Below are 57,671 nucleotides of genomic sequence, written 5' to 3' on the forward strand. Positions count from 1 at the left end.
GAGGTGGGACGACGAAATCGAATTCTAACGAATTACCGATTTCTGTCCCACTCTCTTTTTATGTTCGATTAGTTTACGAAGTTCAACAATGCCAAGAAGCTTTCTGGATCAAGTGATGCACCACCAACAAGAGCTCCATCAACGTCTGGACAAGCCATGTATTCAGCAACGTTTTCAGGTTTCACTGAACCACCGTATTGGACACGTACTTTGTCAGCTACTTCTTGACCGAAGTCAGCAGCTACAACGTCACGAACCACTTTACACATTTTTTGTGCATCGTCTTGTGATGCAGATTTACCAGTACCAATCGCCCAGATTGGCTCATAAGCGATAACAGATGCAGCTACTTGCTCAGGAGTCAAACCAGCCAAAGCAGCAGATACTTGAGCACCTACGAATTCAGCCGCTTTACCAGCTTCGTAAGTTTCAAGACTTTCACCACAACAGATGATTGGAAGCAAACCATTAGCAAAGATAGCTTTTGCTTTTTTGTTGATGTCTTCGTCTGTTTCGTGGAAGTAATCACGACGTTCTGAGTGACCAATCACAACGTAGTCCGTACCGATTTCTTTCAAAACTTGTGGGCTAGTTTCACCAGTGAAGGCACCAGCGTTTTCAAAGTAGCAGTTTTGAGCAGCAACTTTAAGGTTTGAACCTTTAGCAGCAGCAAGAACAGTTGTCAAGTCAAGAGCAGGTGCAGCAATCCCAGCTTCAACAAGATCAGATGAAGGAAGTTTTGATGCTACTGCTTCAACGAATGCTTTTGCTTCTTCTGGGTTTTTGTTCATTTTCCAGTTACCAGCAATAAATGGTTTACGTGACATTTCACATACCTCGTTTTTCTAATTTTATACTAACTATTTTACCATAATTTTCGTGATAATGAAAGGTTGCACAAACTCTTTTACTTTTTAAAACAATAAAAACCCCGTCTTCACGGGGTTTTCTGTCTGTCTATATAATTGTTAATCTGGGAACTAGATCGAATTAAGCTTCGATTTCAGTAACCATACCTGAACCAACAGTACGTCCACCTTCACGGATAGAGAATGTAGTACCTTGTTCAACGGCGATTGGGTGGATCAACTCAACGTCGATAGTCACGTTATCACCAGGCATTACCATTTCAGTTCCTGCTGGAAGTTCGATAGATCCAGTTACGTCAGTTGTACGGAAGTAGAACTGTGGACGGTAGTTGTTGAAGAATGGAGTATGACGTCCACCTTCTTCTTTAGTAAGGATGTAAACTTCACCTTTGAATTTAGTGTGTGGGTTGATTGAACCTGGTTTAGCGATAACTTGTCCACGTTCGATTTCATCACGTTGGATACCACGAAGAAGCACACCAACGTTGTCCCCTGCAAGACCTTCGTCAAGTTGTTTACGGAACATTTCAACACCAGTAACAACCGCTTTTTGGATTTCTTCTTTAATACCAACGATTTCGATTTCGTCATTGACTTTAACGATACCACGGTCGATACGTCCTGATGCTACAGTACCACGTCCAGTGATTGAGAATACGTCTTCGACTGGAAGAAGCAATGGTTTGTCAGTATCGCGTTCTGGTTCTGGGATGTACTCATCAACAGTGTTCATCAAGTCCATGATGATGTCTTCGTATTTAGAATCACCTTCAAGAGCTTTAAGAGCTGAACCTTGGATAACTGGAAGGTCATCACCTGGGAAATCGTATTCTGAAAGAAGGTCACGGATTTCCATTTCAACCAATTCAAGCAATTCTTCATCGTCAACCAAGTCAACTTTGTTCATGAAGACGATCAAGTGTTTAACACCAACCTGACGTGAAAGAAGGATGTGCTCACGAGTTTGTGGCATTGGTCCGTCAGTTGAAGCTACTACAAGGATAGCTCCGTCCATTTGAGCGGCACCAGTGATCATGTTTTTAACGTAGTCCGCGTGTCCTGGAGCGTCGATGTGAGCGTAGTGACGTTTTTCAGTTTCGTACTCAACGTGCGCAGTGTTGATAGTGATACCGCGTTCGCGTTCTTCTGGAGCAGCATCGATAGACGCATAGTCTTTAGGTTGGTTAACTGATGAAGGCAAGCGACGTGCCAAAACAGTTGTGATAGCTGCAGTTAGGGTAGTTTTACCGTGGTCAACGTGTCCGATAGTACCAATGTTAACGTGTGGTTTACTACGATCGTATTTTTCTTTTGCCATTTGAGTAAAAGCCTCCAATAAAATATATTTTATAGATAGACAGTAGGCAATACAGTCTAACTTTCCTTACTATTTTATCAAATTTCGTCTAAATTGCAAGTGTTTTACTAGCTTTTTTTCTTATTTCTTTTTTCTTAAAGGAATTTATCCAAATGAAAGTTTGTGAAATCTCATTTCCACTTCTTTTTTGAAATAAACAGCTAGATATTTCATTCTTTGCGACCAATTTCGAGTTTTTTCACAATCATTTTCACTTTATTCCAGTAAAAAACCAATCCCTTTAATCGGGATTGGTTTTAAGGTTCACGATTAACCAGAATTACGCAATCCTGTCGCGACACCATTGATCGTAATATGAATCAACTTGTCCTGATCTGCAGGCAACTCGCCACGTCTCTGGCGTTTAATTAATTCTAATTGAATATAGTTTAGAACATTAAAGTATGGCATACGATAATCTAAACTATCTTTTAGATAAGGGTTCTCAGCTAAGAGTTCATCATGACCTTCAATCTGTAAAATAACATCCTTAGTCAATTGCCACTCGTCCAGGATAATATTGAAGATGTCACGAACCTCCTCTTCCTCACAAAGCTTGGCGTATTCAAAAGCAATGTTCATATTGGCTTTTGAGAGTACCATGTCTACGTTTGAAAGAAGAGACTTGAAGAATGGCCATTTTTGGTACATATAACGCAAGGTTTCAATGTTTTCAGGATCTGCATCAATAAATTCTTTAAAACTAGAGCCTACACCGTACCAGCCAGGGAACATCACCCGGCTCTGTGACCATGAGAAGACCCAAGGAATAGCACGCAAGCCACCGATTTCTTTGATGGTCTTACGGGCTGCTGGACGGGAACCAATATTGAAACTAGAAATGGCCTTAATCGGACTGGATTCGAAGAAGTAATCATAGAAATGCTCATTGCCAAACACCAGTTCACGATAAATATCGTAGCTACGATTGACAATCTGGTCCATAATCTCATTGTACTGATCGGACATGCTCTTTTCACTCTTCTGCTTAGCAATCATCCGGTTAATCGTTGCAGATACCAACATTTCCAAGTTGTAATAAGCTGCATCCTTGTTCCCATATTTATTGCCAATAACCTCGCCTTGCTCCGTCAAACGAATACGGTCATTAATGGATCTCAATGGTTGTGAGGTGATGGCTTCATAGGTTGGACCACCCCCACGACCAACCGTTCCCCCACGGCCATGGAAGAAGGTAATTTTGACACCAAACTCGTCGCCAATCGCTGTTAATTGTTGTTGGGCCTTATAAAGAGTCCAACAAGAAGATAGATAACCACCATCTTTGTTACTATCTGAATAACCAAGCATAATTTCTTGGTAGTTATTCTTAGAAGCAATCCAGCGTTTAGCAATTGGAAGTGATAGATACTTTCTCATTGTATCTTCAGATTGATCCAAGTCTTCGATCGTCTCAAAGAGGGGAACAATTTGCACACGTGCGCTTTCCTTGTCAATCAGTCCCACTTCTTTCAACATAATAGCCAACTCAAGCATATCCGATACACTGGTTGCATGAGAAATAATGGTTTGGCGAATAACATCTTCTCCTAAGCGGTCTTTTAATTCACGCGCTGTTTGGAAAATAGCTAATTCTTTTTCAAGCAATTCTGATTTTTCTGCATGGGTAGCAGATAAAATACGAGGATCTTCTAACAACTCTTGTAAAAGCAACTCGCACTTTTCGTCTTCTGACAAATCACTGTAATGGTCATTGATTCCAGCTTCTTTGAGAAGTTCCGCAACACAAGCTTCATGGACACTCGAATCTTGACGCATATCGATCGAAGCCAAGAAGAATCCAAAGACTTCTACTGCTTCTAATAACTCAGCAAACTCCCCTGAGATTAAAGCTTCTGCCTTATTTTCAATCAATGACTCTTGAATAAGGGTCAAATCCTGTTTAAATTCTTCAACTGTTTCGTAATAAGGAGGGCGATCTTCTGCCAACTCTTGGATGGCACCACTGATTCGGGTACCGATATAATCGGAAACCACTCCTTGTTGATGGGTGTGAGCACCAAGAAGACGTTCGACCGGATGACGGTCATCTACTGTTGAGCCAACTACAGACCATTCCTTGATATTCAAAAAGGTTTGGACCAACTTGGATTGAATATAATGGAAGGCCCGACGGTAGGGCTCCTTCTCTCTAAAGACAGATGTATCACTGGAACGGGCTGCCATCTCTTCAACCGCTTGACTGGTTTTTGAAAGGTTGGTAGAGAGGGAGAAGTTCCGATAAAGACTAGAGATTTTCTGAATATAATAGTTCAGAATGACTTCACTTTGAATCGTAGCTGATCGCTTCAAGGTCTCTGCGGTTACAAAAGGATTCCCATCCCGGTCTCCACCGATCCACATTCCCATCGTAATCGGTTTGGGTTGTTGCAACTCAATCCCTTGCTCCTTGGCAAGACGTTTGTATTCCAACATTAAGTTAGGAACAGCCTGAAGGAAGGAACTATTATAGTATTCCATGACGTTGGTAATCTCATTGGTTACCTTGAGTTTCTTTTCACGGATCATATCGGTTTGCATCATAATTTCGATATTACGACGCAAATTGTTGTACCATTTGGTTTCGTTCATCAAGCCAGCTTTTACATCTCGATGTTGGCGTAAAAGACTGTGAATGTGAGTGGTTAAGTCCAACATGGTTTTCCGTTGCACTTGGGTCGGATGAGCGGTCAGTACCGGTACTACATTGAGGTGCTCCAAGATTTCCTGTGCATTTTCAGTCTCAGCTACCTGGCGAATGGTAGACGATAGTTTCCCTAGATAGTCCTGCCCCACATTATTTTGATGATTGATTTCAAAAGCCAAATCAACGTCTTCAGAGATATTAATCAATAAGGGGAGAATGGCAAAGTAGCGAGAAATCACGGTCATCTCTTCATTTGATAGCTCTTTGACAATTTGATCCAATTTTAAATAGTCTTTTGAAACAGATAGTTTTTTCAATTCAAGAATCTTATTAAAGGTTTCTGGACTCACCAAATTTTTAGCAATATCTTCTAAAATAGTGGTTAAAATCTCAGCTTCTTCTTTGATAATCTCTTTGTTGGTATAGCTCTCTAGTTTTTGTAAAGTCATGATAACTCCTTTCTTTACTCACACCGGTTTAGTAATAGCTCTGAATTTTCTGAGGCTTCTCGTAAGAAGGGGCCTCTTGAGTAGCTAGGGCACGCTTTTCACTCGCATCAATATTTAAGACAAGGGCAATCGCAATGGATAAGACCCACAAACTATTTCCTCCTTGTGAAAGGAAGGGGAAGGTTACCCCTGTCGAAGGAATCAGCCCAGAAATCCCACCAATGTTGATGAAGGTTTGGGTCAGGAGCATCCCTCCTATACCAATCGCCATCATTGAATTAAATGGATCTCTTGCCCGAATCCCGACAAGAATAATGCGCAAAATTAAGAAGAACAACAAGGCTAAGATGAGACTAGCTCCCACAAAACCAAGTTCTTCAATAACGATTGAAAAGACAAAGTCTGTATGAGCTTCTGGCAGATACCCTTGCTTTTCAATCGAATTTCCGAGTCCCAAGCCAAACCAGCCCCCATTACTCATGGCGTAATAAGAATTGGCTAGTTGGTGTCCCGAATCTGATAAATCATTAAAGGGGTTGTAAAAAGCACTGAAACGTTTCGCTACATAGCCAAAGACAGGGATTTTAGAGAAACGCTCTACCCCAATTAGCTGAATGGAATAAAGAAGAACGGTTGAGCCTCCCACTAGGATGGCTAATAGGCTTGAAAACCAGCGGTAAGCTATCCCACTTGCACTAATCATAATTAAGGTTGTCAGTGCAAGAATGGTCGCATTTCCTAAGTCTGGCATGATGACCACAATAGCAATCAGGAAGAGCACCATCCAACGCCAATCCGACAAATCTCGAGGAAGCCATTGATTGTGGGTTAACGCTTGGTAATCATATCGTTGAATCTCTTCTTGCTTTTTGGAGAAGACCAGGGCCAAGTACCAGACGATGATAATCTTCAAATACTCAGCTGGCTGAATAGAGAAACCTCCAAAACTCAACCATCCATGCGCACCATTCACCGTATCTGTGATAAAACGTGATAGCAAAAGAAGGATCGTCTCAGCTATAATGAAAATTCCAATGAAGCCCTTTTTCTTAAGGACATTTAATTTCACCTTATAGGTAATCAGAATAGTGATCAAACTTAGAACAAAAAAGATCCCCTGGCTTCTGATCATTCCGAAAGGACTAACCCCTTTTTGGATGGCTAAGGCACTCGTTGTCGAGTAGACTACAATCAATCCCAATACTGACAAAAGGAGGTAAGGGATCAGGATTGAATAGTTTAAAAAATGACGTTTTTCTAATTTCATGTAACACCCATACTTCTAATTTTCAAATTTCATTATATCACCTTTCAATAGTAAAAAAAAGGAAAGACCAAATAAGATTCGGTTTTCACTTTCAAAAGATGATCAAACAGACCAGTCTAACTCTTATTTCTACTTCAACTATTGTGAGGAAGCAAGGAAAATCAATTCTCTGATTCACTATAATATCATCTTATTTTTTCCTGTTTTCGGACCCTTTGTTTTGCCTTTTTCCATCTTTTACGGTAAAATGATTCTGTATGAGAAAAAGGATTAAACCAATTGTCCTCTTTGTCTTTTTCGCAAGTATCTTTTCCTTTTTGATAATTTCTAAAACAGTAGCAGATATCCAAAGGAATCAACTTGCTAGAAACAAGATCCTACAAGAGGCAAAGAAAACCAATCAAACAAAAATCCCATCTTCCTCTTCTTCTGACTCAGTTGAAGAATTAGATCAAGAATTTTTGAATCGACCAATTATTGATATCTCTGGTTGGCAATTGCCAAGCGAGATTGATTATGATCTCTTAGCACAGAATGTTTCTGGAGTCATTGTTCGAGTTCATAGTGGCGCTCAAGCTAAAAAAGAAAATGCTGCAACTTATTTAAATGGAATTGACAAATCATACGAAACTCATATTAAAGAGTTTCAAAAACGAAATATTCCAGTTGCGGTATATGCTTACGTAGCTGCCAAGGACAAAAAAGAAATGGAAAAGGAAGCAGAAGAGTTCTATCAGGCGTCCAAAAAATACAAACCAACCTATTATTGGTTGGATGTAGAAGAAAAAACGATGAATGATATGAACGCTGGAGTGGAAGCTTTCCGTGCCAAGCTAGAATCATTGGGAGCCAAAAATATCGGAATCTATATTGGGACCTATTTCATGGAAGAACATAGTATCTCCACAGATAAATTTACCGCCCTCTGGATTCCAACTTATGGCTATGATGACGGCTACTACAATGCTGCCCCATCTACCGATGACGAGTATGATCTTCATCAGTACACCTCTCAGGGGCAATTGAATGGCTTCACCCACTACTTGGACTTGAACCAGATTGCGCCTACACAAGATCAAGAAAAGATCTACCGAAAACTATTTACTATAGAAAAGAATTAAAAGAGGCAACTGCCTCTTTTTCTCTTGAACGGAAACTCAAAGAGTGTGATATAATGTTAGGAAATTAAGAGAAAGAGAAGAGTGAGATGGCAAAAAAACAAAAAGTAAAAAAAACATTGGTTGAACAAATCTTGCAAAAAGCAAAAATCGACCATACAGGATTACAAATCAATGCCCTTGAGGGAATCATTCCAGAAGGGGTTACGACTGATCAAATCTATAAGACACTGGCTCTAATAGGTGATAAAACTGGTCCCGTCATTGGGATTGTTCCCATCTCTGCCCACTTGTCAGAAAAAAAATTGGCCAAACTATCTGGCAATAAAAAAGTTAGTATGATTCCGCAAAAAGACTTGGAAAAGACGACAGGCTATGTCCACGGGGCCAATAATCCTGTTGGCATTCGACAAAAACACAACTACCCTATTTTTATTGACCAGTCAGCCCTGGAACTCGATCAGATGATTGTCTCTGCAGGTGAAGTTGGTCACAGTATTCAAATCAAGGCGCAGGATTTAGCTGATTTTGTCAAGGCTAGCTTCGAGGACTTAGTTGAGTAAAGGATAAAACTAATATGAAATTATATTTTGTCCGTCACGGACGTACTGAGTGGAACGAAGAGGGACGTATTCAAGGGGCAAATGGTGACTCTCCGCTTTTAGAATCTTCCATCCAACAGTTAAAAGCCTTGGGCCAGCATTTATCTCAAACATACTTTGATGCAGCTTATTCAAGTGACCTGCCTAGAGCTGTCCATACTGCTCAAATCATTCTCGAGCAAAATCAACATCCTATCTCCCTCCAAGAGACTCCTGCTCTACGGGAATGGCGGCTTGGTAGGTTAGAAGGTAGAAAAATTGTGGAGTTGAAGGCTCTCTATCCGGAGGAAATGAAGGCCTTTCGTCATAATTTAGCTGAGTTTCACCACGATATTTTCGGAGCAGAATCCGTTGAAGAAACCACCCAACGGACCGTAAATTTTATCAAAAGTTTAAAAGACAAGTCTGGCGAGGCCATTCTAATCGTTGGCCATGGGGCTAATTTAACAGCTTCTATTCGGAGCCTACTTGGCTATAAAACAGAGGAACTCCGTAAAAATGGCGGTCTCACCAATGCCAGTGTGACCATTTTGACAACAGATGATTTTGAGCACTTTTACTTAGAAACTTGGAATGATACTTCTTATTTGGAAGACTAAAAAACACTGATCTTGTGATCAGTGTTTTCTTTTAGCTTATTTCATAGTTGGGAAGAGCAATACGTCACGGATAGTAGTCGTATCAGTAAGGAGCATGCAGAGACGGTCGATACCGATTCCCAATCCTCCTGTTGGTGGCATACCATATTCAAGAGCTTCTACATAATCGTAGTCAATTCCAGTTGCTTCGTCGTCTCCCAATTCTTTGGCACGTGCCTGCGCTTCGAACCGTTCCAATTGGTCGATTGGATCGTTCAATTCTGTAAAGGCATTAGCATATTCCTTGGTCATGATGAAGAGCTCGAAACGATCTGTGAAACGAGGATCCTCGTCATTCTTCTTAGCCAATGGTGATACAGCTACAGGGTGTCCATAGACAAAGGTTGGTTGTGTCAAGGTTTCTTCCACATATTCTTCGAAGAAGGCATTGATAATATGCCCCACTTCAGTGTAGTGTTTTTCAACTGGCACATGTTTTTCTTTAGCAAGGGCTACTGCTTCTTCAAAGCTCATTTCCTTCCAGAAATCAACACCAGCAATTTCCTTGATTGCATCCACCATGTGGACACGCTTGAATGGTTCATTGATCTTGATTTCAGTTCCTTGGTAGTTAACAGGACCATCCCCATGAATAGCTTTCGCAGCGTGTTGGATAATTCCTTCCGTCAAGTCCATAATATCTTGGTAGTCAGCATAAGCTTGGTAGACTTCGATGGAAGTGAATTCTGGATTGTGGGTAGCATCCATTCCTTCGTTACGGAAGATACGGCCAATCTCATAAACGCGCTCCATTCCACCAACAATCAAGCGTTTCAAGTGAAGCTCGGTCGCGATACGAAGTACCATGTCAATGTTTTGGGCATTGTGGTGAGTGATAAACGGACGCGCAGATGCTCCACCAGCTTCATTGTGAAGAACAGGTGTTTCTACTTCAAGGAAGCCTTGACCATCCAAGTAACGACGGATTTCTGAGATGATTTTCGAACGGGTTACAAAGCGGTTAAAGCTTTCACGGTTAGAAATCAAATCCAAGTAGCGTTTGCGGTAGATGGTTTCCACATCAGACAAGCCATGGAATTTTTCAGGCAAGGGACGAAGGGCTTTAGACAAATGGGTGATGTGAGTAGCTTTGATGGAAAGCTCACCCATGTCAGTCCGCATCACTTCTCCTTCTACCCCAAGGAAATCTCCAAGGTCAGCCTTTTTGAAAATTTCATAATTTTCTTCACCAACTGCGTCTTTCCGAACGTAAATTTGGATCTGACCTTCACGGTCTTGAAGGTGGGCAAAACCAACCTTCCCTTTACCACGTTTGGTCACAAGACGGCCTGCAATAATGGCTGTTTCGTTCAAGTCATGAAGTTGTTCTTTATCTAATTCTGAATATTTTTCTTTCAATTGACCAGAATCTGCAGTTCGTTCGAATCGCTTTCCAAATGGGTCGATTCCTTGTTCACGAAGGGCCGCCATCTTTTCACGACGGACAATCTGCTGGTCATTTAATTCTTCCATATGTTCAGTAGTCATTTGGAACCTCCTAAGTTATTCTCCCCTATTTTATCATATTTGACGGGGAAATACACTATTCTTGAGCAGGAAAAATGAAAAAAGGAATGGAAGGAAAGGGTTCCTTCTCCCTTTTCCATCACATTCCATTCATTCATAATCAAATTTTACTTCATCCGAGTCAACTATATAGGTCATTCATCCTTATTCATAGCGAAGAGCTTCAATCGGATCGAGTTTTGATGCCTTGCTTGCTGGTAAGATACCAAAGACAATTCCGACACAAGCTGAAAAGATGATACTTCCGATAGCCACTGACATGGAGACGACTGGTGGTCCTTCTAGAGCACCTGCGGCAGCTGTGGCGATGAGGGCATTGACACCATAGGCCAATCCCAGACCGAGAATTCCTCCCATCATGGTCAAGACCATGGATTCGATGAGGAATTGAATCAAGATTTTTCCACGAGTAGCTCCAAGAGCTTTTCTCAGACCGATTTCACGTGTCCGCTCAGTCACAGATACCAACATGATATTCATGACCCCAATCCCACCAACGAGAAGGGAGATTCCTGCAATCGCTCCGATGACTGTTGTCATAATACTGAGCATTTGATTGGTCTGCTCCAAGATACTATCCATGTTAAAGATTTGGAACTCTCCTTGGCGAACTCCCGATAACTCGGTTAATTTTTTCGCCGCTTCGATCCCAGTTGGTTTAATCTGTTTGACATCCGGGATATGCACCACAATAGTAGAAATTTCTTCTGTTCCAAATTCTGAAGCTACTTGGGTATTGGCCATCAAGGCACTTCCTCCAGAAGAAACCCCGTATAATGCAGATCCAGCATTTGGATCCTTGAAGATCCCTACCACCCGATAGTTGTTGTCTCCGACAGCAACCACTTGGTTGAGGGCACTTTCCGTCCCAAATAAGGTCGAAGCTAAGCCTTCATCCAACATGATGACCCGTGAGAAACTCTGATAATCTGAAGGATTCAGTTTTCTTCCTGAAACCAATTCAAATTTTCTTACTGAGAAATAAGTATCATTGACTCCCATGATATTGACCCCTTCAGATTTTTTCTTCTGATAGGAGATAGTGGCATTGGCCGTATTACCAACATAGTAGCCATCAATGCCAGGAATCTTGGTCAATTCCTTGACCCATTCTTCTTGAACGACGGGTGGTGTTTCAAGGATTGGGTTGTCAACGTCCTCGCTACTTTCCTCTCCATAGCCAGCTGGCGGTGACATTCCTTGGTCTTCTTCACTGGCAACACCGCCTTCGCCACCACCTTCTGCGCCTCCTTCTTCTGAGACAGGTTCCGGGCCAAGATTAAAACCAGTCATGTAGCCACTCTTTCGGGCGGAATAGGAAATCTGAACATATTGTTGATCCTTGGTAAAGGTCTTAGTCACTCCCGCTTTCATCCCATCTCCGAGAGCCATGATGACAACGACTGAGGCAACCCCGATGATAATCCCTACCATGGTTAAGAACGATCTCATTTTATGTCCCATAATGGAACTAATAGCGAATTTCCAGTTCTGCATCAGGCCCTCCTTTCGTTGCGGCTATCCGAAGAAATCACTCCATCTCGAATGACAATCTGACGTTTGGCATAGGCAGCAATCTCCGTTTCATGGGTCACCATGATAATGGTTTTTCCTTCTTGATTGAGGGCTGTCAAAAGCTCCATAATCTGATCGCCGGTCTTGGAGTCAAGAGCTCCTGTTGGTTCATCCGCTAAGATAATAGAAGGATGATTGACCAAAGCACGCGCGATGGCCACCCGTTGTTTTTGCCCTCCAGACAATTCCGAAGGAAGGTGGTGCATCCGCGTATCTAGCTCAACTTTCTTTAAAAATTGTTCAGCTAATTCTTTTCTTTTAGAAGGATTTACTCCTGCATAAATCAAGGGAAGCTCGACATTTTGAAAGGCATTGAGTTTCGATAGGAGAAAGAATTGTTGGAAGACAAAGCCTATTTGCTCATTGCGAACCTGGGCTAATTTCTTCTCACTAAGATTTCCTACCTCTTCCCCTTCCAAGCGGTATTCGCCACTGGTCGGACGATCCAGAAGACCGATGATATTCATTAGGGTAGACTTCCCAGAACCGGAAGGTCCCATAATAGCTAGAAATTCCCCTTCTTCCACATCTAAATGGATATCCTTTAATACCTGTAGGGTTTGATCGCCATTTTGATAACTTTTATTGATGTTTTTCAGCTCAATCAATTTTGTCATATTTTCCGACCTCTTTCCCATCTTCCAAATCGCCAGAAGGGTTGATGATCACTTGCGCATCTTTCTTCAAACCAGATAAGACTTCTTGATTTTCTGCATCTGCATTTCCTAAGGTAACATTGACTTTTTTAGCCTTGCCAGCTTCAATGGTCCAAACATAGCTTTGATCACCGTCAGATAAGACACTTGTCACAGGAACTAAAGGATGGATGGTTGAACTTTTTACTTCAATATTGACAGAGAAACCTTGTTTCAAATCACCAATCTCACTGGTAATATCTACCGTAAACGGATATTTAGCTCCCCCTGTTCCTTGTCCAGAACCTGCGGCATTTGCACCAGCCTGACCAGCATCTGTCGGATAGTTGGCAACGTAGCTAATCTTTCCAGTCCATTTTTTTCCAGGATAGACCTTAGAGGTTAAGGTCACTTCTTGACCAACTGAAATGTTGGCTAGATTGTATTCAGACAACTCACCTTTTACTTGAAGGTTACCGTTGCTGACGATATGAACCAGGGTTTGGTTGGTTCCGGTTGTTGATTTGGAAACGTCTTTATTGACTTCTACAACCGTTCCATCTGTACTACTTTTTACGGTTGTAGCATCCAACAAAGCCTTGGCTTTTTCCATATTGGCTACTGCATCTGCACGAGCATCGCGCAAATCACCCACTTGTGTATCCAAGGAGCGTTGGGCTTGAGAGGCCGAACTACTATCTGCTTCCTCATCCCCTGTTGTATCAATGGTCACTCCATTGGTCAAGAGATCGTTCAATTGACGATCTGCCTTATTGACCGCACGTACCGCCGCGTCATAGGCAGCTTGCGCTTCTGTACTACTATATTGAACAATAGCTTGGCCAGCGGTTACTTGATCCCCGACATTCACTAGGATGGATTGCAAATCTCCTTTGGTTCCGTCAAAGTAAATATATTGTTCTTGATTGGCTGTGACCTTACCTGTCAATAATACTGATGAAGCAATTGAACCTTCTTTGACTGTTTGAACCATAGGAGTCATATCCACCAACTCCTCAGGGCTATTGCTAGATTTTCCAAAAGCAAGCCAGGTCCCAATTCCTACGACTGCTAGTGCAGCGCCTGTAGCTGTAACGATTTGCCATTTTTTAAATTTTTTCATTTATTTCCTCCAGTATTCGAAAGCGTTTCAAATTATAAGTTTAGTATATCATATTTCCTTATTTTTCAATTCAAAATCATCTGTTTTGCAAGTTTTTTTTGCTATCTTGTTTTCTCCTCCTACTCAACGATGGCAATTTCTTGATTTTTGTAACCTATGTTGTTACAATGAAGGTGTAAATCAACAAAGGAGTACTAACCATGAAAGAATTTGATATTATCTCCATTGGTGGAGGTAGCGGAGGGATTGCTACCATGAACCGGGCTGGAGAACATGGAGCCCGCGCTGCTGTTATTGAAGAAAAGCAGCTAGGTGGAACCTGTGTCAACAAAGGATGTGTCCCTAAAAAAATTATGTGGTATGGCGCCCAAATTGCTGAAGCCATTCGTGATTACGGTCCAGATTATGGGTTTACTTCTGAACAGACCAATTTTGATTTTGCGACCTTAAGAAAAAATCGCGAAGCTTATATTGATCGGGCTCGTTCTTCTTATGATGGTAGTTTTAAACGAAATAGTGTGGAGTATATCCAAGGTCGCGCACGCTTTGTCGACCCTCATACAGTTGAAGTCAACGGGGAAACCATCAAGGCTAAACACATTGTGATCGCTACAGGGGCTCATGCTTACATCCCAGATCTAGTTGGAGCAGAACTAGGAGAAACCTCTGACGATGTCTTTGCTTGGGAAGAACTACCAAAATCAGTTGCCATTATTGGCGCTGGCTACATTGCGGTAGAACTAGCCGGTGTCCTCCATGCCCTTGGTGTTAAGACAGACCTCTTCGTTCGAGGGGATCGTCCTTTAAGAAAGTTTGATTCTTACATTGTCGATGGCTTAATGGAAGAGATGGATAAACAAGGATTGCCTCTCCATGCTCACAAGGTTCCTGTTCAACTCACGAAGGAAGAAAATGGTCAAATCCGAGTCTATTTCGAAGACCAAACATCTTTTGTCGCTGATCATGTCATCTGGGCAACAGGGCGCAAACCAAACGTCCAAGACCTCAATCTAGAAGCTGCAGGCGTCACCTTAAATGAAAAAGGATTCATTGCAGTAGATGAATACCAGAATACGGTTGTTCCTGGCATCTATGCTCTTGGAGATGTCACGGGCGAAAAAGAATTAACTCCTGTCGCTATCAAGGCAGGGCGTACCCTATCCGAACGTCTCTTTAATGGAAAAACCGATGCTAAAATGGACTACGCAACCATTCCTACCGTTGTCTTTTCTCATCCAGCGATTGGTACAGTCGGTCTCACTCAAGAAGAAGCCGAAAAACAATATGGAAAAGACGCTATCAAGGTCTATACTTCAAGTTTCGCCTCTATGTATTCAGCTGTGACCCAGCATCGTCAGTTGGCTAAATTTAAACTCATCACTGTAGGACCGGATGAAACCGTTGTCGGTCTCCATGGTCTTGGGTATGGGGTAGATGAAATGATCCAAGGATTTGCTGTTGCTATCAAGATGGGAGCCACAAAAGCTGATTTCGATGCGACAGTCGCTATTCATCCAACTGGATCCGAAGAATTCGTTACTATGCGCTAATATCAGAAAAGGTTTGTTCGACAAACCTTTTTCTTCTGTTTTTATTTTAATGGATCATCATTGGAGCTACCATAGTCTAATCTTTCATTTTAACTTTCATTCCTTACATTTTTGTAAGATAACAAGGTTTGATAAGATAACAATCAGATTCACTAATAGATTTCAACATCCATATAAAAGAGCCCGAAGATACGCTTCAGACTCTGTTTATTTAAGGCAAGATAGCAATGGCACGGACAGGTGAACCAGTTGCCTTGTCCCAGTGAGGGAAGGCAATTGAAATCAAGGCACCTACGGCAGGCACTTGATCCAAGTGGTTCAAGACTTCTACTTGGTAGATATTTTGCTCCAAAAGGTAGTATTCATTGACCAAGCCGTGTTCTGCTGCTGGAATACCAGCATCTGTGTCAAAGGTTTCATGACCCACAGCCTTAACATGGCGTTCATGAATCAAAAATTCCAAGGCTTCACGGCTCCATCCTGGACTTTGTTGAACCCCATTTTCATCAAGGTTACGCATAGCATCTTGATCTGGCCAACGTTTTGACCAATCACTACGGAAGGCAACAAAAGCTCCTTCTACAATTTGTCCATGTTCAGCTTCAAAATCTAAGATATCTTGTTTGCTCAAGATAAAGTTTGGATTGGCTGCTACTTCTTTAGACTTGTCGATAACATAGAGTGGCAAGAGGAGATCTTTGAGGTCAATCTCATCCAACCAACGGCCCCCTTCTACAAAGTGAATTGGTGCATCAATATGCGTTCCGTATTGACCAACCACTGTAAATTTTTGAACATGGAAACCATCTTTTAATGTGAAAAGGTCTTCTTGTTGCAAGGCAGGAAGAGCTGGGAAGTGTGGGCTTTCTGCATTGATTTGGTGACTCAAGTCCACCCATTTTTTAGCTTGCAATTCTTTATAAATACTTAGTAAATCTGACATATGGATTCCTTTCCTATAAGTGCTACATGGCATAAATGAATAAGGTTATTATAACAGTCTATCCCATCATCCACAATGATTTGCGTTAATCTTGTTTTCTTGAATGGGATATAGTTTCAAACTATAATTATAGAAAGCATCAAAAAAGAGGCTGGGACAAAAGTCCTAGCCTCTCAATTGTATTTGGATTATCGAGCAAGACGCAGTGGTTGAGTGGGCTCTACCACGCTGATTTCATCAGCTTTTACAGCCCTACTCAACTGTGCGGAGGTGGGACGACGAAATCGAATTCTAACGAATTACCGATTTCTGTCCTACTCTCTTTCTTACTCAGCCTATTACTGTTTAAATGCATCTAGCAGAACTTGGAATTCTTCGTTGGTCAAAGTGATCCCCTTGCCCATCTTCGTATGGTCTGGGCTCCAAGTTCGGATATCATACTTGGCAGGTGCTCCATTAAAGCTAACCCGGTTTAACTCCTTGGTCCATCCTTTTTCATTTTCAGATAAGACCAAGAGTTGTTCTTCAATTTCAAAACTAAAATCTGCCATTTAATACTCCTTTCAATGTCTTTCACCTTAATAATTCGTAAAAAATTTTACAAAATGAATGAAATTTTCTATAATATATTGTATCAACTTATGGAGAATTATGCTATGAAAAGATTTCTTGAGCTTCTCAAGGACCGAGCCAATGAATTTTTCAACGATAAAACCTCTCTACCAGCTCCTTTAGAGGATGGTAAAACGATTCAGATTATTGAACTGGCCCTTCGAAAAAAACAAGGAGTCCATGTCATCTTCCAAAATAAGAGTTTTACAGGCGATATCGTTAAATATGATCAGGAACGAAAACAACTTATTGTCAAGAATTTTAAAAAGAGTATGTCAACCATCATTCGAATTTCTGACATTCAAAAGATTAGTCTCGTTCCACATACGATTCGAATCGCACAACAAAAAACACCGTAAACTTCCAAGCTCGCGAAGCATGCGGTGTTTTTTTTTACGTTTTATGCACGAACTGTTTGGCTGGTTCCATCCTCTTTATAGAGGTTGATCAAGCCTTCTTTAAGAGCACGGATCATATCACCTGGTTCAACTGGAGTTGACATATGAATGGTCAATAACTCCATCGGATTTGGAGCCCGATCAATTTTATTGCCCTTGGCATCATGCAAATCTTCAATGACTGTTTCAAAATGACGGAACCCAGGTCCGTAAAATTCTACTTGGTCTCCTTCATTGATGACATTCCGTTGTCGAATGGTCGCAATTTGCTTGTCCGCATCATAGGCTACCACTTCTCCGACAAACTTGTACTCTGGAATCTTCCGACGAGCCCCAAACAGTTGCTCGTTTTCAGATGGTGTTCCGTAATAGAATCCTGTAGCCAACTCACGTTGGGCTACCTTCCACATTTCATCAATCAAGTCTTGCTTAATCGCTTCAAACTTTTCAGGACTTTCCAAATAAGCATCAACAGCTGCCTTGTAGCAGTTCGTTACGGTAGAGACATAGTGAATGGACTTCATCCGACCTTCAATCTTGAGACTGTCCACTCCATTTTCAATCATATCAGGGATATGGTCAATCATCGACATATCCACTGCTGACATCGAGAATTCTTCAGGGATTTCCCCTTTGAGACTCTTACGTTCTTGGCCAAATGGCATATCATAGAGATCATACTTCCAACGACAAGATTGGGAACATCCGCCACGGTTGGCATCCCGCATACTCATATGATTGGACAAGGTACAACGGCCAGAGTAGGAAATACACATTGCTCCATGAACAAAGGCTTCAATCTCAACGTCCGTCCGCTTACGAATTTCCGCTAGTTCTTCCATTGAAACTTCCCGAGCCAAAACGACCCGTGTCAAGCCCAAGTCTTTCCAAAACTCGAGGGTTTCATAGTTGGTGGCACTAGCTTGGGTAGAGAGGTGAATTTCCAAGCCGGGAGCCTCTGTCGCTGCGATGGTAATCAAGGCAGGGTCTGAAACAATGACCGCTGCGATTCCGATATCCCGTAAGCGACGGAACCATTCACCAGCTCCAACTTCATTTCCTTCATGCATGACCATATTGGCTGCAACATAGACCTTGGCACCATACTTGGCCGCAAATTGGACACCTTCTTCCATTTGCTCGAAAGTGAAGTTCCCTGCACGGCTACGAAGCCCATAAGCCTGTCCACCAATAAAGACGGCATCCGCACCATAGCGCACAGCAACCTTTAGTTTTTCAAGTGTTCCCGCAGGTGATAGAACCTCAGGACGTTTCAATTGTTTTGTCATCATATCTCCTAGTATATTACAAGTATATTAGTTAGATTATCAATCTTGTCTATTTTATAGCAAATTAAGTTGAAAGGCAATGGTTTGGGAATTGTTTTGACAATTCTCATTCTTTACCATCACCAAAAAGGAAGGCCCGCACTCCTGGCAGGCTTTTCTCCTTTATTTAACCATGTCTGGATCGTAATCATAAAATCCAGTGTCAAGGAAACGATTCTTAGGATGCAATTGGTGAATCTGCTCATCCAATAAGAATGCTTGATCAGATGTGAAGGTCCCAGCTTCTAGAAGCTCTCGTGCTTTCACAAAACACTTGGCAATTTCCACAAAGTTTTGACCAGGTGTATAAATCCCCTCTAACTTCCAGTGGGTAAAACCATGCTCGACTAACTCAGAGAGTTTGGTCATCAAATCCAGGTCATTATTGGCAAAAATATGAGTTCCATGCTTGTCCTCAAAGATAGAATAGTGGCTTTCTGGATCTCCTGGTTCTGCCAAAAAGAGATCTCGCTCTCTCGTCTTTTCGTCATCGATGTGCGTAAAATTGTAGTAATTCTGCAAAAGAGGGCGTTTGGAATGATGAATCACACTGGCCCCATAAACCAATACTTCAGCAGGAATCTCTAAGATTTCTGGCATCTTGAAAAGCTCTGCAGATGGGATTTCTCGAGCAAGAACTGCTTCTGAAGCACCAGCCTTTTGTCCCCAGAAATTAATCTGACGGCTACTTGTCACCATAGTTGAAGCATCATAAATTGTTTTAAAGCTGTAGCCATCCCGCTTCAATACATAAAAGACGCCTGCATCTCCTACCGTGATATAATCGACGTCAATCGAAGCAAGGAGATCTAAAAATGGTTTGATACGATCCATCATGTCTTGGTGCATCAAGGCATTGACAGCCACTGTCATTTCCTTACCTGCCGCATGGACTAGATCAGAAATTCGACTTAATTCGTCATACGAGAAAGTGTGAGGAAGTCGTAATCCAAATTCCTTTTCGCCGACATAAATACGGTCCACACCTACTTCTAGAAGGGCTTGAACCTGTTCAATACTTTCAGCTGTAGCTGTAATAATTATCTTTTTCATGAAAACTATTATACCAAAAAAGTTATTTTGCTCTCTAAATTTCTTAATTTTGTAAAAATTGTAACAGTTTTGTAACATTTCTATGCTTGAAAACGTGTTAAAATAATAGAGTACTGTTAGGAGAGAGAAATATGCCCGCAAGAAAACTTAGAATTGTTGAAGAATACGACTATGTCGAAGTCCCTCTTCAACAAGAGAATACAACAACTAATTATGATTTTAACCTTGATACTGAACCAGCTCCGCAATTAAGTGAGCTACTATTTTTCCTTAATATTGCTGTGTTTTGTGTCTTAACTGTTTTATTTAGTTTCGTCTTTTTATCAATGAAGATGAATACCTTCTTTGCTTTTGCCTCAGCAATTGCTTGTAGTTTGGGAAGTATCCAAGCTTTCCGTATTTTCCAGTTAAAACGGAAACAGGACTAAGATTAATTTTTTAGCCTCCTTCGGGAGGCTTTTTGGCATTCCCCATCCTCGTTTGTCATCTCATAAAAGAAATCCCTCACCATTGGTGAGGGATTATTTTATTCTTCTTCTACAGCTGTTTCTTTGATCTCTTCTTCCACTTCTGGAAGAGCTGTTTCTTCTAATTCAAGGACAATCTCTTCACTTTCTTTTTCCTGTTTAGGCTGGAAAGGACTTGCTTGATTGCCGGTCTTTTGCTGGATTTTTTCCTTAATCGTTTGGATAGCATCTTGTGAAAATTCTACCACATCCTGCGTCTTATCTTTCACTGTCTCGATAACAGTGTCTTTGTTGATCTCGCCACTTTCAACTTTTTCCTTGGTTTGCTGAATAGCGTCTGATGCTTGCTTGGATAGTTCCATTGCAGATTGTTTCACAGAATCATGAACTTCTTGTGGGTTCTCTTGGTATTCTTTTATAAAACCTTTGACTTTACCAGTCAACTCTTTCCCTTTTTTGGTTGTCAGGAAGTAGGCTGCGGATGCGCCAGTGATCGTTCCAATTAATAATGATGATAAACGTCCCATAAGGTACCTCTTTTCTTATTTAAATAATTTCATAGCCATGCGAGCTGCTTTTAATCCGACGGATGTTTTAACAGTCTTTCCACCAACAACGACAGCTTTTTTGCTAATCTGACGAGCCTGATCATTCAAATCTGATACAGATACAGACAAATCTGCCACTGCAGTGAAGAGTGGATCAATGGTTGCAACCTTTTGATTCAAATCTTCTGTCAAAACATTCACTTTTGCTAACAACTCATTGGTTTGGTGTAAGGTTACATTCACATCTGATGTCAAGGTCTTAATCGTTACCTGAGTCTCATCTACAACTTTTCCAATCTTTGAAAACAAGATAATCAAGTAGATGACCAAAACTACTAAAGCTAACCCTAAAAGCCCATAGGCAATTTCAATAAACATTTCTTTTCTCCTTAATCTATTTCCGTTCTATAAAATGGTGCATTCTTTTTTCGTTGATAGATCATGATGCTGATACCAAGTAGGATGAGGATCAGGGAAAGCCATTGTGATACTCGAATTCCCAAAAACATCAAGCTATCTGTCCGCATTCCTTCAATAATCATTCGACCAAAGCCATACCAGATTAGATAGAAAGCAGTAATTTCGCCCTTTCTCAACAGTTTCGGACGACGACGCAAGTAAAGAATCAGTACAAAACCAAGCAAGTTCCAACAAGATTCATATAAGAAGGTCGGTTGACGGTAATGTCCATCGATAAACATCTGATTACGAATGAAAGAAGGTAAATAATCTAAATTCTTAACAATGGCTCCGTAGGCTTCTTGGTTAACAAAATTGCCCCAACGGCCAATACTTTGAGCAATCATGACACTCGGTGCAGCGATATCTAAGAAATCAACTGGATCAATCAAACGACTGCGTGAAAATAGGTAGAGGACTAGAGCCCCTGCCAGGAGTCCACCATAGATAGCAATCCCACCGTTCCATACGGCAAAAATCTCTCCTGGGTGTTCCCTGTAATAAGACCATTGAAAAATAACATAGTAAAGACGAGCCCCTATGATTGCTACTGGAAAAGCAATCAGAATGAAATCAATAATATCGTCTGACTCTATCCCTTTACGAGGGGCTTCTTTCATAGACAGGATAACCGCCAAAAGGAGACCGAGGACGATACAAATCGCATACCAGCGAATGCTAAAGGGACCAAGTTGAATGGCTACTGGATTCATACTTTCACCTCATTCTGATCAATCAACTGGGTCAATCGATCTTCAAAGGTTTTAGTAGCATCATATCCCATTTCTTTGGCGCGGTAGTTCATCGCAGCTGCTTCAATGACAACGGAAATATTGCGACCTGTCTTAACAGGGATGCGAATTCTTGGAATAGTCACTCCACAGAACTCAATTTCTTCTGCATTATTGCCAAGACGATCGTAGGTTTGTTCCTTGGTGTAGTTTTCTAAATAGACCGCGATTTGAACCTGTGAAGAATCTTTCACAGCACTGGCACCATAGAGACTCATGACATCAATAATCCCTACTCCCCGAATCTCTAACATATGGCGTAGAATTTCAGCGGGCTCACCCCACAAGGTCATCTCATCACGGGCGAAGACATCTACCCGGTCATCTGCTACCAAACGATGGCCTCGTTTGACGAGCTCTAACCCAGTCTCACTCTTCCCGATTCCACTATCTCCTTGGATCAGAACCCCCATGCCATAGATATCCATCAAGACACCATGGACACTAGTTCTTTCCGCAAGGAGAGAATCTAGGTAGCTTGACAGTTCACCAGACAGGCGACTAGTTGGAACGCGACTGCTTAAAATCGCGATTTGCTTTTCCTCAGCGGCGCGAAGCATTTCTTCGGGAACCTCTAGATCCCGCGCGATGATGAGTACCGGTGTTTCCGGCTGGAACATCTTTCTCAAAACTTGGTGACGATTGTGGGAGGTCATCTTGATGAGGTAAGACCACTCTTTCATCCCAACCAATTGAATTCGTTCTGGAGTATAGTAATCAAAATATCCTGTCATTTCAAGTCCAGGACGTGAAATATCTGCCGTTGTGATTTCTTTTTCAAATAGGCTTTCATTGCCGTACACAACCTTCAAACGAAGCTTATCAATTAAATCTCGGACTGTTATTGCCATAGGCTTCTCCCTTTTTGTTTTCTCTTACTATTATAGCAAATTATCCCAGGTAAGACTTGCTCAAGCATCTTTTTTTAGTATCGAAACTGATGCTATTATTCTCACACTCATTCCAGTACTATTTGATGTTTCTCTTTATCCTTGTTATCCCATATTTCTATCGTTTCTTCATTTTAAAAAAAAGATGAGAGTGGGACAGAAATCGGTAATTCGTTAGAATTCGATTTCGTCGTCCCACCTCCGCACAGTTGAGTAGGGCTGTAAAAGCTGATGAAATCAGCGTAGTAGAGCTCACTCAACCACTGCGTCTTGCTCGATAATCCAAAGACAATTGAGAGGCTAGGACTTTTGTCCCAGCCTCACATTCTTATTCGATTCATGAAAATTCTTTAAAAGAATGGATCATCGTCTTTGATTACCTGTGCATCCTTCCGTTTGCGAGGTCCGAGGCCATACTCTTCTCTTTCAAGGTCTTCTTTATACGGCAAGGAGAAGGCACACAGGCAATAAATAGCCAAGCCTACAAGCCCATAAGCATGAAAGATACTAAAGAGCACAAAGAGAAAACGCAATAGGTTTGCATCGAGCCCAAATCGATCCGCTAGTCCAGCAAATACTCCGAAAACGATTCTGCCTCGACGTAATTTATAAAAAGTTGGATTCAAGGGCCTACCTCCTATTATTTTAGAACAGTATATCCCGAAATCAAGTCACTGTCATCCGACTCAAGGCCGATTTCCTGGATCAATTGTCCCTTGATACTTAAGTAGTCCTCGACACCGCCCACAGCGGTACTTTTGCAGATCAATCTGCCGCTTTCTCCTGAATTCTTGCCCACAGCTCGTACAAACATAAATCTTATAGTTTCCCTTATCAACTGAAGGGGCATACCGCAAGCCGTCTACTTCTCTAAGCAAGGTCTTGAAGTCCTGATCCTGATGGCGATAGCCCTTTTTCATATAGTAGAGATGGTAGTGACACAACTCATGACGGACAATCTTTCGAAAAATTTCCCAGCCATATATCTCTAGGATTCTAGGATTGAAATCCAGATGGCCATCTTTAGGAAAGAAGCGACCGCCGGTCGAACGCAAGCGAGGATTCCAGATGGCTTGGTGAAGAAAAGGGCGACCAAAATCTTCCAGCGATACTTCTTGAACGTATTTAGTCAGATTCATGTGGTGCCAAGAGGGAAAGATTTACTTTTTCCCGTTCTAAATCAATCTTGTAGACCCAAACGGTCACTAGGTCACCAACTGAAACAACTTGACTTGGATGCTTGATAAATTGCTGACTCATCTGTGAAATGTGGATCAAACCATCTTCATGAATCCCAATATCGACAAAGGCTCCAAAGTCAACAACATTGCGGACAACTCCTTCTAATTTTTGACCAATCTTCAAGTCTTTCAAATCAAGAACATCCTGGCGTAGGACAGGAGCATCAAAAGAATCACGTAAATCGCGACCTGGTTTGAGAAGATCTGCGACAATATCTTTCAAGGTTTCAGGACCAATTTCAAGTTCCTGGGCCATAGAAACCGTGTCAATTTGTTTCAATTTGGCTTGGGCCTCTTCATCCATTTCCGTGATCCCTAGTAAGGTAAAGAGCTTCTTCACTGCAGGGTAACTTTCTGGATGGACCCCTGTCCGATCGAGGAAATTCTCACTTTCTGGGATCCGTAAGAAACCAGCTGCTTGTTCAAAGGCCTTGGCTCCCAGACGAGGAACTTTTTTGATCTGTGCCCGAGAGGTGATCAACCCTTCTTCTTCCCGGTACTTCACGATGTTCTCAGAAATGGTTTTATTGAGACCAGCCACGTGGGACAAGAGGGCTGGACTAGCAGTGTTAATATTAACCCCGACTTGGTTTACCACGGTATCAACTACAAAATCAAGGCTTTCAGATAATTTCTTCTGGCTGACATCATGCTGGTACTGGCCGACTCCAATTGATTTTGGATCAATCTTAACCAACTCAGCCAGTGGATCCTGCAACCGACGGGCAATGGAGATGGCTGAGCGCTTTTCAACCGTCAGTTCTGGAAACTCATGGCGAGCCAATTCACTAGCTGAATAGACAGATGCCCCGCTCTCGTTCACAATGACATAGCTGACATTTGGAACTTCCTTGAGAACTTCCGCAACAAAGGCTTCGCTCTCTCGACTAGCCGTCCCGTTCCCGATCGCAATGATTTCCACACCGTATTGACGAATCAGTCGTTTCAGTTCTTCTTTGGCTGCTTCAATTTGTGCTGGTTTAGCCGGCGCAACAGGGTAAATCACCTGGGTGGTCAACATCTTTCCTGTCTGATCGACAACAGCTAATTTAGCTCCTGTTCGAAAAGCTGGGTCAAATCCCAAGACCACGCGCCCCTTGAGGGGAGCAATCAGCAAAAGGTGACGAAGATTTTCAGAGAAAAGCTGAATGGCTCCATCTTCTGCCACTTCTGTCAGTTCTGTCCGAATTCGACGCTCCATAGCTGGAAGCATTTTCTTTTTCAGAGCCTGGTTAATGACTTCTTCAATGTAGCTATTCTTCGATTTAAATCGGGCTTCAAAATGACGAATCAAACGGTCTACAGGATGCTCAAATCCAACCTTTAATACCCCTAATTTCTCTCCACGGTTTAAGGCAAGGGTTCGGTAGCCCTGCATGTTTGCAATCTTCTCAGAAAAATCATAATAGATTTGGAAGACCTGCTTCTCGTCTTTGCTCTCATCCTTCAAGCTAGAGGTGATTAAAGAGTGTTTGCGAATCTCCTGGTAGGTAAGGTTGCGCAATTGTGGATCTTCTGCAATAGCTTCGACCAAGATATCGATAGCACCAGAGATTGCATCCTTTACAGTTGGAAATCCTTCAGATAGGAATTCTTCTGCTGCTGTTTCCAAGTCCTTTTGATCTTGCAGAATCATCCGAGCAAGTGGAAAAAGTCCTGCCTCACGCGCAATGGTTGCCTTGGTCCGGCGTTTTTCCTTATAGGGAAGATACAATTCTTCCACATCCGCCAAATTTTCAGCTTGCTCAATTGCTTCTTTTAAGGCTGGGGTCAGTTTCCCAAGCTCTTCAATCTTAGCGAGAACAGTTTCTTTCCGATCGGCTAAGGCTGTTAAAGACTTGTCCATGTCGATAATAGCTTTGATGGCTACTTCATCTAAATTACCCGTAGCATCTTTTCGATACCGAGCGATAAAGGGGATGGTGGATCCCTCTGCTGTCAAGGTCAAAACAGTATCAATTTGTTTGAGACTGACGCCCAATTCTTGGGCTATTTTTTCATATTTTTCCATAGCTTCTATTATACCATAGAAGGCCTTCTATACTGCTTTTTCATCTTACTTTTAGACTTGATTTTCCCCTCTTTTATGAGAATTTGATATAATGAGAAAAAAAGAAAAGGAGGCCTATCATGGCGATTAAATTTTCAAAAACAGACGATTTAGACAAACTCTTTGAGGAATTTGCTGTCTTCCCAGATCCCCCTCAAGTCACTTTACCAGATGACAAGAAGAATGAGAAAGCAGGGGAAAAAGAGCAGAAGGATTCTAACAAATGAGTTTCTTCCAACAACTGCCAACCAGTGTCCTTCAGGCTGGAGCGATTTTTCTTTCGATTATGATTGAAGCCCTTCCCTTTGTTTTAATTGGAAGTATCATTTCAGGGGCGATTGATGTCTACATTACCCCTGAAAAAGTCTACCGAGCCCTTCCCAAAAATAAATGGGGGAGAATTCTATTTGGGACCTTGATTGGCTTTATTTTCCCTTCCTGTGAGTGTGGTATCGTCCCCATCATCAATCGCTTTTTAGAGAAGAAGGTACCTAGCTATACAGCTGTGCCCTTCCTAGTGACAGCCCCGGTTATTAATCCCATTGTCCTCTTTGCCACTTATTCTGCCTTTGGCAATTCTATTCAAATGGCTTTCTTACGAGCGATCGGCTCTATCCTGGTGGCGACTGTTCTGGGAATTTTCCTAGGTTTTTTCCAAACAGCTTCTATTCAACGGGCCAACCGCAAGGAAGTCCATCTTCATGACTTTTCAAAACTATCTGCCGGTCAACGCTTCTTCCAAGTGTTTGTGCAGGCCATTGACGAGTTTTTCGACACTGGACGCTATCTGGTCTTCGGTTGTTTATTTGCCAGTGTGGTTCAGGTTTATGTGCCAACTCGCGTGCTAACTTCTATTTCAGCGACGCCACTCCTAGCCATACTCCTCCTTATGCTTCTCTCCTTCCTCCTCTCCTTGTGTAGTGAGGCGGACGCTTTTATCGGCTCTTCCCTTCTCTCGAGTTTTGGCTTAGCTCCCGTTTTAGCCTTTCTGGTTATCGGACCTATGTTAGACGTCAAGAACCTCTTGATGATGAAGAATTATCTGACCAATCGCTTTATTGTCCAATTCATTAGCATCGTCAGTCTCGTTGTCTTGGTTTATGCTTGGTTTGTGGGGGTGGTCCTATGATTCGATTTCTCATTTTAGCAGGCTATTTCGAAATTACTATGTATTTGCAGCTTTCTGGTAAGCTAAACCAATACATCAATATGCACTATTCTTATTTAGCCTATATCTCTATGATTCTTTCCTTCCTCTTGGCTGTTGTCCAGCTCTATATTTGGATGAAGAATCTGCCCGTTCATAGTCACCTCACCAGTAAAAAAGCCAAAGTCATGAGTATTCTTCTGCTCCTGATTCCCTTGATTGTAGGGATTGGCTTCCCGACAGTGACCTTGGATTCCCAAACGGTTTCAGCCAAGGGCTATCATTTTCCCATCGCGGCTGGCTCTTCCAAAGATATTCAAAATGATGAGGGGACAACCAACCAATACCTCAAGCCAGATACTAGCAGTTATTTTACCAAGTCTGCTTATGAATCTGAGATGAGGGCTGCAGCCAAGAAGTACCTCAAGCAAGATCATATCCAGATCACGACAGAAAACTATATGGAAGTCATGGAAGTGATCTACGACTATCCAGATGAATTTGCTGGAAAAACCTTTACCCTAACCGGCTTCATTTATAAGGATCCCCAGGATCCGGGCAGTCAGTTCCTTTTCCGTTTTGGAATTATCCACTGTATCGCTGATTCAGGAGTCTATGGTTTGTTAACCAAAGGAGCCTCCCAAACCTATGACGATAATACCTGGGTCCAGGCTACTGGAACTCTCAAGATTCAATACCATAAACAACTTGGCCAAACCCTTCCTATCTTAGAAATAAAGGAAGCCCACTCAGTAGAAAAACCTACGAATCCTTATGTCTATCGGGTCTTCTAAAGGACGTTAAACATCTCTCGGTTGTGACCTTTCGGTCCAACCTTTTTTAGTGGCTTCTTCCACTTTCATTCTCTTTTAAAGTCCGAATCCTTTTACTTTCAAAGAGAAATTTTCTGAATTTTATGGTAGAATATGGTTTATCAAGTTAGAAAATAGGTATGAACATGTCCTCAAAAGTAATTGTAACCATTTTCGGGGCCAGTGGAGATTTAGCTCAACGCAAACTCTACCCTTCCCTTTTTAGACTCTATAAAGCCGGAAATCTTTCCGAGCATTTTGCAGTGATAGGAACTGCTCGTCGACCTTGGAGCAAAGAATACTTTGAATCCGTTGTCGTTGAATCCATTTCGGATTTAGCAGACAGTCCTGAACAGGCGCAAGAATTTGCCAGCCATTTTTACTACCAAAGCCACGATGTCAATGATACGGAGCACTACATCAAGCTTCGTGAACTTCAAAATCAGCTCAACGATACCTACCAAGCTGAACATAATAAACTCTTCTTCTTATCCATGGCACCTCAATTCTTTGGTACGATTGCCAAACATTTGAAATCTGAAGGCATTGTGGATGGAAAAGGCTTTGAGCGTTTGATCGTTGAAAAACCATTTGGAACGGATTTGGAAACAGCTAGTCAGCTCAACAAAGAACTGGAAGAAACCTTTGAGGAAGAGCAAATTTTCCGGATCGACCATTATCTTGGTAAAGAAATGATCCAGTCCATCTTTGCCCTCCGCTTTGCCAACCTAATTTTTGAAAACATCTGGAATCGTGACTATATCGACAATGTTCAAATCACTTTCGCAGAACGACTAGGAGTCGAAGAACGTGGTGGCTACTATGATGAATCTGGTGCCCTTCGCGACATGGTCCAAAACCATACCCTTCAACTGCTTTCTCTTTTAGCTATGGACAAACCAGCCTCCTTCACCAAGGAAGATATCCGTAAAGAGAAGGTGAAAGTCTTTGAACAATTGGTCAACCCATCTGATGAAGAATTAAAGAAACTATTTATCCGAGGTCAATACCGTTCTGGAAAAATTCAAGGGAAAAAGGACATCTCTTACCGTAGTGAACCAAATGTCAACCCTGAATCCATGACCGAGACCTTTGCCTCTGGAGCCTTCTTTGTGGATAGCGATCGCTTCCGTGGAGTACCTTTCTTCTTCCGTACAGGAAAACGTCTGACCAAGAAGGGTACCCATGTGAATGTCGTCTTCAAACAAATGGACTCTATTTTTGGTCAGGAAATTGCACCAAATGTGCTCACCATCTACATTCAACCAAATGAAGGTTTCTCTCTCAGTGTCAACGGAAAAGAAGTTGGCGAGCAGTTCCAGATTGCTCCCATTTCCTTCGACTATGTAACAGAAGCTACTGCAACTGGTGCTTCTCCAGAGCCTTACGAAAAATTGATCTATGATGTCTTGAACAATGACTCAACCAACTTCAGCCACTGGAACGAAGTTAGAGCCTCTTGGAACTTAATTGACCGAATCGAACACATGTGGGCTGAAAATCAAGTCCCTCTTCATGAATATAAATCTGGAACCATGGGACCTCAAGCTTCCTTTGACCTCTTGAAGGATTACAATGCGGAATGGGTCTGGCAACCAGCAATTGAAGAATAAATTGTCCGACTGACTAAAAGTGCAACTTAAAAACTCATCTCTTTCTTGAGATGAGTTTTTTTGTTTATATCAAGCCTTCTAACAAGCCACGCATAAAGTTTTCAGAATTGAATTCACCGATGTCATCGATTTTTTCACCAAAACCGATTAACTTCACTGGGATATCCAATTCTTCTCGAATAGCAAGAACCACTCCTCCTCGAGCTGTTCCATCAATCTTAGTGAGGACGATACCAGTAATCGGCGTGATCTTAGAGAATTCCTTGGCTTGAACCAGGGCATTTTGTCCTGTAGACGCATCCAAGGCCAAGAAGGTTTCATGAGGGGCTGTAGGATCCACGCGCTTGATAATGCGACCGATTTTTTCTAATTCAGCCATCAGATTGTCTTTATTCTGAAGGCGACCAGCCGTATCAATCATCAAAACATCGACTTGTTCTGCCACTGCTCGTTCCATCCCATCAAAGACCACACTTGCAGGATCTGATTTTTCAGGACCTGTGACAACGGGCACATCCACACGGCGTCCCCATTCAGCCAACTGAGCAACAGCTCCTGCCCGGAAGGTATCTGCTGCGACTAGCATCACTTTTTTCCCTTCCTTCTTGTACTTATGAGCTAGTTTTCCGATAGAAGTGGTTTTCCCAACGCCATTCACTCCGACAAAGAGCATGACGGTCAAACCGTCCTTAAAGTTGATTTGCTCATTGTATTGGCCATCTTTTTCATAGAGATCCACCAATTTTTCAATGATCACGCGACGCAAGGCATCCGGCTTTTTGGCATTTTCCAAGCGTGCTTCATAGCGGAGCTCTTCGGTCAGATTCGAAGCGACCTGGACCCCTACGTCACTCATAATCAAGAGTTCTTCTAACTCTTCAAAAAATTCTTCATCGACAGAACGGAAGTTAGCAAAAAATGCATTAAGCGCAGCACCAAATCCAGTCCGAGTTTTCTTCAAGCTTCGATTGTATTTTTCTTGAACCGTTTCTGTTGGTTGAGCAATTTCTGGCTCACTTGTCGTTTCTTCTACTAGAGGCTCTTCTTCAACCTCTTCTGAAATTTCAGGTTCGCTAGCAGCTTCCTCTACTGACAATTCTGCTTCAAGCTCTTCTGTATCTTCAGGTTCGCTAGTTGTTTCTTCTACTGGAGTGTCTTCTTCAAACTCTCCTGTTTCTTCCTCTGAACTTTCAGTAGTTGCTTCTTCAATTACTTCCTCGGGTTCTTTGGAAAGACTTGAAGTCTCATCCTCTGTTTCATTCTTTGCAAAAATATCCTCATCAAAGGCTTCTTGGGCAAGATCTGATGAAGAATTCAGAGGCTCTTCTTCAAGATTCTCTTCTTGTAATGTTTCTACTTCTATAGTCTGTTCTTCAGGAACAGGAGCAGGTTCGGTTACTTCCTCAGGAGAGGTAGCTTGCTCTAGTTGAGAAGAGCCCTTTTCCTCGATAGCTGTTTCCTGATTTACAGGCTCTTCTGAAGGAACTTCTTCTTCAATAGATGCTGTCGACTCTTGCGATGATCGCGCTGATTCGGCAGCCATTCGCTCTTTTAATTCTGCATAGTAGGCTTCCATTGCCGAAATCTTTGCTTCATCACTTTGTGAAGCCTTTTGAGATACCGGCTCAGCTGGCGAGCTTGCTTTCTCAGGGCTTTCCACAAGCTCTTCTGTAAGATCCTGAACTTGTGGTTTTGTTTCTTCTTTTCTTCCAAATAGTCGGTCAAATAATCCCATTATTGACCCTCCTTCAATACATATTCTTCAATCGCTCTTCCGACTGCATCTTCATCATTGGTGTAGTCTGAGACTAGTGTGGCAATCTCTTTCACCTTATCCACCGCATTAGCCATGGCGATTCCTAGGCCTGCCCATCTTAACATGCTGGCATCGTTGGCTTCATCTCCACACGCCATGACTTGGCTAGCATCGATTCCTAAATACTCCACCAAAGCTTCCAAGCCTCGATCCTTTTGAACGCCTTTGGGGCACCATTCCAAGAGCATGTCTCTGGATTTAAAAATCTCAAAACGCTCCCTTAATTCAGGAGAAATCTTTGGAATAGCGCCATCCAAATAGTCCTGTTGAAAGGCCGTTACACACTTATTGTAGGAAATCTGACTGGACAAATCTTCAATAGAAACGGGAATAAAGTTCAAGTAAGGATTATAGAGAGGGTAAAGAGATTCTTGATCAGATACAAGTGTATAAACAACCCCTTCGCTGATGGCATCTAGGGGCAAACCAAGGGCCTCTGTCTCCTCATAAATACGGACGACATCATCACGAGAGAAAACTGTCTTCGCAATGATCTCCCCTGTATTCTTTTGTACCAAGCCACCATTAAACGTAATGGTGTATTCATCTGACAAGCCGGCAGTCCCAATCTCTTGAAGCAGAAAATCCATAGCCTTGAGGGGACGACCCGTCGTCAAAACTACCTTGACCCCTTTTTCTTGAGCTGCACGAATGGCAGCTAAGTTCCGAGGGGAGATTTTCTTATCTGAGTTTAAGAGAGTACCGTCCAAGTCTAGTGCGATAACCTTAATCTGACTCATAATTCTTCCTCCATGAAGCGAAGGACAGATCCTGTCGAATGGTGAGCTAATACTTTTTCAGCCAATTCCAAAATCTCTGGACGGGCATTTTCTGGCGCAATTGGATGGCCAACAACCTGCATCATATGAAGATCATTGAGGTTATCCCCAAAAGCTAGGACTTGATCTCGACTAATGCCTAGCTGATCCATTAGTGCTTGGATGGCGACTCCCTTGTCCACATAATCCAAGACAATATCAATGCACTCATAACCAGTGGTCATAGCCTTAACACCCTCAACATTTTGGGTAACCCAGGCTTCCCCTTCCGCTAATACTTCTTGGTCAAAATTGGTGGTCATCTTAAAGACAAGATCATCAATTTCTGAAAAATCAGACACCATTTGAATATTTTCATTGTAGTTTTGTGAAGCAGCTAGATAGTCTGGATCAACGGTTTTTAGAACATAGCTCCCACGTTTTCCCGTTAACAAGCACTTATTTTTATCAAAATAAGGACTTTCTTGTAACTTGGCAAACATGGCTTGGTAAAATTCAGGACTCATGGTCGCTTCATAGACATCTTCACCATGAAACTCAACAACACTGCCGTTTTCAGCTATAAAAATAATCTGATCCTGAACCTCTTTAAAGATTGTCTTCAAAGAGAGGAGAGGCCGACCACTTGCTGCCGCAAAGTAGATCCCTTTTTCTTGAAACTTCTTTAATACCTTTAGGAATAAAGCTTGATCAAATTGATGATTTTCATCCAAAAAGGTCCCATCCATGTCTGTTGCGACTAATTTAATTTCCATTATCCATTCCTTCTATATCTTTCAGCTTCACAGATACAATCTTAGAGACTCCAGATTCTTGCATGGTCACTCCGTAGATGGAATCTGCTGCCGCCATGGTTCCCTTACGGTGGGTGACCACAATAAACTGACTTTCCTTATCAAAACGATTGAGGTAATCCCCAAAACGTTTAACATTGGCCTCGTCTAGAGCCGCTTCTACCTCATCCAAGATGACAAATGGAATAGTCTTGACACGAATGATTGAGAAGAGCAGCGCCAATGCTGACAAAGCTTTCTCCCCACCACTCATCAAATTCAAGGATTGAATTTTCTTACCTGGCGGTTGAACAGAAATCTCGACCCCAGCAGACAAGAGATCCCCATCCGTCAAGATGAGATCTGCTGATCCTCCCCCAAACATCTGTTTAAAGGTTATTCGGAAGGATTCACGAATCGCTTCAAACGTAGACTTAAAGCGTTCTTTCACCTCATCATTCATGTCATTAATGGTTTCAAGAAGAAGATTCTTCGCTGCCAAGACATCTTCTCGTTGACTGGAAAGGAAATCAAACCTAGTCTTGACCTCATCGTATTGTTCGATAGCATCAATATTGACAGGTCCTAAGGCTTTAATCGCTTTCTCCAAGTCTTTTAAGACTTGCTCAGACTGAGCTAGATTTTCTAGTTCGTTGGCCTGATTAGATGCCTCTTCAAAACTCATCTTGAATTCATCGGTCAGAGCTAACATCAATTTATTTAGCTTATCCGCCAAGCGATCACGATTGGATTCTGCTTTGGCCTGTAGGCGAATCCACTCCTCATTTTGACGACGGGCTTGTTCCATATGACCCGCTACATCTTCAGACTGGCCTTCCAAATCCTCTAATTCAAATTGCTTACGAATCACAGCTTGCTCCAGAGCGGTTTTCTCTTGAAGGGTTGCTTGCAGTTGTTTTTCAAGGACAGAAACATCGATTTGCTCATGTCGATCTTCTCCCTGCTCAATCGCATATTGGAGAGCTTGGATTTCCCGTTCAGTAGAAGCCAACTCTTGCTGCAAGCGTTCGGAATCTGTCTGGTCATAGGTCAATCGACTCTTCAACTCTGTTTTTTGTAATTGAAGCTTGGCAATGGCTACTCGTAAATTTTCAATTTTCTCAACAACGACATCTTTATTGAGCTTGACTTCTTCAATCTCAGCAGTGACTTGCTCTTTTTCCGCCTCAATTTCTTTCAGCCGCGCTTGCAAGTGATCCCGTTTTTGGAGGAGCTCCTGGTCGCTACCTTCATCCAGCTCTGTACGGATAAGTTCTAACAGTTCTTGGGCATCCAAGAGTTGCTGGTGAGCTTGCTCAAAAGCTAATTGAAGGCGTTGCTCTTCTAGTCGCGCCACTTCTCCTTGGCCTTTCAAAGATTCTAGTTTTTCTTGTGATTGGCTCACTTGGTCCTGTTGCTCTTGAACCTGCCCTTCTACTTCTCGCAAGTTCTTCTGAAGAGAGGCCAATTCTTGGTGCAAGCGATCCAGTTCTGGCTTGATAAAAATCGAATTATTGGTTCGATTCGCTCCCCCTGCATAGGAACCACCCGTGCGCAGTTCGGTTCCATCGAGCGTCACGATACGAACTTGGTAGGCAACTTTGCGAGCAGCCGACTTGGCGTGCTCAATTGTATCAAAAATAGCTGTGACACCCAAAAGGTTTTGAAAAATCGACTCGAGGGAAGGATCATAGTCCACCAAACTGCTAGCCATCCCTAGGAACCCTGGACAGGCTTCAATCAGTTCTTGATTCTTTCCTGCAAGGTGACGTGGTTTAATGGTTGTCAAAGGAAGGAAGGTTGCCCGACCCGAGCGATTCTTCTTCAGATGTTCGATTGCCCGTGTTGCTGCTCCTTCGTCTTCTACGATAATATGCTGACTGCTAGCTCCTAGAGCAATCTCTAAGGCAGTCTGATACTCTGGTGAGAAGGAAAGTTTTTCACTGACAGCTCCCACGATCCCACCTAAGCGAGCCGCTTCTTGCAAGACACTCTTTACGCCCGCATAAAAATTACTATGATTTTTTTGAATCGCCTCTAAACTGTTAATGCGAGCCTGTTTTTCCTTACTTTGATCCAGTAAATCAAACATCTTGGCTTGCGCTTCTTGATAAGCCTGGCGAGCTTCCTCAAACCGTTTTGCCTCTGATTGATAGGTCTCAAGCAAGTGTTTCAGATGCTCTTGAGCTACTTGATAAGCTTCTTGAGCAACCTGGTCTTTTTCCTGCAATTCTCTTACGATTTGAACTTGCTTTTGAAAGTCTTCTTTCTTGCTCTGAGATAATTGAGCTGAGGCTTCCAGTTGATTTTCAATGGTTGTTAATTCGTTTGATCGCTCCGCTTCATCCTGCATCAAGGCCACGTATTTTTCACGTAAATAATCGATTACCTGATCTGGATCTTCTGAGAAGCTGGCCAACTCTTTCTCCAGACCTTCCAGAGCTACTTGGCTCTTTTGTAGTTCTTCTTGAAGACTCTTTGTATTGGCTTGTTTTTCTTCCAACTGGTTCCGAAGAACTTGTAGGCGCACTTCCAGACTATTGACCCGCTCTTGATTTTCCTGACGACTTCGAGCGACCTGTTGGGACTCCAAGCGTGCCAATTCGATTTGTTTCTCCAAATCACTTAAGAGACGAGTCAATTCCAAGAGGCTAGCTTGATCATCTGACAATTGGTGTTGAAGAGTCTGACGACTCTGTTTCAATCGGAGACTTTCCGCCTCATACTCTTCTCTTTTCTGGTAATAAGCCTTTAATTGCTCTTGGATGGAGGCTTCTTCTTGGACGGCTTGATCATAGTCTTTTTTATTGACTTCAATTTGTGCAATCAAAACATCCAAATAAAGAACCTGGCGTTGTTGATCCAATTCTAAGAAACGTTTGGCCACAAGGGCTTGCTTTTCAAGAGGTTTGATTTGCCCCTCTAACTCAAAAATAATGTCTTCTAGACGGTCCAAATTATCTTGTGTCTGAACCAACTTAGATTCTGTTTCCTTGCGACGCGTCTTAAATTTAAGAACCCCAGCAGCTTCCTCAAAAATAGCCCGTCTCTCTTCTGGTTTGGAATTAAAGATTTCTTCAACCTTCCCTTGAGAAATAATAGAGAAAGAATCTCTCCCAAGTCCAGTATCCATAAAGAGATCATGGACATCTCTCAAACGGACTTTCTTGCCATCAATCTTGTATTCACTATCACCCGATCGATAAATATGACGCTCCACGCGGATTTCTTTAGCAGCTTGTTTGATAAAGCCATCCCGGTTATCCAGTACTACCGTTACGCAGGCGTAGTTTAAGGGTTTCCGAGTTTCAGTCCCAGCAAAAATCACGTCCGGCATCTTGCCACCACGTAGGCTCTTGACACTCGATTCACCTAAGGCCCAGCGCAGACTTTCCGTAATGTTCGATTTTCCAGATCCATTAGGGCCAACCACTGCGGTTACCCCTTGGTCAAAGATGACTCGGGTCTTATCTGCGAAAGACTTAAATCCTTGAATCTCAATTTCCTTTAAATACATGAGGGATCCACCTTATTCTCCACTGCTTTTTTTGCTGCTTCTTGTTCTGCAGCCTTTTTAGACCGGCCACGTCCTTGACCGATGATTTTCCCATTGACAGACACTTGCACTTCAAACTCCTTGGCATGAGCCGGTCCTGATTCACTCGTCACCTCATAGGTAATCAAGACATCCCCATGGATTTGAAGGATTTCTTGCAAGCGCGTCTTATAGTCAATCACTTGCTCAAATTGACCTGCCTCGACTTTAGGAATCATGACTTGCTGAATGAAGTTCCGCACCATCTCTACTCCCTTATCCAAGAGTAAGGCGCCTAAAAAAGCTTCAAACAAATCTCCTAAGATGGTATCTCGGTTACGTCCACCAGATTTTTCCTCTCCCTTGCCAAGTTTGATAAATTGATCGAAACCACAATCACGGGAAAAACCTGCCAGGCTTTCCTCACGAACAATCATGGAACGCATTTTTGACAAATCTCCCTCTGGCTTACTTGGGTAGAGGGCAAATAAATATTCGGAAATCACTAACTGGAGAACAGCGTCTCCTAAAAATTCCAAACGTTCATTATGTGAAATTTTTAAGAGGCGATGCTCATTCGCATATGAGGTATGTGTAAAAGCTGTTTCCAACAATTCTGTATCGTCAAAAGTCAGCCGAAATTTCTCAGCAAGAAGGTTATATAAGGCTTGCATCACGTTACTACTTTCTTTCTTCATTTATGCATCTGGATTGAATCCTGTGACCTATTCCGTCCAAAAGATACACCCCTCTATTATACCAAAAAAGAGTGCGTCTCGCACTCCTTTCCCTTGTTTTCAAGATAGGATTTAGGACCTATTCTGTCCTTATATCATTCTTCTTTATCCGGAATCACTTTGAACAAATAATAACTGATAAAAATAGTTAATCCCAGTAGACCTAATTTTACAAACCAGAGTGGTGCCAGGTAAATGGAAATCCCCATCAAAAGATAAATTTGTAGAATAATTCTTTTTTTCCGCTTTTTTGAGATCGACTTGGTTTCCCGATAATCCGCTACATAAGTTTGGTACAACTTGGTCCCATGCAACCATTTTTCAAAGCGTTGAGAACTCTTGGCAAAACAAGCCATAGCTAATAAAAGAAACGGGGTCGTTGGTAAAATAGGTAATGGAATCCCAATAATCCCTAATCCTAAGGAAATAAACCCTACTGTTATATACACATATTTCAAACTAACTGCTCCTATCCTTCTGCTCATTTAAAGCCTACACTACTGACCTAAAAAGGAGATGAGCTCATCTCCTTTTTTAATCATCTAGATATCTACTAATGGAGTCGCTGTATCTGGAGATGTATCCAAGACGTCAAAATCATGCCCCACTGCTAGATCTGCTCGAGCCAGTTGATTAACCATGGTCATATGGGCCAATTCCTTGATATTGTTTTCCTTGGATAAGTGGCCCAGATAAATCTTTTTGGTCTTATTGCCTAGGGTCCGAATCATGGCATCTGCGCCATCTTCATTAGAGAGGTGACCCAAATCGGATAAGATCCGTTGCTTTAATCGCCAAGCATAAGAGCCTGCCCGTAGGATTTCTACATCGTGGTTGGACTCGATCAAATAGCCATCTGCATTTTCAACAATCCCTGCCATTCGATCACTGACATAACCTGTATCCGTCAGCATGACAAAACTCTTCCCATCTTTCATGAACCGGTAGAACTGGGGAGCCGCAGCATCATGGCTAACACCAAAACTTTCCACATCCAAATCCCCGAAGGTTAAGGTCTTACCCATTTCAAAAAGATGTTTCTGGGAGTCGTCGACCTTCCCAAGGTACTTGCTTCCCTCCATGGCCTTCCAGGTAGCTTCATTGGCGTATAGGTCCATCCCGTATTTACGAGCTAGCACACCAACGCCATGAATGTGATCCGAATGTTCATGTGTGATTAAAATAGCATCAAGATCTTCGGGTTTGCGATCAATCTCTGCAAGCAAACCTGTAATTTTCTTCCCGGACAGGCCTGCATCTACTAGAATTTTCTTCTTAGGAGTCTCTAAGTAAAAAGAATTACCACTCGATCCTGAAGCTAAAATACTATACTTAAACCCTTTTTCATCCATTAGTTTTCTTATTCATCCTCATTATCCCATCCATCATCCAGGATAGCATCTTTGTCATATGGTAGGACAATCGTGAAAGTAGAACCTTTTCCATATTCACTCTTGGCCCAGATAAATCCTTTGTGTTGCTTGATAATTTCCTTGGCAATGGCCAGTCCTAAACCAGTCCCACCTTGGGCGCGACTACGTGCCTTATCCACGCGATAAAAGCGGTCAAAAATTCGTGGGAGATCCTTTTTAGGAATCCCTAAGCCCTCATCTGAAATCGAGATAATCAACTGGGCATCTGTCGTTTTCATTCCCACACGAATTTCCCCACCATCTGGGGAATATTTGATAGCATTATTTAAGATATTGTCTAAGACCTGTGTCATCTTGTCTGTATCAATTTCAACCCAGACAGGCGAAATTGGATAATCACGAACAATATCATATTTCTTCTCACCAGCCTGGTTCTTCATCTTATCAAAGCGGTTCAAAATGAAGGTGATGAAGGCTGTAAAGTTGGTCAACTCAACATCCAATTGACTGGTTTCATTATCAATCCGTGAAAGACTCAATAGATCCGTCACCATCCGCATCATCCGGTTGGTCTCTGTCAAAGATACTTTGACAAATTCCGGTGCAACTGGCTCCGAAATGGCTCCGTCATCCAAGGCTTCCAGGTAAGATTTAACACTGGTCAGTGGTGTTCGGAGTTCATGACTAACGTTGGATACGAATAAACGACGTTCCCGCTCTTCCTTGTCCTGTTCGGTTGTGTCATGCAAGACAGCTACCAAACCCGAAATGAAACCAGACTCTCTCCGAATCAAAGCGAAGCGAACCCGTAAAGAGATGTACTCCCCATTTTCATCCTGCGAATCGATAGTCAATTCCGGAACATTGGTAATCAAGTCACGCAGTTCATACTCTTCACTAATGCCAAGCAGATCTAGAATACTGATATTCATGACCTCTTCGACCACGACATTAAGCTGTTTGGCAGCCATTTCATTGACCAGGATAATCTGTCCCCGACGGTTGGTCGCTAAGACCCCATCTGTCATATAGGAAAGAATACTGGTCAAGCGCTTGGTTTCTTGTTCCAGATTTTCATGCGTCAAACGAATAACTTCTGATAAATCATTGATATTGTTGGAAATCTCTGTTAATTCAGGACCCCCTTGTAAATCAATAATATCGGAATACTCTCCAGCAATCAAACTCTTAATTTTATCATTCAACAAGCGTAGCTTCATGTTATCCCGACGATTTTCCAGGATCAACAAGGCGACAACAATAATAAATCCAAGAGTAAGTAATATAAAAACAAAATTATAAGAGGTCATGACTTCTTTAATGTGATTAATCATTGTTTCTCATATAGTAACCGACACCGCGGCGCGTTAAAATATACTCCGGACGGCCTGGAATATCTTCGATTTTTTCACGCAAACGTCGAATCGTTACGTCCACTGTCCGAACATCCCCAAAATAATCGTAGCCCCAGACTGTTTCCAGCAAATGCTCACGGGTCATGACTTGGCCTACATGGGTCGCCAAGTGATAGAGCAACTCAAATTCGCGATGGGTCAACTCGAGCTCTTTGCCTTTTTTCTGAGCAAGGAAGGCATCCGGAATGATTTTCAAATCACCAATCACAATATCTGAATCTGATGTAGACTCTGTCTGTGATTCTACCGTTAGTTCTGTCCGACGCAACAAAGCTTTTACGCGAGCTTGAAGCTCACGATTTGAGAATGGCTTAGTCACATAGTCATCCGCACCAATTTCAAGACCGATGACCTTATCAAATTCTGTATCTTTTGCAGATAAGACAATAATCGGTACATTACTGGTCTTTCGAATGGTACGCGCTACTTCCAAACCATCAATTTCAGGAAGCATGAGGTCCAAGATCAAAATATCTGGGCTCTCAGCTTCGAAAACAGCCAGTGCTTCTTTTCCATCGAAGGCAGTCAAGACTTCATAGCCTTCTTTGGCCATATTGAATTTTATAATATCCGAAATCGGCTTTTCATCATCTACAACAAGAATTTTCTTCATACATGTACCTACTTCTATTTTTTTCTTTGCTTCTTCAAATCTCTGTCCCTTCATTATAGCAAATTTCTTTGAAAAATGGGAGTTATACTTTGATTTGTAAAGAAAGAGAAAGAAAAAGGTTGTGCAATAGAAAAAATGATAATCACAACATAGAGGTCACTAAAATAGCGCTTGAATAATTATTTTCAATCCACAGAAAAGCTAGGTGTGAAGCCTAGCTTTTCTATCTGTTATTTTGCTACACGAGATTTGTTGGCGATATCAGCAAAAATTGCTTCTACAAACATACTCATCATGTTTAAACATTAAAACGGTATCTTCTTTCAGAGGAGATACCGTTCTTCCTTCCTTGAATAAGGAATCTAAAATTTCTGACTTTCTCTATCTGTTCAATTGATAGATTTCTTCAGAAAAAGGCTGTGAAATTTTTGATATAATGTTAAGGATGGACTGATGGCTACTTAAAGGAAAATTTTCAAAAGAATAATAGGTGAGAATTTAAAGTATGTAAGATTGAACATAAGTCTCTCTACCATCATCCATTCAGAAACAAGATTATATGAAATAAAAGGAGTAACCAATGACCAGAAACTATTCAACACGTGAATTCCGCGAGAAACTATATGATGACCTTCATGTTCGATTAAGAGATACAGTGATTTTGATGTGTTCGATTTTTATTGCCTCTATAGGTCTAAATATGAATTCAACAGCTGTCATTATTGGAGCCATGCTGATTTCCCCTCTTATGACACCGATTATTGGACTGGGGTTTGGTTTAGCTATTTTTGATACGCGTTTAATCAAGCAATCTCTAGGGGTTTTATTTACTCAAGTATTGGTCAGTTTGCTTGTCTCGACTCTATATTTCTGGATTTCTCCCTTATCTTATGCAAGTAGCGAGTTGATTGCACGAACCTCTCCAACCATTTGGGATGTTCTCATTGCTATTGCTGGTGGGATAGCAGGCTTTATTGGTTCAAGGAAAAAAGAAGCAAACAATATCGTGCCAGGAGTAGCCATTGCAACTGCTCTAATGCCACCTATCTGTACTGCAGGTTATGGTTTAGCTAATGGAAATGTACGATTCTTATTTGGAGCTCTCTATCTTTTCTTGATCAACTGTGTCTTTATCATGCTAATCAACATTGTTGGAACAAGAATTTTGATGAGAAAATCTCCCTTAAGTTCATTTAATGAGCTAAACATTAAAATGAAAATTGGGTTGATATCCTTGATTGTATTATTGGTCCTTCCAGCCAGCTATTCAGCAGTCACTCTGACGATGGATCAAGCGCGAAAAGAAGGGATCAAACAGTTTGTAGGAAAAGAGTTCGCTAATCATACGGTCATTAATCAAGTCTACAAGTCAAGGAATAATGAATTGGTCTTGACGGTTGTTGGAGATCCGATTTCAGAAGAAGAATTAGAAACCATTCGCCAAAAACAAGCCTCTTACGGTATTCAATCTGTTCAATTGAAAGTCAATCAAGTCCATAATTCGACAAAATTAGATAGTGAGACGACCAAGGAATTTTACGAAAACATTGACAAGTATATCGATCAAAAACTCTCTGAAAAAGATTCACAAAACGATCTCGTAAAAGAAAATGAGGCAGACAAGGATTGAGGATTGTCAACTTATCTAACTCATGGAAGCAAATCTTGGGGGGATATCCTATATCCAAAAGTTAATGGATAGAAAGGATTGTTGATGAGGATACTATTTGTGGTGGTTTGACCAATCACTACTAGCTCAGGTTAAACAAAATATAAAAAGGCGGTGGGACAGAAATCGATAGACAAAGTCTCGATTTCGTAGTCCCAGCCCCGCGAGGATGATTAGGAGCTTTTTGGAGTCTAAAAGACGAACAAAAAGTTCAATCAGCTACCGCGTCAAAGTTTGATTGCTAATAAAAAGTGAGGTCGGGATCTTTTGTCCCAACCTCTTTTTTAGGTAGCTGGAATTTTTATCCCAGGTTTTATCGTTTTATTTCTCAACACGAGATTTGTTGGCGATATCAGCAAGGATTGCTGCTACAAACTCATCTACTGATACAGTGTTCGTTTCTTTTTGTCCATAGCGACGAACGTTGACAGTTCCGTCTTCCATTTCCTTGTCACCAACGATTAATTGGTAAGGAATCTTGCTAGTTTGTGATGCACGGATCTTGAATTGCATTTTCTCATTACGTTCATCCACATCAGCACGGACACCACGGTCACGAAGCTTCTTCGCTACTTCCCAAGCGTAGTCCACGTGTTTTTCATTAGAAACTGGGATAAGAGTCACTTGGTGTGGTGCAAGCCATGTTGGGAAGGCACCCTTGTAGTTCTCAATCAAGATCGCTGTGAAGCGTTCCATGGTTGAAATAACTCCACGGTGGATCATAACTGGGCGATGTTCTTCACCATCAGCTCCAATGTATTTAAGGTCAAAGCGTTCTGGAAGCAAGAAGTCAAGCTGAATCGTAGAAAGGGTTTCTTCTTTTCCAAGGGCAGTCTTCACCTGGATATCCAATTTTGGTCCGTAGAAGGCTGCTTCCCCTTCAGCTTCAAAGTAGTCAACGCCCATTTCATCAAGGGCAGCACGAAGCATGGTTTGGGCATTTTCCCACATCTCATCGTTATCAAAGTACTTGTGAGTATCATGAGGGTCACGAAGAGAGAGGCGGAAGCGGTATTCGTTTAGGTTGAAGTCCCCATATACATCAATAATCAACTGAAGGGCACGTTGGAATTCTTCTTGGATTTGTTCTGGAGTCACAAAGAGGTGACCGTCGTTAAGGGACATTTCACGTACACGTTGAAGACCAGTCAAAGCACCTGATTTCTCATAGCGGTGCTGCATCCCAATTTCAGCAATACGGATAGGCAACTCACGATATGAATGAACATGGTGTTTGAAGACTTGGATGTGGTGTGGGCAGTTCATTGGACGAAGGACGAATTCTTCCCCATCTCCCATATCCATGGTTGGGAACATATCTTCTTGGTAATGATCCCAGTGACCAGAAGTCTTGTAAAGTTCTACAGAAGCAAGTGGTGGAGTGTAAACGTGTTGGTAGCCAGAAGCCAACTCCTTGTCGACGATGTAGCGTTCCAATTCACGACGGATAGTCGCACCATTTGGCAACCAGAATGGAAGACCTTGACCAACTTCTTGAGAAATCATGAAGAGGTCAAGCTCTTTACCGAGTTTACGGTGGTCACGTTCCTTAGCTTCTTCACGCATTTGAAGGTAGTTCTTCAAGTCTTTCTTGTCAAACCAAGCTGTACCGTAGATCCGTTGCATCATCGCATTGTCGCTATTACCACGCCAGTAGGCACCAGCTACGTTAAGAAGGTGGAAGATTTGGATACGACCAGTTGATGGGACGTGTGGGCCACGGCAAAGGTCTACATATTCACCTTGACGGTAGATGGTCAAGCCACCTTCGTCTTCTGAGTGCTCTTCAATCAATTCCAATTTGTATGGATCATTTTTGAAGATTTCACGCGCTTCATCTTTAGTCACTTCCTCACGAATAGATGGGAAGTTTTCTTTCACGATTTTTTGCATTTCTTCTTCGATACGAGGAAGATCTTCATTAGAGATTTGACCCGCTTGGTTGTCTGTATCGTAGTAGAAACCATCTTCGATAGCTGGACCAACACCCAAGTGGATGTCTGGGAAAAGACGACGAGCAGCTTGGGCAAATAAGTGGGCCGCTGAGTGACGCAAGATTGGAAGAGCGTCTTCGTGATCAGGTGTCACGATTTCGATGCTTCCGTCTTCAGTGATAGCACGAGTAGTATCGATGAGTTTGCCGTTGAATTTACCAGCAAGAGCTTTTTTAGCTAGGGAATTGCTGATAGATTGAGCAATTTCAAAAGTTGTAACGCCAGATTCGAATTCACGAACAGCGCCATCTGGGAAAGTAATCTTAATCATGATTTTCTCCTTTTTTATATTTCATAGTTTCTATGCATTGACTTTTTATTAGCAGACTACTTCCTAGTCTGAATGTTCAACTGCTTTTCTTTATCAGAGAGGAAGTTTTCCATTTCCGTCAGGATGTTTATATCCAAACGTTGAGAAAGTTCTACTAGCCACCAGATATTTTCTGAAAGTTTATGTTCCAGTATGTAAGGTGTTTCATCATAGTAGCGTCCTTGCTTGGTCATCACTAATCGTTGGAAATTTCCAATATCATTTGATAAAGCCAAGAGGTCTTCTTCTACCGTCCACTTGGAATCATGATGCTTAACTTCCAGATCGTGATAAGCTTGTCGGATTGCCCAACTGCGCTCCACTAATTCTTGCAACTCCATAGTTAGTCTCCTCATAAAAAAATTGCGACATCCAAAAAGGACGTCGCAACGTGGTTCCACCTTCATTTATGTTCCTCAAAAAAGAGGGACACCTCTGATTGGCTCTAACGTGGCCACCGTTTTATGTTTGCATAAAAAGTTAATCGAGTAGTCCCAAATCTATCCTCTACGCGATTTCCAGCTCCACGCGCTCTCTATCAGATTTCCTAGATTTGATATGTCTCTGAGTAGTATTATAGCACGATTGAAAATTTTTGCAAGAGAAAAAAACTCCCATCTAATCCAACAACTTGGTGATATGACGGATTTTCTTAACCTGTTTAAAGGACCCCTTCATGATTCTCACAGACCCATTTACTGGCATAGCGATGACCTTTTGTGGAATTTTCACAATGGACTTGGTTACCCGTTTGGTACGGCTTTCCTCAGGATGACGTTCATTATAAAAATCTTTCGAAATAATAGCGTCTAGATAGAACTCATAGACCCTGCGCCCAAAGTTTGTAGAAGAAATTTCATACAGCTTCTCCTCCCACTTGGCCTCATCCTTTTCTGGTGTGGCTAAGGTCGCCTCTAAAATAGCTGCTGCCAAATCTTCTTCTTGGTCATACAAGATTCCGAACATCCGATCATTAATCACATTATCTAAGTAAGGATTACTCTGAGCAATTAGGGGCGTCCCACTAGCGATACTCTCCAAATAGGTCAAGCCTTGCGTCTCACTAGTCGAAGCCGAAATAAAGAAATCCGCTGCTTTATAGTAAAGAGCTGTTTCATTTGGTGGAATCATCCCTGTGAAGACCACCGCATCTGATACACCAAGCTTGGCCGCTTGTTTTTTTAAATCATCCAGATAAGGCCCATCTCCGGCCACAATCAATTTTACATGCGCATTTTCTTCTAGCACTTTAGGCAAGGCCGCGATAACAGCTTGGATATTTTTTTCATAAGAAACCCGTGACAAGCTCAAGAGCATGATTTCACCCTCTTGAATTCCTAATTTTTCACGAAGGGCTTGCGTCTCCACTTGCGTGATTTCAGGTCGTTCAAATTTTGCCAGCTCAATTCCTGTTGGAATAATCCGTTTTTCAGCCTTGACCTTGTATTTTAGCAAGAGATCATAGACAATCTCACTCGGGCAGATGACCCCATCCAAGTCATTCATATAACCACGAACAATATATTTGACCATACTTGGTCGGATAACCATCCCCTTGGCAATATAACGCACATAATCTTCATACTGGGTATGATAGGTATGAATTACTGGAATCCGAAGCTCCTTAGCAATCCAAACCCCGAGTAGTCCTAAAGAAAACTCTGTCTGTGTATGGATCATATCCAGTTTGTATTGTTTGGCAATGGCCAAAGCCTTGGTAAAGCCGCGATAAGCAATCCGCCGATCCTTAAAAGCAAAGAAAGGGATACTTGGAATGCGGATAATTTGCCAGTCCTCATAGCGGTTGACATCCTTATCCGTCGTCGTAAAGATAAAAACAGTATGTCCCAACTTCTCCAATTCTGTTTTAAGGGTTCGAATACTGGTCGCAACCCCCGATACCTGCGGAAAATAAGTATCTGTAAATAATCCAATACGCATATTACATCTCCAATACTTGCTGATAGGCTTTCACTAGTTGATCCGCTACCAAATCAATTGAGCGACTTTGAGCTACTCGATCCCCTGCATCGCGCTTGTCCACTTGACCAGACAAGACTTTTTCAAGAGAGTCCACAAACTCATCCACTGAATGACACAATTCTGCCGACTCTTGGTCCACCCAACCATGATAAACTGGAATATCCCGGAGGACGACATGCTGGTGACCCGCTAAGGCCTCTAGGACAACAATCCCTTCCGTTTCCTCATAAGATGGGAAGAAGAAGGCATCCGCACCTGTCATAGCACCTTGGAACACAGCTCCCTTAAAATAGCCAGGGAATTCAACATTGCTCGGATGATCTTTCTCGACCAGACGACGAATAGCCCGAGGGATTAACCATTTATTAATCGACCCCAACCAAATAAAGCGGACATCTGGCATCCGACGAGCCACTTCTACAAAGTCTTCAATCCCTTTTCGTCTAAAGTAGAGACCCGCACATAAAACGACCTTCTCTCCTTCTTGGATATTAAAGTGCTTCCGAAAAACCTCTTCTTTTTTGGGATCTTTTTTATATTTAGACAAATCAATCCCATTAGAAACAGCGACAATTGGAGTCTTGACCCCGTAGGACTGAATCAGTTGTTTCGAATACTCTGAAGGGGTAATAATAAAATCGGCTTTTTTATACATATGAGCCAAATATTTGCCAAATAAGGGAGCAAACAAATTGGACCCAATAAATGAATTTTGGAAATCTTCCCGTGTGGAATGTCCATGCATAATGACCTTTTTCCCTCGACGTTTGGCAGCATGCAATAGCAACAAACTCCGAGGACCATAAGTATTAATATGAACCACATCGTAGTCCCCTAAAATATCTGTGGTGTAGGGGATTCCAGCCAAATCCAAGGCATGCATCTGGTGTTGGAGAGCTCGACCGATCCCCGATTTTTGTAAAACGGATTTTCCTTCTAAATACAGTAATACTTTCATACCCTCTATTATACCTAATTTAGCAGACCCCTTCAAGTTTTACCGGAGATTCATGCAGAGACAAGAAAAAAGGAAGCCTTGGCTTCCTTTGATTTTTACTTCTTCGTAGTCCCACGATGATTGATGGTATGGGCAAGAAGAACTTCTCTTTCTTCCAATTCTTCCTTATGCATAATTTTTGTCAGCATCCGCATACTGATAGCCCCCAAATCATAAAGTGGTTGGCCAACAGTTGAAAGATTTGGACGAGTGTAGCGTGTAATTTGTGAATCATCACTGGTAATCAACTCAAAATCTTCCGGTACGTTCACACCTTGATCAGCTAGACCATTAAGCAAACCTGCTGCCAATTCATCCCCAGTTACAAAGGCTGCTGTTGCTTTAGATGCAATGATGCGTTCAGCCAAGTTATAGCCTTCTTCATAGCGGTACTTAGACTCAAAGACCAAGCCTTCACTGTAAGACAATTTTTTTGCTTTCAAAGCATCTTTGTAGCCAGCCAAGCGAATCTTACCGTTGATATCATCTACTAATGGTCCACTTACAAAAGCAATCTTTTTATTTCGTTTAGCCAATAGTGTAACCGCGTCTACTGTCGCTTGCTTGTAATCGATATTGACACTTGGCAATTGATGTTCGACATCAACTGTCCCAGCAAGGACCACCGGTGTCCGAGAACGAGAGAATTCTGAACGAATCTTTTCTGTCAAGTGATAACCCATGAAGATAATCCCATCGACCTGTTTTGAGAAAAGAGTATTGACAACAGAAACTTCTTTATCATCGTCTTCATCGCTGTTGGCAAGGACGATGTTGTACTTGTACATTTCAGCAATGTCATCGATTCCCTTTGCCAGAGTAGAGAAATAACTATTGGTAATATTTGGAATCACAACACCTACCGTTGTGGTTTTCTTACTCGCAAGTCCACGAGCTACTGCATTCGGACGATAGTCCAAACGTTCAATGACTTCCAATACTTTTTTACGAGTATTTTCCTTAACGTTCTTATTTCCGTTCACGACACGGCTAACAGTCGCCATTGAGACACCCGCCTCTCGGGCAACGTCGTAAATGGTTACAGTATCGTCTGTATTCATATTACTTCCTTTCTTTATTGAAAATTTCGTTTTCAGTCTTCTATAACAACTATTTTATCACTTATTGTAAACACTTTCAAGCATTTTAACATCTTTTTGCAAACTCTTGATTTTTTAGGGAAAATCTGACAAAATATTATCAATAGAAAGAAGGTAGCTTATGTCTAAATTAGATCAAATTGTAGCATTTCTTGAAACCGAAAAAACGGATGTTGCTGTTGTATCCGATCCTGTCACCATCAATTACCTAACTGGATTTTACAGTGATCCTCACGAGCGTCAGCTCTTCTTGTTCGTTTATCCAGACCATGAACCGCTTCTTTTTGTCCCTGCTCTTGAGGTAGAACGGGCGACTGCAGTTGTGGATTTCCAAGTGGTAGGGTATGTGGATTCTGAAAATCCTTGGGAAAAAATCAAAGGGGCTAGCGCTAATCCAGAAGCCAAAACGGTCGCTTTGGAATTTGATAATTTGATTTTGACCAAGTACCATGGACTTCGTTCAGTCTTTGAACAAGCAACATTTACCAATCTCAGCCCTCGGATTAACCGGATGCGCTTGATCAAATCTGCTGATGAGATCCAAAAAATGTTAGTTGCTGGTCAATATGCAGATAAGGCTGTCAATATGGGATTTGACGCCATTTCTCTGGATAAAACTGAGACGGATATCGTCGCAGAAATCGACTTTGGCATCAAACGCTTGGGCTATGAAATGAGCTTTGAAACTATGGTCTTGACTGGTAACAATGCAGCCAACCCTCATGGCATCCCAGGAAGCAACAAAATTGAAAAAGATGCTCTTCTTCTCTTCGACTTGGGCTGTATGGTGAATGGCTATGCTTCAGATATGACGCGAACAGTCGCTGTTGGAAAACCAGATGATTTCAAAAAAGAAATCTACCACTTGACTTTAGAAGCTCAGCAGGCTGCCCTAGATATGATCAAACCGGGTGTAACGGCGCATGAAGTAGACCGTGCTGCCCGAAGCGTCATTGAAAAAGCAGGTTACGGCGAATACTTCAACCACCGCCTCGGACACGGTATCGGAATGGATGTGCATGAATTCCCTTCTATCATGGAAGGAAATGACATGGTCATCGAAGAAGGCATGTGCTTCTCAGTCGAACCAGGCATCTACATCCCTGGAAAAGTCGGAGTTCGGATTGAAGACTGTGGCTATGTCACAAAAGATGGCTTTGGCCTCTTTACCGAAACCAGCAAAGACTTGCTCTATTTTGATTAAGTTAGAAACTAAGGAGATTGTTGTATGATTGTTTGGCGTGGTAAAGGCTTGCTCGTTCCCCTTGCTCTTATGATTGGAGGAGCTTTGGCGAATATGATTTATTCCTTCCTGCATCTTAATGTAAATAAGAGTACAGATAGTATCATCTTAGGATGTATGTTGGGGATTCTTGCTGCAGCAGTCAATTATTTGCTAACAAAGAAATTTGTTTCCGATCAAGTTCGGTATCTGATTGATGAGGAAACAGGGCAACGCATTGCTTTCCGCGATCGTTCTTCCTTCATGTTCATTCCTAATCGTTACTGGACATGGATTTTTGCAATTGGATTTATTCTAGTCAGCTTCGTAGCCCTAGTGAAGTAAAGCTAGAAGGAGTGTTGCTATTTTACTCAATGAACACAAAAAGCCTTTCAGTCTATACTGAAAGGCTTTTTTATTTCAAGTTTCTTACAGACTCAAATCAAGAAACGGTTGCTAGCTCCATCTGTTTCTTGGTTTGCTCCACCACTTCTTTGAGGCTGGTCTGAGCCATTTCCTTTTCCATGGCCAATTGAATCTTTTCCAGCTTCCCATCTAGGACGCCATGGATGCTATTTCCAATCGGACAAGCTGGATTTGGATGCTCGTGGAAACCAAATAATTGACCAGTCTTCCCAAGGCATTCAACCGCCTGGTAGATATCTAACAAACTAATAGCTTCCAATTCTTTGGCCATCTCGGCCCCACCTGTTCCACGCGCTACATGGATCAAGCCTGCCTTTTTTAATTGAGACAAGGTCTTTCGAATAATGACAGGGTTCACCCCAACACTGCCAGCAATCATATCACTGGTCACCTTGGTGCAATCTCCTTTTAAAGCAATCATGACTAATACATGGGTTCCAATGGTGAAACGACTTGAAATTTGCATGGATACTCCTCTCTTCCATCTAGATAGGGATGTCTTAAACTGGATCTAAAGCCATCAGTAACTAGACACATTTACTCTTCAGACGTTAAAATTCTTTCTTTTAGTCTATTATACCCTTATTTGTTGTAATGTCAACTGTTACACTAATTGAAAAAGTCTCTCAACCATGCGTCTACTTCTACATTGTGTCCCTCTCGCTGGGCTATTTCATGTAGAAGCTCATGATTATGGGTATGGTGGATCCCATTGACTAAACTTTCATAGTAAACTTGGAAGTAAGGGAGTTTCAGATCCTTAGCGAGCTGGAGTTCTTTCTCAATGTCATAGGACACCCGCCGAAAGTCAACATCTTTCAAACCCGATTCATCAAACTCTAGAATAGCATACATGGCCCGGAGATCCTTTCGAAGATTGGCTTGCAAAAAGAAGGGTTGGCCGATGGAACCCGGATTCAAGATGAGCTCTCCACCACTTCCATATCGGAAAAACTGTTGGTGGATATGACCATAGACTGCTAGATCACAAGGGGGATTGGTTACGAGGCGATCAAAATCTTTCTGGTCTCCTATATGGATCAATTCGCGTCCCCAGTTTTTGTCTGGCAGATGATGGGTAATGCCCACTCTTAAGCCGGAAACTTCCCGATGCACTTGCATGGGCAGACTTTGCATGGCCTCTATCTCTTCTGGACGAATTTCTTCTAAGATATACTGACAATGGCGCATCAAATAACGGTGACTAGCCCTTGATGGATCCAGCATCCCCTTCATCGCTCGCCACAAGCTATCTTCCCAATTTCCTAAAATCTGTACGGTAATGGGCAATTCTTCAAGTAGGTTCAAAAGATGTCGTCTACCAGTTCCCGGCATAAGGACATCCCCTAATAACCAGTATTCTTCTACACCTGCCCGCTTGGCATCTCCAAGCACAGCCTCTAAAGCAGTTGTATTCCCATGTATATCCGAAAGCAAAGCAATTTTTGTCATGTCTCTTCTCCTTCTTTCATTATACCAAAGCTCTAAAAAACTTCCACCCTAGGGTAGAAGTTTCTTTTTTATTCAACAGATTTCAAAGCCTCCAGCATGTCTACCTTACGAAGATGATGATTGACCAAGATTCCTAAGCTAGCTAGGATCAGAATGACGCAAGCGATAGGATAAAGATAGACACCAAGGGCCACCCGCGGATAAAAGAGAATGGCATCTGGGGCGATCATGGCAATCAAGAAGCGATGGAGATAAAAGCCTCCTAGCAAACCCAATCCTATCCCTACAAGAGACAAGAGGATAGTTTCTCGATAAATATAAAGGGTGACTTCTTGATGATGGAAGCCGAGGACCTTAATGGTGGATAACTCACGGATTCGTTCTGCCACATTGATATTGGTCAAATTATACAAAATAACCATCGCTAGCAAAATAGATACCAAAACTAAAATCATCATGGTCTTATTCAATGATTGGGCTACAGAACTGAAGAGAGAAATCAAGGAAGTATTTTGCGTAACAGCAAGCACCGCCCCTTCTTCCATCATGTCCCGACTGACCTTCTGGACCAACTGCTGAGAAGAAGACTGTAATCGGACCAAATAGGCATTCTTCTTAACACTTCTTCCATAGGTTTTCTGATAGGTCGCTTGATTCATATAGACAAAATGGCCAACATAATTTTCGGTAATCGCAGCCACCCTAATCGTATGGCCATCTATCCGCAAGTCATCTCCAACGCCCACCTTGGCCAGCTGCGCTAATTTGCTGGTAATTACCGCCCCATTGGATAGGTCGAGTCTTCCCCCTTCTGAGCGGAGACTGATAAAAGGTTCCAAGCTGTCTTTAGAGGACACCATTAAGGTCATGCTTTGTTTTCCACGTCCGGAAGGATAAGAAGCCTCCACTTGTTTTGTAAAAATGGCTTCTGTCTCTTTTATATCTGCTTGCTTCAAGCGCTTCTTCAAGGATTCTTCCTCTTCGTCTGTCAGGCTGGATTTGGTCGAGAGAATCATATCGTACTTGAGGATTTCCCCAAACTGGCGTTGGGGTACTCCACCGACTGAGGATTGAATCCCCAAGCCCGCAAAAAGAAGAGCAACCGAACCAGCAACACCAAATATGGTCATCACCATCCGCTGTTTATAGCGAAAAATATTTCTAGCGGTCACCTTTTGGGTGAAACTCAGACGTTTCCACAAAAACGGTAGCCGTTCGAGCAAAATACTGGATCCGGAAACTGGCGGTTTTGGAAGGAGGAGGTTACTGGCTTCTTCCTTCAACTCTCTCTTAGCGACTAGATAAGCTGGAAAGACGCTAGAAAGAAGGGAGAGCCCCAAGGCTAATAAGCTATAGGACCCATAAAAATACTGTTGACTAGTTCCTACGACCATCCCCTGCGTAATAATTTGCGAAATGGTTCCAGATAAAACATAATGACCGAGAAGAGTTCCGATGCCTGTCCCAACTGTTCCAGCAACCAAGCCATACAAGAGAAACTTTGCTAAGATATCTTTCGTTCGATAGCCCAAGGCCTTGAACAAGCCCGCATGGCTCCGTTCTTCATCAACAAAACGAGTCATGGTCGTAAACGTGACCATGGCAGCGACTGCGTAGAGTACCACAGGAAATAGATTGCCTACGGCGGAGATACTGGCACTGGCATTACTATACATGAGGTAACCCTGGCCACCTGGAATGGTTTTTCGATCATAGACATGATAGTTTGGTTGCTCTATATTTTTCAGATCTTCCTTGGCCTTTTCCAGGTCCTTCTGTTTAGTTGCTAGTTCCGATTCACCTGTCTGAATGTTGACCAATTGCTGATCTAGTTGCTTTTGAGCTTCTGCCAACTCGAGTCGCCTTGTTTCTAGTTCTTCCTTGGGCAAGAGTGTAGACAGTTGATTCAGTTTATTGGATTGCTCCGTCAATTGTGTCTGTGCTTGACCTGCCTTTTCGCGTGCGTCTGCTAACTGTTTGTTGGCAGCATCAAGTTCTTCTTGCCCTTTTTGGATTTTTTGTTTCCCATCAGCCTGTAGCTTTCGATAGCGCTCCTGACCATTTCCAGCTAAGAGTTCTTCCAGGTCCTTTTGATGGGAGGCCAGACGATCTTGATAGCTGGTTGAGAATGGATTGAACCCCCTCAAATCATCAAACCGAATCCGAGCAAGGCTATAAACAGGACTAGTAAAGGCTTCTTTTGAGAGGACACCATAGGCATCCAAAGAACCACTCCCACTCCTAGCTTGGCCCAAGTCTTTTTCGGACCACATCTCAGCAGACTTTACAAAGCCAACAATTCGATAGTTTTTTGTCTTTAAAACAGATGGACTTCCAGCTTTTTCATGTATCCTTAGCTGATCCCCAATCTGGTAACGATCTTTCCAAAACGCTGCTAGAGCGACCTCATCTTCCTTCTGCGGAAGCCGCCCTGCAGCCAGCTGAAAGCGTGAGATGGTTTCTGGAGTGGAAAAAAGTCGAACAGCTTCGTCCTTTCCGTCAATCGTCACATCTGTCAGGTAGGAAAACTCCAAGCTGGCCCCCGTCAATCCTTGTAGCTCTTCTTGGTCAGTCTTATCCAAACCAAGATCTCCCATGACAGCGAGGTCCAGCATCTCTTGTTGGTCTATAAAGCGCTGGGCAGTCCGATGCATATTTGGGGTCGTTACTTTTAAACCGACCAGAGCTAAGGTACCCAGCATCATCAGCGTTAAAATGGACAAAAAGCGCCCTTTGGAACTGGTAAAGGAATGACATAGATCTTTCCAATATACTTTTCGCTTCATGAACAACCTCCCTAATACTCTAGGCTATCGATATCTAGTGGAGTGTTATGGATGGTCACCGATTTTACTTGAGCATCATGCATCTGAATGACACGATCGGCTATTGGCGCTAAAGAAGCATTATGAGTGACGATAATCACTGTTGCCCCTTTTTTACGAGACATGTCCTGAAGAATCTTTAAAACCTGTTTACCGGTTTGGTAGTCTAAAGCCCCTGTTGGTTCATCACAAAGGAGAATCTTAGGGTTCTTAGCCACTGCGCGCGCAATGGCTACCCGTTGTTGTTCCCCACCAGATAGCTGGGCTGGAAAGTTGTTCAAACGCTCACCCAATCCAACCTCTCTCAAGACTTGTTCAGGATCTAAGGCATCAGAAACAATTTCAGAAGCCAGCTCAACATTTTCCTTGGCTGTCAAATTAGGGATGAGATTATAAAACTGGAAGACAAAGCCAACATCATTTCTGCGATAATCCGTTCGTTGGTGCGAGGAGAAGCTTGAGATGGCTTTCCCATCCACTAAAACCTCCCCTTCATCATTGGTATCCATACCTCCCAAAATATTGAGGACTGTTGATTTTCCTGCGCCTGATGCCCCCAAAATGATGACCAATTCGCCTTTCTCAATTTCAAAAGTAACATCTTTATTGGCAATGATGTCAGTTTCTCCTGACGGATAGCGTTTATAACTATGTTTCATCTCAATATAAGCCATATCTTTTCTCCCACTTAAACACAAGTTCCTATCTTTATTATAGTCCTTTTTTACCGGAAGACCAAGAACAATCAATCCCTTAAAACGACTAAAAAACAAGAAATTTGTGAGGGATGCATTTCCTCTATTTTATGAATAAAGCTATCCAAGAAACTAATACTTTTCTATGCAAAAATAGACAAGGAAAAAGCTTGATCTTATCTAGTTCCTGATATAGAAATCTTCAAGCATCATCTGCCCTCCTCTCTTTAGTTTGTGATATAATAACAAATAAGTATGAATTGTTATGATCGTTTAAATAACTGATATTTCAAGTTTTTCTTTCATTTTTATATAATAGCCCCTTTGAAAGTAGATCTGGGAAAAAATTTTATAATCCTTCCAAAATGGCTTTTATAGTATAAGAATAAGACCTGATTTCAAGCCATTTAGACTTATAGAATGATACTAAAATTTTATTCTGTTGATGAATAAATTTGATTTCTGTATAATATGATGATTAGTGAACAACATTTATACCAAACTACATGACAAAGGAGGAACTATGACCCGAAAAAAGAGAAAAACGAATTCTAAAAATGCTATCCGAAGCGCCCTATCACGCCTGCTTCTTGAACAATCACTTGAAAGTCTTACAATTAGCCAACTAACAAAAGAAGCCGGCATTAATCGAGGTACCTTTTACCTCCATTATGTAGACAAACAAGATATGTTCAACCAGCTAAAATCTGAACTCTTAGGCGAGTTGGGAGAACTTTTCGCTACAAGCACCGTCAATCGAGCAAATTTTCTTGCCTCACTTCAATATATTCAAGATAATTATGACTTTATCTATGCCTTGATGCAGATGGATTACCAAGAGTTTCATTTTCTAATGAAAAATTTCACCCTGCAACTTCTTGACGATACTCCACATGCCAAAGACCATTTGGTAAATAAATTCCAAGTTCCTTATAAGTATGCTGTTGAGATCTTTGCAGCTACGATTGAAGCCGTAATCACAAAATGGTTGTCAACTGGTGCAAAAGAAGAGCCGATTGAAATCGCGACAGTCGTATTAAGTGTAACTGACTTTACCACTTGGAACCACCCCATAACAGAATAAGAAAATGAGAAAACGAAAGTTTTCTTTTTTTTATGGATAAGAGCAACTAGCTGGAACCTCAACGCTCTCACAAGATTATTTGCCCAACTATCAGAAAACGTTTTCCTTTTCTTTCCTTTTTAGCTATAATATTTAGTATGGAAAAAAATAGAAATGAGGACCGTTTATGAAAAAGAAGAAACTTCTTTTGCCGATCTTATTGCTTGCTCCTGCCTTCCTAGCTTCTCAGGTAGCTGCAGATGAGCAAACAGCTCCAGAAACTAACCTTGAAGTACCTGCTGCTTCCACAAATGCTACAGATGCTGCTACTCCTGCTTCAACAGAAGCTAATACAGCTACTTCAGAAGGCGCTACAGAGAGCTCAGCTGACTTGCCTGAAGTAAATATCATTCATACCAACGATGTCCATGGTCGGATCGTCGAAGAAAAGGGTGTGATTGGTGATGCTAAATTAGCCGCAGTCATCGATGAAGAACGTGCGAAAAATCCATCTACTTTAGTCGTAGATGCTGGAGATGCCTTCCAAGGACTACCGATTTCAAATAGTTCAAAAGGGGAAGAACGAGCTAAAATTTTGAACGAAATTGGCTACGATGCTATGGCAGTCGGAAACCATGAGTTCGATTTTGGTTTGGATGAGGCTAAGAAATACAAAGAAATCTTGAACTTCCCACTTCTCAGCTCCAACACCTACATCAACGGTGCTCGTTTATTTGAGGCTTCCACCATTGTCGATAAAGATAAGAATGTCGTTGGGGATGAGTTTGTCGTCATCGGGGTGACAACGCCTGAAACAGCCACTAAAACTCACCCTAAGAATGTCCAAGGTGTTACCTTTACAGATCCTATTTCAGAAGTAAACAAGGTCATCGATGAAATTGAAGCACGCGCTACTGCAGAAGGCAAGACTTACAAAAACTATGTTGTCCTTGCTCACTTAGGAGTAGATACGACTACACCAATCGAATGGCGAGGATCTACCTTAGCTGAAGAACTTTCTAAAAACTCAAAACTGAAAGGAAAACGCGTCACCGTTATTGATGGGCATTCCCATACTGTTCAATCAACTACATACGGAGAAAACGTGACCTATAACCAAACCGGTAGCTACCTGAACAATATCGGTAAAATCACCTACCAGGCCAATCAATTGCTTGGAAATCC

Annotated in this window: 52 protein-coding genes (1 of these 52 running past the window's edge); 15 read left to right on the plus strand and 37 right to left on the minus strand. The window is 42.1% G+C overall.

What is annotated here, in order from left to right:
• Nucleotides 1-68: 68 nt before the first annotated feature.
• The 4 genes from tpiA to ftsW all read right to left on the minus strand — a co-directional run bounded on the left by tpiA (nt 69) and on the right by ftsW (nt 6,589).
• A complete protein-coding gene (tpiA, locus tag ADH27_RS08565) occupies nt 69-827 on the minus strand; it encodes a triose-phosphate isomerase (RefSeq protein ID WP_006595928.1) in 759 nt (252 codons plus the stop codon).
• Between the two features lie 163 nt (nt 828-990).
• A complete protein-coding gene (gene tuf, locus ADH27_RS08570; RefSeq protein ID WP_048717371.1) occupies nt 991-2,187 on the minus strand; it encodes an elongation factor Tu in 1,197 nt (398 codons plus the stop codon).
• A 309-nt stretch (nt 2,188-2,496) separates the two neighbouring features.
• Nucleotides 2,497-5,322, minus strand: a complete 2,826-nt coding sequence (gene ppc, locus ADH27_RS08575) for a phosphoenolpyruvate carboxylase (RefSeq protein WP_048717373.1) — start codon at nt 5,320-5,322, stop codon at nt 2,497-2,499.
• A gap of 28 nt (nt 5,323-5,350) precedes the next feature.
• On the minus strand, nt 5,351-6,589 hold the full coding sequence (gene ftsW / locus ADH27_RS08580) for a cell division peptidoglycan polymerase FtsW (protein WP_048717375.1): 1,239 nt from the start codon (nt 6,587-6,589) through the stop codon (nt 5,351-5,353).
• A 257-nt stretch (nt 6,590-6,846) separates the two neighbouring features.
• On the opposite strand from ftsW, the gene ADH27_RS08585 reads away from it, so the two are divergent.
• From ADH27_RS08585 to ADH27_RS08595, 3 genes are all read left to right on the plus strand, one after another.
• Nucleotides 6,847-7,710, plus strand: a complete 864-nt coding sequence (locus tag ADH27_RS08585; protein ID WP_048717377.1) for a GH25 family lysozyme — start codon at nt 6,847-6,849, stop codon at nt 7,708-7,710.
• Nucleotides 7,711-7,796: 86 nt separating this feature from the next.
• On the plus strand, nt 7,797-8,270 hold the full coding sequence (locus ADH27_RS08590) for an aminoacyl-tRNA deacylase (protein ID WP_129269583.1): 474 nt from the start codon (nt 7,797-7,799) through the stop codon (nt 8,268-8,270).
• Between the two features lie 14 nt (nt 8,271-8,284).
• Nucleotides 8,285-8,908, plus strand: coding sequence for a histidine phosphatase family protein (locus tag ADH27_RS08595; RefSeq protein WP_048717378.1), 624 nt, complete (start codon nt 8,285-8,287; stop codon nt 8,906-8,908).
• 36 nt (nt 8,909-8,944) lie between these two features.
• On the opposite strand, the gene lysS is transcribed toward ADH27_RS08595, so the two are convergent.
• The 4 genes from lysS to ADH27_RS08615 form a co-directional block, all read right to left on the minus strand.
• Complete coding sequence (gene lysS / locus ADH27_RS08600; protein WP_048717380.1) at nt 8,945-10,435, minus strand: lysine--tRNA ligase; 1,491 nt, start codon at nt 10,433-10,435, stop codon at nt 8,945-8,947.
• 183 nt (nt 10,436-10,618) lie between these two features.
• The gene (locus ADH27_RS08605) at nt 10,619-11,971 is read right to left on the minus strand and encodes an ABC transporter permease (protein WP_048717382.1); all 1,353 of its coding nucleotides are present in this window, start codon (nt 11,969-11,971) and stop codon (nt 10,619-10,621) included.
• Nucleotides 11,971-12,666, minus strand: coding sequence for an ABC transporter ATP-binding protein (locus ADH27_RS08610; RefSeq protein ID WP_006595919.1), 696 nt, complete (start codon nt 12,664-12,666; stop codon nt 11,971-11,973). Before ADH27_RS08610 ends, ADH27_RS08605 begins: the two co-directional genes overlap by 1 nt.
• Nucleotides 12,650-13,807 carry an efflux RND transporter periplasmic adaptor subunit gene (locus tag ADH27_RS08615; RefSeq protein WP_048717383.1) on the minus strand — a complete coding sequence of 386 codons (1,158 nt, stop codon included), beginning with the start codon at nt 13,805-13,807 and terminating at the stop codon, nt 12,650-12,652. The genes ADH27_RS08610 and ADH27_RS08615 overlap by 17 nt, the downstream gene beginning before the upstream one ends.
• A 200-nt stretch (nt 13,808-14,007) precedes the next feature.
• Between ADH27_RS08615 and gorA the strand changes: the two genes are divergently transcribed.
• Nucleotides 14,008-15,357 carry a glutathione-disulfide reductase gene (gorA, locus tag ADH27_RS08620; protein WP_048717385.1) on the plus strand — a complete coding sequence of 450 codons (1,350 nt, stop codon included), beginning with the start codon at nt 14,008-14,010 and terminating at the stop codon, nt 15,355-15,357.
• Between the two features lie 211 nt (nt 15,358-15,568).
• Here the strand turns inward: gorA and ADH27_RS08625 are convergent, their stop codons facing one another.
• Entirely contained in the window at nt 15,569-16,300 is a 732-nt protein-coding gene (locus ADH27_RS08625; RefSeq protein ID WP_048717387.1) for a cyclase family protein, read from the minus strand.
• 338 nt (nt 16,301-16,638) lie between these two features.
• A complete protein-coding gene (locus tag ADH27_RS08630; RefSeq protein ID WP_006597402.1) occupies nt 16,639-16,851 on the minus strand; it encodes a YdbC family protein in 213 nt (70 codons plus the stop codon).
• 90 nt (nt 16,852-16,941) lie between these two features.
• On the opposite strand from ADH27_RS08630, the gene ADH27_RS08635 reads away from it, so the two are divergent.
• A complete protein-coding gene (locus tag ADH27_RS08635) occupies nt 16,942-17,271 on the plus strand; it encodes a hypothetical protein (protein ID WP_048717455.1) in 330 nt (109 codons plus the stop codon).
• A gap of 41 nt (nt 17,272-17,312) precedes the next feature.
• Here the strand turns inward: ADH27_RS08635 and ADH27_RS08640 are convergent, their stop codons facing one another.
• Complete coding sequence (locus ADH27_RS08640; protein ID WP_048717389.1) at nt 17,313-18,599, minus strand: peptidase U32 family protein; 1,287 nt, start codon at nt 18,597-18,599, stop codon at nt 17,313-17,315.
• 162 nt (nt 18,600-18,761) lie between these two features.
• The gene (locus tag ADH27_RS08645) at nt 18,762-19,691 is read right to left on the minus strand and encodes a peptidase U32 family protein (RefSeq protein WP_048717391.1); all 930 of its coding nucleotides are present in this window, start codon (nt 19,689-19,691) and stop codon (nt 18,762-18,764) included.
• Between the two features lie 131 nt (nt 19,692-19,822).
• On the opposite strand from ADH27_RS08645, the gene ADH27_RS08650 reads away from it, so the two are divergent.
• Nucleotides 19,823-20,119, plus strand: coding sequence for a DUF3270 family protein (locus ADH27_RS08650; protein WP_048717392.1), 297 nt, complete (start codon nt 19,823-19,825; stop codon nt 20,117-20,119).
• A 98-nt stretch (nt 20,120-20,217) separates the two neighbouring features.
• Here ADH27_RS08650 and ADH27_RS08655 read toward each other — a convergent pair whose 3' ends face one another.
• The 7 genes from ADH27_RS08655 to ADH27_RS08685 all read right to left on the minus strand — a co-directional run bounded on the left by ADH27_RS08655 (nt 20,218) and on the right by ADH27_RS08685 (nt 26,098).
• The gene (locus ADH27_RS08655) at nt 20,218-20,685 is read right to left on the minus strand and encodes a YtxH domain-containing protein (RefSeq protein WP_048717394.1); all 468 of its coding nucleotides are present in this window, start codon (nt 20,683-20,685) and stop codon (nt 20,218-20,220) included.
• Between the two features lie 15 nt (nt 20,686-20,700).
• Complete coding sequence (locus tag ADH27_RS08660; RefSeq protein ID WP_006595909.1) at nt 20,701-21,084, minus strand: DUF948 domain-containing protein; 384 nt, start codon at nt 21,082-21,084, stop codon at nt 20,701-20,703.
• An 11-nt stretch (nt 21,085-21,095) separates the two neighbouring features.
• Nucleotides 21,096-21,878, minus strand: a complete 783-nt coding sequence (gene lgt, locus ADH27_RS08665) for a prolipoprotein diacylglyceryl transferase (RefSeq protein WP_048717396.1) — start codon at nt 21,876-21,878, stop codon at nt 21,096-21,098.
• Nucleotides 21,875-22,807 (minus strand): HPr(Ser) kinase/phosphatase, encoded by a 933-nt coding sequence (gene hprK / locus ADH27_RS08670; protein WP_023027089.1) that lies wholly within the window; start codon nt 22,805-22,807, stop codon nt 21,875-21,877. Before hprK ends, lgt begins: the two co-directional genes overlap by 4 nt.
• Before the next feature lie 389 nt (nt 22,808-23,196).
• The gene (locus ADH27_RS08675; RefSeq protein WP_048717397.1) at nt 23,197-23,472 is read right to left on the minus strand and encodes a PspC domain-containing protein; all 276 of its coding nucleotides are present in this window, start codon (nt 23,470-23,472) and stop codon (nt 23,197-23,199) included.
• A gap of 60 nt (nt 23,473-23,532) precedes the next feature.
• Complete coding sequence (locus ADH27_RS08680) at nt 23,533-23,985, minus strand: SprT family protein (RefSeq protein ID WP_048717399.1); 453 nt, start codon at nt 23,983-23,985, stop codon at nt 23,533-23,535.
• Complete coding sequence (locus ADH27_RS08685; RefSeq protein WP_048717400.1) at nt 23,972-26,098, minus strand: Tex family protein; 2,127 nt, start codon at nt 26,096-26,098, stop codon at nt 23,972-23,974. The genes ADH27_RS08680 and ADH27_RS08685 overlap by 14 nt, the downstream gene beginning before the upstream one ends.
• Before the next feature lie 119 nt (nt 26,099-26,217).
• Between ADH27_RS08685 and ADH27_RS10360 the strand changes: the two genes are divergently transcribed.
• The 4 genes from ADH27_RS10360 (at nt 26,218) to zwf (ending at nt 29,709) form a co-directional block, all read left to right on the plus strand.
• A complete protein-coding gene (locus ADH27_RS10360) occupies nt 26,218-26,364 on the plus strand; it encodes an SPJ_0845 family protein (RefSeq protein ID WP_023023895.1) in 147 nt (48 codons plus the stop codon).
• Nucleotides 26,361-27,266: a permease gene (locus ADH27_RS08690; RefSeq protein WP_048717403.1), complete on the plus strand. Its 906-nt coding sequence runs from the start codon at nt 26,361-26,363 to the stop codon at nt 27,264-27,266. Before ADH27_RS10360 ends, ADH27_RS08690 begins: the two co-directional genes overlap by 4 nt.
• Complete coding sequence (locus tag ADH27_RS08695) at nt 27,263-28,078, plus strand: TIGR03943 family putative permease subunit (RefSeq protein WP_048717404.1); 816 nt, start codon at nt 27,263-27,265, stop codon at nt 28,076-28,078. Before ADH27_RS08690 ends, ADH27_RS08695 begins: the two co-directional genes overlap by 4 nt.
• A 164-nt stretch (nt 28,079-28,242) precedes the next feature.
• Nucleotides 28,243-29,709: a glucose-6-phosphate dehydrogenase gene (gene zwf / locus ADH27_RS08700; RefSeq protein WP_048717406.1), complete on the plus strand. Its 1,467-nt coding sequence runs from the start codon at nt 28,243-28,245 to the stop codon at nt 29,707-29,709.
• A 64-nt stretch (nt 29,710-29,773) separates the two neighbouring features.
• Here zwf and ftsY read toward each other — a convergent pair whose 3' ends face one another.
• The 9 genes from ftsY to yycF form a co-directional block, all read right to left on the minus strand.
• The gene (gene ftsY, locus ADH27_RS08705) at nt 29,774-31,444 is read right to left on the minus strand and encodes a signal recognition particle-docking protein FtsY (protein ID WP_048717408.1); all 1,671 of its coding nucleotides are present in this window, start codon (nt 31,442-31,444) and stop codon (nt 29,774-29,776) included.
• Nucleotides 31,444-32,265, minus strand: coding sequence for a Cof-type HAD-IIB family hydrolase (locus tag ADH27_RS08710; RefSeq protein WP_048689523.1), 822 nt, complete (start codon nt 32,263-32,265; stop codon nt 31,444-31,446). Before ADH27_RS08710 ends, ftsY begins: the two co-directional genes overlap by 1 nt.
• Nucleotides 32,262-33,059, minus strand: a complete 798-nt coding sequence (locus tag ADH27_RS08715) for an HAD family hydrolase (RefSeq protein WP_048689525.1) — start codon at nt 33,057-33,059, stop codon at nt 32,262-32,264. Before ADH27_RS08715 ends, ADH27_RS08710 begins: the two co-directional genes overlap by 4 nt.
• Nucleotides 33,049-36,594, minus strand: a complete 3,546-nt coding sequence (smc, locus tag ADH27_RS08720) for a chromosome segregation protein SMC (RefSeq protein WP_048689528.1) — start codon at nt 36,592-36,594, stop codon at nt 33,049-33,051. The genes ADH27_RS08715 and smc overlap by 11 nt, the downstream gene beginning before the upstream one ends.
• Nucleotides 36,585-37,286, minus strand: a complete 702-nt coding sequence (gene rnc / locus ADH27_RS08725) for a ribonuclease III (RefSeq protein ID WP_048689531.1) — start codon at nt 37,284-37,286, stop codon at nt 36,585-36,587. The genes smc and rnc overlap by 10 nt, the downstream gene beginning before the upstream one ends.
• Before the next feature lie 158 nt (nt 37,287-37,444).
• The gene (locus ADH27_RS08730; protein WP_376739467.1) at nt 37,445-37,834 is read right to left on the minus strand and encodes a YbaN family protein; all 390 of its coding nucleotides are present in this window, start codon (nt 37,832-37,834) and stop codon (nt 37,445-37,447) included.
• Between the two features lie 57 nt (nt 37,835-37,891).
• Nucleotides 37,892-38,701 (minus strand): MBL fold metallo-hydrolase, encoded by an 810-nt coding sequence (locus ADH27_RS08735; protein WP_048689535.1) that lies wholly within the window; start codon nt 38,699-38,701, stop codon nt 37,892-37,894.
• An 8-nt stretch (nt 38,702-38,709) separates the two neighbouring features.
• Nucleotides 38,710-40,056 carry a cell wall metabolism sensor histidine kinase VicK gene (gene vicK / locus ADH27_RS08740; protein ID WP_048717410.1) on the minus strand — a complete coding sequence of 449 codons (1,347 nt, stop codon included), beginning with the start codon at nt 40,054-40,056 and terminating at the stop codon, nt 38,710-38,712.
• The gene (yycF, locus tag ADH27_RS08745) at nt 40,049-40,750 is read right to left on the minus strand and encodes a response regulator YycF (protein WP_048717457.1); all 702 of its coding nucleotides are present in this window, start codon (nt 40,748-40,750) and stop codon (nt 40,049-40,051) included. The genes vicK and yycF overlap by 8 nt, the downstream gene beginning before the upstream one ends.
• Nucleotides 40,751-41,330: 580 nt before the next feature.
• On the opposite strand from yycF, the gene ADH27_RS08750 reads away from it, so the two are divergent.
• Nucleotides 41,331-42,380, plus strand: a complete 1,050-nt coding sequence (locus ADH27_RS08750; protein ID WP_048717412.1) for a DUF389 domain-containing protein — start codon at nt 41,331-41,333, stop codon at nt 42,378-42,380.
• 360 nt (nt 42,381-42,740) lie between these two features.
• On the opposite strand, the gene thrS is transcribed toward ADH27_RS08750, so the two are convergent.
• The 5 genes from thrS to ccpA form a co-directional block, all read right to left on the minus strand.
• Entirely contained in the window at nt 42,741-44,684 is a 1,944-nt protein-coding gene (thrS, locus tag ADH27_RS08755; protein WP_048717414.1) for a threonine--tRNA ligase, read from the minus strand.
• Nucleotides 44,685-44,740: 56 nt separating this feature from the next.
• Nucleotides 44,741-45,064: a MazG-like protein gene (locus ADH27_RS08760; protein WP_048717416.1), complete on the minus strand. Its 324-nt coding sequence runs from the start codon at nt 45,062-45,064 to the stop codon at nt 44,741-44,743.
• A gap of 277 nt (nt 45,065-45,341) precedes the next feature.
• Nucleotides 45,342-46,664 carry a glycosyltransferase family 4 protein gene (locus ADH27_RS08765; RefSeq protein WP_048717418.1) on the minus strand — a complete coding sequence of 441 codons (1,323 nt, stop codon included), beginning with the start codon at nt 46,662-46,664 and terminating at the stop codon, nt 45,342-45,344.
• Between the two features lies 1 nt (nt 46,665).
• Entirely contained in the window at nt 46,666-47,664 is a 999-nt protein-coding gene (locus tag ADH27_RS08770; protein ID WP_006597024.1) for a glycosyltransferase family 4 protein, read from the minus strand.
• 95 nt (nt 47,665-47,759) lie between these two features.
• A complete protein-coding gene (ccpA, locus tag ADH27_RS08775; protein WP_006595886.1) occupies nt 47,760-48,764 on the minus strand; it encodes a catabolite control protein A in 1,005 nt (334 codons plus the stop codon).
• Between the two features lie 160 nt (nt 48,765-48,924).
• Here ccpA and ADH27_RS08780 point away from each other — a divergent pair, with 160 nt between their 5' ends.
• Nucleotides 48,925-50,007 carry a M24 family metallopeptidase gene (locus ADH27_RS08780; protein WP_048689552.1) on the plus strand — a complete coding sequence of 361 codons (1,083 nt, stop codon included), beginning with the start codon at nt 48,925-48,927 and terminating at the stop codon, nt 50,005-50,007.
• A 24-nt stretch (nt 50,008-50,031) separates the two neighbouring features.
• On the plus strand, nt 50,032-50,370 hold the full coding sequence (locus ADH27_RS08785) for a hypothetical protein (RefSeq protein ID WP_048689555.1): 339 nt from the start codon (nt 50,032-50,034) through the stop codon (nt 50,368-50,370).
• Between the two features lie 97 nt (nt 50,371-50,467).
• Here ADH27_RS08785 and ADH27_RS08790 read toward each other — a convergent pair whose 3' ends face one another.
• From ADH27_RS08790 to ADH27_RS08805, 4 genes are all read right to left on the minus strand, one after another.
• Nucleotides 50,468-50,917 carry an Rrf2 family transcriptional regulator gene (locus ADH27_RS08790; protein WP_023023935.1) on the minus strand — a complete coding sequence of 150 codons (450 nt, stop codon included), beginning with the start codon at nt 50,915-50,917 and terminating at the stop codon, nt 50,468-50,470.
• 143 nt (nt 50,918-51,060) lie between these two features.
• On the minus strand, nt 51,061-51,903 hold the full coding sequence (locus ADH27_RS08795; protein ID WP_048689558.1) for a metallophosphoesterase family protein: 843 nt from the start codon (nt 51,901-51,903) through the stop codon (nt 51,061-51,063).
• A gap of 68 nt (nt 51,904-51,971) precedes the next feature.
• Entirely contained in the window at nt 51,972-54,689 is a 2,718-nt protein-coding gene (locus ADH27_RS08800) for an FtsX-like permease family protein (RefSeq protein WP_048717419.1), read from the minus strand.
• Between the two features lie 11 nt (nt 54,690-54,700).
• Complete coding sequence (locus ADH27_RS08805; RefSeq protein ID WP_006597027.1) at nt 54,701-55,402, minus strand: ABC transporter ATP-binding protein; 702 nt, start codon at nt 55,400-55,402, stop codon at nt 54,701-54,703.
• Nucleotides 55,403-55,946: 544 nt separating this feature from the next.
• Here ADH27_RS08805 and ADH27_RS08810 point away from each other — a divergent pair.
• Both ADH27_RS08810 and nt5e read left to right on the plus strand, forming a co-directional pair.
• Nucleotides 55,947-56,507 (plus strand): TetR/AcrR family transcriptional regulator, encoded by a 561-nt coding sequence (locus ADH27_RS08810; RefSeq protein WP_048689565.1) that lies wholly within the window; start codon nt 55,947-55,949, stop codon nt 56,505-56,507.
• Nucleotides 56,508-56,673: 166 nt separating this feature from the next.
• Nucleotides 56,674-57,671: the 5' end (the start) of a cell surface ecto-5'-nucleotidase Nt5e gene (gene nt5e, locus ADH27_RS08815; protein ID WP_048717421.1), read on the plus strand. It continues 1,204 nt past the right edge of the window; only the first 998 of its 2,202 coding nucleotides appear in the window; the start codon lies at nt 56,674-56,676; its stop codon lies beyond the right edge, outside the window.

It is taken from the genome of Streptococcus sp. 343_SSPC, assembly GCF_001072385.1.
Lineage (GTDB): Bacteria > Bacillota > Bacilli > Lactobacillales > Streptococcaceae > Streptococcus.

Coding starts and splice junctions, on each gene's coding strand:
- ADH27_RS08715 (WP_048689525.1), bottom strand. CDS start 33,059: ATGGAAATTAAATTAGTCGCAACAGACATGGATGGGACCTTTTTGGAT.
- zwf (WP_048717406.1), top strand. CDS start 28,243: ATGTCCTCAAAAGTAATTGTAACCATTTTCGGGGCCAGTGGAGATTTA.
- ADH27_RS08625 (WP_048717387.1), bottom strand. CDS start 16,300: ATGTCAGATTTACTAAGTATTTATAAAGAATTGCAAGCTAAAAAATGG.
- ADH27_RS10360 (WP_023023895.1), top strand. CDS start 26,218: ATGGCGATTAAATTTTCAAAAACAGACGATTTAGACAAACTCTTTGAG.
- ADH27_RS08690 (WP_048717403.1), top strand. CDS start 26,361: ATGAGTTTCTTCCAACAACTGCCAACCAGTGTCCTTCAGGCTGGAGCG.
- gorA (WP_048717385.1), top strand. CDS start 14,008: ATGAAAGAATTTGATATTATCTCCATTGGTGGAGGTAGCGGAGGGATT.
- ppc (WP_048717373.1), bottom strand. CDS start 5,322: ATGACTTTACAAAAACTAGAGAGCTATACCAACAAAGAGATTATCAAA.
- ADH27_RS08785 (WP_048689555.1), top strand. CDS start 50,032: ATGATTGTTTGGCGTGGTAAAGGCTTGCTCGTTCCCCTTGCTCTTATG.
- ADH27_RS08605 (WP_048717382.1), bottom strand. CDS start 11,971: ATGCAGAACTGGAAATTCGCTATTAGTTCCATTATGGGACATAAAATG.
- ADH27_RS08595 (WP_048717378.1), top strand. CDS start 8,285: ATGAAATTATATTTTGTCCGTCACGGACGTACTGAGTGGAACGAAGAG.
- ADH27_RS08590 (WP_129269583.1), top strand. CDS start 7,797: ATGGCAAAAAAACAAAAAGTAAAAAAAACATTGGTTGAACAAATCTTG.
- lysS (WP_048717380.1), bottom strand. CDS start 10,435: ATGACTACTGAACATATGGAAGAATTAAATGACCAGCAGATTGTCCGT.
- ADH27_RS08680 (WP_048717399.1), bottom strand. CDS start 23,985: ATGAATCTGACTAAATACGTTCAAGAAGTATCGCTGGAAGATTTTGGT.
- tuf (WP_048717371.1), bottom strand. CDS start 2,187: ATGGCAAAAGAAAAATACGATCGTAGTAAACCACACGTTAACATTGGT.
- tpiA (WP_006595928.1), bottom strand. CDS start 827: ATGTCACGTAAACCATTTATTGCTGGTAACTGGAAAATGAACAAAAAC.
- rnc (WP_048689531.1), bottom strand. CDS start 37,286: ATGCAAGCCTTATATAACCTTCTTGCTGAGAAATTTCGGCTGACTTTT.
- ADH27_RS08765 (WP_048717418.1), bottom strand. CDS start 46,664: ATGCGTATTGGATTATTTACAGATACTTATTTTCCGCAGGTATCGGGG.
- ADH27_RS08640 (WP_048717389.1), bottom strand. CDS start 18,599: ATGACAAAACAATTGAAACGTCCTGAGGTTCTATCACCTGCGGGAACA.
- ADH27_RS08780 (WP_048689552.1), top strand. CDS start 48,925: ATGTCTAAATTAGATCAAATTGTAGCATTTCTTGAAACCGAAAAAACG.
- ADH27_RS08695 (WP_048717404.1), top strand. CDS start 27,263: ATGATTCGATTTCTCATTTTAGCAGGCTATTTCGAAATTACTATGTAT.
- ftsY (WP_048717408.1), bottom strand. CDS start 31,444: ATGGGATTATTTGACCGACTATTTGGAAGAAAAGAAGAAACAAAACCA.
- ADH27_RS08655 (WP_048717394.1), bottom strand. CDS start 20,685: ATGGGACGTTTATCATCATTATTAATTGGAACGATCACTGGCGCATCC.
- ccpA (WP_006595886.1), bottom strand. CDS start 48,764: ATGAATACAGACGATACTGTAACCATTTACGACGTTGCCCGAGAGGCG.
- ftsW (WP_048717375.1), bottom strand. CDS start 6,589: ATGAAATTAGAAAAACGTCATTTTTTAAACTATTCAATCCTGATCCCT.
- ADH27_RS08650 (WP_048717392.1), top strand. CDS start 19,823: ATGCCCGCAAGAAAACTTAGAATTGTTGAAGAATACGACTATGTCGAA.
- thrS (WP_048717414.1), bottom strand. CDS start 44,684: ATGATTAAGATTACTTTCCCAGATGGCGCTGTTCGTGAATTCGAATCT.
- ADH27_RS08805 (WP_006597027.1), bottom strand. CDS start 55,402: ATGGCTTATATTGAGATGAAACATAGTTATAAACGCTATCCGTCAGGA.
- smc (WP_048689528.1), bottom strand. CDS start 36,594: ATGTATTTAAAGGAAATTGAGATTCAAGGATTTAAGTCTTTCGCAGAT.
- ADH27_RS08750 (WP_048717412.1), top strand. CDS start 41,331: ATGACCAGAAACTATTCAACACGTGAATTCCGCGAGAAACTATATGAT.
- ADH27_RS08635 (WP_048717455.1), top strand. CDS start 16,942: ATGGAGAATTATGCTATGAAAAGATTTCTTGAGCTTCTCAAGGACCGA.
- ADH27_RS08730 (WP_376739467.1), bottom strand. CDS start 37,834: ATGAGCAGAAGGATAGGAGCAGTTAGTTTGAAATATGTGTATATAACA.
- ADH27_RS08615 (WP_048717383.1), bottom strand. CDS start 13,807: ATGAAAAAATTTAAAAAATGGCAAATCGTTACAGCTACAGGCGCTGCA.
- vicK (WP_048717410.1), bottom strand. CDS start 40,056: ATGATTAATCACATTAAAGAAGTCATGACCTCTTATAATTTTGTTTTT.
- ADH27_RS08810 (WP_048689565.1), top strand. CDS start 55,947: ATGACCCGAAAAAAGAGAAAAACGAATTCTAAAAATGCTATCCGAAGC.
- ADH27_RS08585 (WP_048717377.1), top strand. CDS start 6,847: ATGAGAAAAAGGATTAAACCAATTGTCCTCTTTGTCTTTTTCGCAAGT.
- ADH27_RS08685 (WP_048717400.1), bottom strand. CDS start 26,098: ATGGAAAAATATGAAAAAATAGCCCAAGAATTGGGCGTCAGTCTCAAA.
- ADH27_RS08770 (WP_006597024.1), bottom strand. CDS start 47,664: ATGAAAGTATTACTGTATTTAGAAGGAAAATCCGTTTTACAAAAATCG.
- lgt (WP_048717396.1), bottom strand. CDS start 21,878: ATGAATCCAGTAGCCATTCAACTTGGTCCCTTTAGCATTCGCTGGTAT.
- ADH27_RS08630 (WP_006597402.1), bottom strand. CDS start 16,851: ATGGCAGATTTTAGTTTTGAAATTGAAGAACAACTCTTGGTCTTATCT.
- yycF (WP_048717457.1), bottom strand. CDS start 40,750: ATGAAGAAAATTCTTGTTGTAGATGATGAAAAGCCGATTTCGGATATT.
- ADH27_RS08610 (WP_006595919.1), bottom strand. CDS start 12,666: ATGACAAAATTGATTGAGCTGAAAAACATCAATAAAAGTTATCAAAAT.
- ADH27_RS08795 (WP_048689558.1), bottom strand. CDS start 51,903: ATGACAAAAATTGCTTTGCTTTCGGATATACATGGGAATACAACTGCT.
- ADH27_RS08710 (WP_048689523.1), bottom strand. CDS start 32,265: ATGAGTCAGATTAAGGTTATCGCACTAGACTTGGACGGTACTCTCTTA.
- ADH27_RS08735 (WP_048689535.1), bottom strand. CDS start 38,701: ATGGATGAAAAAGGGTTTAAGTATAGTATTTTAGCTTCAGGATCGAGT.
- ADH27_RS08800 (WP_048717419.1), bottom strand. CDS start 54,689: ATGAAGCGAAAAGTATATTGGAAAGATCTATGTCATTCCTTTACCAGT.
- hprK (WP_023027089.1), bottom strand. CDS start 22,807: ATGGCAATAACAGTCCGAGATTTAATTGATAAGCTTCGTTTGAAGGTT.
- ADH27_RS08760 (WP_048717416.1), bottom strand. CDS start 45,064: ATGGAGTTGCAAGAATTAGTGGAGCGCAGTTGGGCAATCCGACAAGCT.
- ADH27_RS08660 (WP_006595909.1), bottom strand. CDS start 21,084: ATGTTTATTGAAATTGCCTATGGGCTTTTAGGGTTAGCTTTAGTAGTT.
- ADH27_RS08645 (WP_048717391.1), bottom strand. CDS start 19,691: ATGAAAAAGATAATTATTACAGCTACAGCTGAAAGTATTGAACAGGTT.
- ADH27_RS08790 (WP_023023935.1), bottom strand. CDS start 50,917: ATGCAAATTTCAAGTCGTTTCACCATTGGAACCCATGTATTAGTCATG.